Annotated in this window: 45 protein-coding genes, 2 rRNA genes and 1 pseudogene; 21 read left to right on the top strand and 27 right to left on the bottom strand. The window is 37.5% G+C overall.

The features are described from left to right. Both E4F24_RS00905 and rrf read left to right on the top strand, forming a co-directional pair. A 23S ribosomal RNA gene (locus E4F24_RS00905) occupies positions 1–301 on the top strand; the annotation flags it as partial. A 103-nt stretch (positions 302–404) separates the two neighbouring features. Beyond that, positions 405–516: ribosomal RNA gene (gene rrf / locus E4F24_RS00910) — 5S ribosomal RNA — on the top strand. Between the two features lie 379 nt (positions 517–895). Here the strand turns inward: rrf and sucD are convergent. Beyond that, the gene (sucD, locus tag E4F24_RS00915; RefSeq protein ID WP_136903279.1) at positions 896–1768 is read right to left on the bottom strand and encodes a succinate--CoA ligase subunit alpha; all 873 of its coding nucleotides are present in this window, start codon (positions 1766–1768) and stop codon (positions 896–898) included. 80 nt (positions 1769–1848) lie between these two features. After that, a complete protein-coding gene (locus E4F24_RS00920; RefSeq protein ID WP_140936730.1) occupies positions 1849–2382 on the bottom strand; it encodes an RNA methyltransferase in 534 nt (177 codons plus the stop codon). 195 nt (positions 2383–2577) lie between these two features. On the opposite strand from E4F24_RS00920, the gene rpsT reads away from it, so the two are divergent. After that, positions 2578–2832, top strand: a complete 255-nt coding sequence (gene rpsT, locus E4F24_RS00925) for a 30S ribosomal protein S20 (RefSeq protein ID WP_136903277.1) — start codon at positions 2578–2580, stop codon at positions 2830–2832. A 99-nt stretch (positions 2833–2931) separates the two neighbouring features. Here the strand turns inward: rpsT and E4F24_RS00930 are convergent, their stop codons facing one another. Both E4F24_RS00930 and E4F24_RS00935 read right to left on the bottom strand, forming a co-directional pair. Beyond that, the gene (locus E4F24_RS00930) at positions 2932–3726 is read right to left on the bottom strand and encodes a 3-keto-disaccharide hydrolase (protein WP_235891124.1); all 795 of its coding nucleotides are present in this window, start codon (positions 3724–3726) and stop codon (positions 2932–2934) included. Positions 3727–3846: 120 nt separating this feature from the next. Beyond that, the gene (locus tag E4F24_RS00935; protein ID WP_140936732.1) at positions 3847–4659 is read right to left on the bottom strand and encodes an AraC family transcriptional regulator; all 813 of its coding nucleotides are present in this window, start codon (positions 4657–4659) and stop codon (positions 3847–3849) included. A 246-nt stretch (positions 4660–4905) separates the two neighbouring features. Between E4F24_RS00935 and E4F24_RS00940 the strand changes: the two genes are divergently transcribed. After that, positions 4906–6396: a succinyl-CoA:acetate CoA-transferase ScpC gene (locus E4F24_RS00940; RefSeq protein WP_140936733.1), complete on the top strand. Its 1491-nt coding sequence runs from the start codon at positions 4906–4908 to the stop codon at positions 6394–6396. A 1-nt stretch (position 6397) separates the two neighbouring features. Here the strand turns inward: E4F24_RS00940 and gldG are convergent, their stop codons facing one another. The 6 genes from gldG to E4F24_RS00970 form a co-directional block, all read right to left on the bottom strand. Continuing rightward, positions 6398–8797 carry a gliding motility-associated ABC transporter substrate-binding protein GldG gene (gldG, locus tag E4F24_RS00945; RefSeq protein WP_140936734.1) on the bottom strand — a complete coding sequence of 800 codons (2400 nt, stop codon included), beginning with the start codon at positions 8795–8797 and terminating at the stop codon, positions 6398–6400. Positions 8798–8908: 111 nt separating this feature from the next. Then, complete coding sequence (locus E4F24_RS00950) at positions 8909–9487, bottom strand: porin family protein (RefSeq protein ID WP_140936735.1); 579 nt, start codon at positions 9485–9487, stop codon at positions 8909–8911. Positions 9488–9537: 50 nt separating this feature from the next. Then, positions 9538–10248, bottom strand: coding sequence for an ATP-binding cassette domain-containing protein (locus tag E4F24_RS00955; RefSeq protein WP_140936736.1), 711 nt, complete (start codon positions 10246–10248; stop codon positions 9538–9540). Positions 10249–10252: 4 nt separating this feature from the next. Further along, complete coding sequence (locus E4F24_RS00960) at positions 10253–10783, bottom strand: shikimate kinase (protein WP_140936737.1); 531 nt, start codon at positions 10781–10783, stop codon at positions 10253–10255. Position 10784: 1 nt separating this feature from the next. Further along, on the bottom strand, positions 10785–11990 hold the full coding sequence (locus E4F24_RS00965; protein ID WP_140936738.1) for a BT_3928 family protein: 1206 nt from the start codon (positions 11988–11990) through the stop codon (positions 10785–10787). 6 nt (positions 11991–11996) lie between these two features. Continuing rightward, on the bottom strand, positions 11997–12542 hold the full coding sequence (locus tag E4F24_RS00970) for a DUF1599 domain-containing protein (RefSeq protein WP_140936739.1): 546 nt from the start codon (positions 12540–12542) through the stop codon (positions 11997–11999). 206 nt (positions 12543–12748) lie between these two features. Here E4F24_RS00970 and E4F24_RS00975 point away from each other — a divergent pair, with 206 nt between their 5' ends. Beyond that, a complete protein-coding gene (locus tag E4F24_RS00975) occupies positions 12749–13558 on the top strand; it encodes a serine O-acetyltransferase (protein ID WP_140936740.1) in 810 nt (269 codons plus the stop codon). Then, positions 13558–14430, top strand: coding sequence for a cysteine synthase CysM (gene cysM, locus E4F24_RS00980; RefSeq protein WP_140936741.1), 873 nt, complete (start codon positions 13558–13560; stop codon positions 14428–14430). The genes E4F24_RS00975 and cysM overlap by 1 nt, the downstream gene beginning before the upstream one ends. A 50-nt stretch (positions 14431–14480) precedes the next feature. Here cysM and E4F24_RS00985 read toward each other — a convergent pair whose 3' ends face one another. Beyond that, on the bottom strand, positions 14481–15173 hold the full coding sequence (locus E4F24_RS00985; RefSeq protein ID WP_140936742.1) for a hypothetical protein: 693 nt from the start codon (positions 15171–15173) through the stop codon (positions 14481–14483). Positions 15174–15369: 196 nt separating this feature from the next. Here E4F24_RS00985 and E4F24_RS00990 point away from each other — a divergent pair, with 196 nt between their 5' ends. After that, entirely contained in the window at positions 15370–16509 is a 1140-nt protein-coding gene (locus E4F24_RS00990) for an MBL fold metallo-hydrolase (protein ID WP_235891125.1), read from the top strand. A gap of 35 nt (positions 16510–16544) precedes the next feature. Here the strand turns inward: E4F24_RS00990 and E4F24_RS00995 are convergent, their stop codons facing one another. The 6 genes from E4F24_RS00995 to E4F24_RS01020 all read right to left on the bottom strand — a co-directional run bounded on the left by E4F24_RS00995 (position 16545) and on the right by E4F24_RS01020 (position 26222). Next, on the bottom strand, positions 16545–17729 hold the full coding sequence (locus E4F24_RS00995) for a C1 family peptidase (protein ID WP_140936743.1): 1185 nt from the start codon (positions 17727–17729) through the stop codon (positions 16545–16547). 75 nt (positions 17730–17804) lie between these two features. After that, positions 17805–21578, bottom strand: coding sequence for an ATP-binding protein (locus tag E4F24_RS01000; protein ID WP_216629107.1), 3774 nt, complete (start codon positions 21576–21578; stop codon positions 17805–17807). A 192-nt stretch (positions 21579–21770) separates the two neighbouring features. Beyond that, the gene (locus E4F24_RS01005) at positions 21771–22544 is read right to left on the bottom strand and encodes a succinate dehydrogenase/fumarate reductase iron-sulfur subunit (RefSeq protein WP_140936745.1); all 774 of its coding nucleotides are present in this window, start codon (positions 22542–22544) and stop codon (positions 21771–21773) included. A 117-nt stretch (positions 22545–22661) separates the two neighbouring features. Continuing rightward, positions 22662–24596 carry a fumarate reductase/succinate dehydrogenase flavoprotein subunit gene (locus E4F24_RS01010; RefSeq protein WP_140936746.1) on the bottom strand — a complete coding sequence of 645 codons (1935 nt, stop codon included), beginning with the start codon at positions 24594–24596 and terminating at the stop codon, positions 22662–22664. 48 nt (positions 24597–24644) lie between these two features. Further along, positions 24645–25421, bottom strand: coding sequence for a succinate dehydrogenase cytochrome b subunit (locus tag E4F24_RS01015; protein WP_140936747.1), 777 nt, complete (start codon positions 25419–25421; stop codon positions 24645–24647). Positions 25422–25637: 216 nt separating this feature from the next. Next, positions 25638–26222 (bottom strand): porin family protein, encoded by a 585-nt coding sequence (locus tag E4F24_RS01020; protein ID WP_140936748.1) that lies wholly within the window; start codon positions 26220–26222, stop codon positions 25638–25640. A gap of 66 nt (positions 26223–26288) precedes the next feature. On the opposite strand from E4F24_RS01020, the gene E4F24_RS01025 reads away from it, so the two are divergent. The 7 genes from E4F24_RS01025 to pruA all read left to right on the top strand — a co-directional run bounded on the left by E4F24_RS01025 (position 26289) and on the right by pruA (position 31542). Beyond that, on the top strand, positions 26289–26504 hold the full coding sequence (locus tag E4F24_RS01025) for a hypothetical protein (RefSeq protein WP_140936749.1): 216 nt from the start codon (positions 26289–26291) through the stop codon (positions 26502–26504). A gap of 5 nt (positions 26505–26509) precedes the next feature. Further along, positions 26510–26845, top strand: a complete 336-nt coding sequence (locus tag E4F24_RS01030; RefSeq protein ID WP_140936750.1) for a tRNA-binding protein — start codon at positions 26510–26512, stop codon at positions 26843–26845. Between the two features lie 2 nt (positions 26846–26847). Then, complete coding sequence (locus E4F24_RS01035) at positions 26848–27315, top strand: nucleoside deaminase (protein ID WP_140936751.1); 468 nt, start codon at positions 26848–26850, stop codon at positions 27313–27315. Positions 27316–27410: 95 nt separating this feature from the next. After that, the gene (locus tag E4F24_RS01040) at positions 27411–28019 is read left to right on the top strand and encodes a superoxide dismutase (protein WP_140936752.1); all 609 of its coding nucleotides are present in this window, start codon (positions 27411–27413) and stop codon (positions 28017–28019) included. Positions 28020–28100: 81 nt separating this feature from the next. Further along, positions 28101–28733 (top strand): peptide-methionine (S)-S-oxide reductase MsrA, encoded by a 633-nt coding sequence (gene msrA / locus E4F24_RS01045; RefSeq protein ID WP_140936753.1) that lies wholly within the window; start codon positions 28101–28103, stop codon positions 28731–28733. A gap of 17 nt (positions 28734–28750) precedes the next feature. Next, positions 28751–29620: an AraC family transcriptional regulator gene (locus tag E4F24_RS01050; protein ID WP_140936754.1), complete on the top strand. Its 870-nt coding sequence runs from the start codon at positions 28751–28753 to the stop codon at positions 29618–29620. Between the two features lie 284 nt (positions 29621–29904). Further along, positions 29905–31542, top strand: a complete 1638-nt coding sequence (gene pruA, locus E4F24_RS01055) for an L-glutamate gamma-semialdehyde dehydrogenase (protein ID WP_140936755.1) — start codon at positions 29905–29907, stop codon at positions 31540–31542. 69 nt (positions 31543–31611) lie between these two features. Here pruA and recA read toward each other — a convergent pair whose 3' ends face one another. From recA to E4F24_RS01075, 4 genes are all read right to left on the bottom strand, one after another. Continuing rightward, complete coding sequence (recA, locus tag E4F24_RS01060) at positions 31612–32637, bottom strand: recombinase RecA (protein WP_140936756.1); 1026 nt, start codon at positions 32635–32637, stop codon at positions 31612–31614. 146 nt (positions 32638–32783) lie between these two features. Next, positions 32784–33527 carry an endonuclease III gene (gene nth, locus E4F24_RS01065; RefSeq protein WP_140936757.1) on the bottom strand — a complete coding sequence of 248 codons (744 nt, stop codon included), beginning with the start codon at positions 33525–33527 and terminating at the stop codon, positions 32784–32786. A 91-nt stretch (positions 33528–33618) separates the two neighbouring features. Continuing rightward, entirely contained in the window at positions 33619–33804 is a 186-nt protein-coding gene (locus tag E4F24_RS01070) for a hypothetical protein (protein ID WP_140936758.1), read from the bottom strand. 68 nt (positions 33805–33872) lie between these two features. Next, positions 33873–35498, bottom strand: coding sequence for a S8 family peptidase (locus E4F24_RS01075; protein ID WP_235891126.1), 1626 nt, complete (start codon positions 35496–35498; stop codon positions 33873–33875). Between the two features lie 321 nt (positions 35499–35819). Between E4F24_RS01075 and E4F24_RS01080 the strand changes: the two genes are divergently transcribed. Continuing rightward, complete coding sequence (locus E4F24_RS01080) at positions 35820–37949, top strand: S9 family peptidase (protein ID WP_140936759.1); 2130 nt, start codon at positions 35820–35822, stop codon at positions 37947–37949. Positions 37950–38004: 55 nt separating this feature from the next. Here the strand turns inward: E4F24_RS01080 and E4F24_RS01085 are convergent, their stop codons facing one another. After that, positions 38005–38247: a hypothetical protein gene (locus E4F24_RS01085; RefSeq protein ID WP_136903245.1), complete on the bottom strand. Its 243-nt coding sequence runs from the start codon at positions 38245–38247 to the stop codon at positions 38005–38007. Positions 38248–38752: 505 nt separating this feature from the next. Here E4F24_RS01085 and E4F24_RS01090 point away from each other — a divergent pair. The 4 genes from E4F24_RS01090 (at position 38753) to E4F24_RS01105 (ending at position 43165) form a co-directional block, all read left to right on the top strand. Then, positions 38753–39469 carry a GNAT family N-acetyltransferase gene (locus tag E4F24_RS01090; RefSeq protein ID WP_140936760.1) on the top strand — a complete coding sequence of 239 codons (717 nt, stop codon included), beginning with the start codon at positions 38753–38755 and terminating at the stop codon, positions 39467–39469. 56 nt (positions 39470–39525) lie between these two features. After that, on the top strand, positions 39526–40713 hold the full coding sequence (gene argG, locus E4F24_RS01095; RefSeq protein WP_140936761.1) for an argininosuccinate synthase: 1188 nt from the start codon (positions 39526–39528) through the stop codon (positions 40711–40713). Next, positions 40713–41732: an N-acetyl-gamma-glutamyl-phosphate reductase gene (gene argC / locus E4F24_RS01100; RefSeq protein WP_140936762.1), complete on the top strand. Its 1020-nt coding sequence runs from the start codon at positions 40713–40715 to the stop codon at positions 41730–41732. Before argG ends, argC begins: the two co-directional genes overlap by 1 nt. Positions 41733–41833: 101 nt before the next feature. Continuing rightward, positions 41834–43165: a DUF3472 domain-containing protein gene (locus tag E4F24_RS01105; RefSeq protein ID WP_140936763.1), complete on the top strand. Its 1332-nt coding sequence runs from the start codon at positions 41834–41836 to the stop codon at positions 43163–43165. A gap of 55 nt (positions 43166–43220) precedes the next feature. On the opposite strand, the gene E4F24_RS01110 is transcribed toward E4F24_RS01105, so the two are convergent. Genes E4F24_RS01110 through E4F24_RS01120 form a run of 3 tightly spaced genes read right to left on the bottom strand, consistent with a single transcriptional unit; the run spans position 43221 to position 46432 of the window. Beyond that, positions 43221–44468, bottom strand: a complete 1248-nt coding sequence (locus E4F24_RS01110; protein ID WP_140936764.1) for an AI-2E family transporter — start codon at positions 44466–44468, stop codon at positions 43221–43223. Positions 44469–44493: 25 nt separating this feature from the next. Then, complete coding sequence (locus E4F24_RS01115; RefSeq protein ID WP_140936765.1) at positions 44494–45669, bottom strand: MFS transporter; 1176 nt, start codon at positions 45667–45669, stop codon at positions 44494–44496. A 1-nt stretch (position 45670) separates the two neighbouring features. Next, entirely contained in the window at positions 45671–46432 is a 762-nt protein-coding gene (locus tag E4F24_RS01120) for a TrmH family RNA methyltransferase (RefSeq protein WP_140936766.1), read from the bottom strand. Between the two features lie 5 nt (positions 46433–46437). Here E4F24_RS01120 and tamL point away from each other — a divergent pair, with 5 nt between their 5' ends. Continuing rightward, entirely contained in the window at positions 46438–48786 is a 2349-nt protein-coding gene (tamL, locus tag E4F24_RS01125; RefSeq protein ID WP_140936767.1) for a translocation and assembly module lipoprotein TamL, read from the top strand. Here tamL and E4F24_RS01130 read toward each other — a convergent pair. After that, complete coding sequence (locus E4F24_RS01130) at positions 48783–49310, bottom strand: hypothetical protein (protein WP_140936768.1); 528 nt, start codon at positions 49308–49310, stop codon at positions 48783–48785. The genes tamL and E4F24_RS01130 overlap by 4 nt on opposite strands. A 223-nt stretch (positions 49311–49533) precedes the next feature. Here E4F24_RS01130 and E4F24_RS01135 point away from each other — a divergent pair, with 223 nt between their 5' ends. Next, positions 49534–49794 (top strand): hypothetical protein, encoded by a 261-nt coding sequence (locus E4F24_RS01135; RefSeq protein ID WP_140936769.1) that lies wholly within the window; start codon positions 49534–49536, stop codon positions 49792–49794. A 232-nt stretch (positions 49795–50026) separates the two neighbouring features. On the opposite strand, the pseudogene E4F24_RS14165 reads toward E4F24_RS01135, so the two are convergent. Further along, a pseudogene (locus E4F24_RS14165) lies at positions 50027–50138 on the bottom strand (IS982 family transposase); the annotation flags it as partial.

Below are 50138 nucleotides of genomic sequence, written 5' to 3' on the forward strand. Positions count from 1 at the left end.
TCAGAACGTCGCGAGACAGTTCGGTCCCTATCTGTTGTGGGCGTTGGAAGTTTGAGTGGATCTGACCTTAGTACGAGAGGACCGGGTTGGACTGACCGCTGGTGAACCTGTTATGCCGCCAGGTGTACTGCAGGGTAGCTACGTCGGGAATAGATAAGCGCTGAAAGCATCTAAGTGCGAAACTAGCCACGAGATGAGACTTCCTTATAGGGTCGTAGTAGATGACTACGTTGATAGGCTATAGGTGTAGAGATGGAGACATCACAGCCGAGTAGTACTAATAGCCCGAAGCTTTCCAAGCGGATAGTTGCTGTTGTTTTCTCGAATGTATTTCTTTCTTTCGATAGTCATTAGATAGTATGTATGGGATAGATGATCCCGGTAGATGATACTATTAAAGATATTCAGGTGCCTATATCGGCGGTGTCTACCTCTTCCCATTCCGAACAGAGAAGTCAAGCCCGCCAGAGCCGATGGTATTGCCGTAACAGGTGGGAGAGTAGGTCGGTGCCTTTTTTTATACAGAGCCCTTGCTGGAAACAGTAAGGGCTCTTTTTTTTTGTTATCTGCTATTATAATAATACAGCTTCTCCTGTTATACTCTATTAGATGAATCAGATACTATTGCTGCTCCTGGCAAAAGTCAATTCTATTAAGATGTTGTGATTGTAAAGGAAGACTAAGTAATGGAAATACAAAAGGAGGAGTGAAAGCTACATTTTAAAGATCCATTAAGAAGAATTAATGGCTATTATATAGCGCGATGGTAGCTGGTTTAAATTGATAGATGATATTGCCAATGCGCCCCATTCTTAGGAAAGAATAAATGGAGATTCAATATATAAGAAAAGCTCGAAATTATTTCGAGCTTTTCTTATATTAAATAAATAAGTGTTTATTTTGCTAGTTCTTCAGCGATAGCTTTCCCAATTTCTGCAGGAGATTCTACCACGCGAATGCCACATTCTGCCATGATTTTCATTTTCGCTGCAGCCGTATCGTCTGCACCACCAACGATTGCACCGGCATGTCCCATACGACGTCCCGGAGGCGCTGTTTGTCCGGCGATGAAACCAACTACTGGTTTTGTTCCGTGCTCTTTAATCCAATGAGCGGCTTCTGCTTCCATTCCACCACCGATTTCACCAATCATAATGATCGCTTCAGTTTCCGGATCATTCATTAATAGTTCTACTGCTTCTTTCGTAGTAGTACCGATAATAGGATCACCACCGATACCGATAGCTGTAGTAATACCCAACCCTGCTTTTACCGTTTGGTCAACAGCCTCGTATGTTAATGTACCTGATTTAGAAACTACACCTACATTACCTTTTTTGAAGATAAACCCTGGCATGATACCAATTTTAGCTTCTTCAGCAGTGATAATACCTGGACAGTTGGGACCGATTAAGCGTGAATTTTTATCACTTAAATATGATTTTACCTGAATCATATCCTTAGTAGGAATACCTTCAGTAATACATACAATTACTTCAATACCTGCAGCTGCAGCTTCCATAATAGCATCGGCAGCGAAAGCAGGAGGTACGAATATGATAGAAACATTAGCACCAGTTTTGTCTACGGCATCTTGTACAGAATTGAATACAGGACGATCGAGGTGAGTTTGACCTCCCTTGCCAGGAGTTACACCACCAACAACTTGTGTTCCGTACTCAATCATTTGACTTGCGTGGTAAGTACCTTCGGTTCCTGTAAAACCTTGTACGATAACTTTAGAATCTTTATTGACTAATACACTCATTTGTTCTGATTTTTTGCATAGCAAATCTACCATTTTGCATTGACTTTCGAAAATTTGCTTGGTTATAAATGCCAAATAAATTATCGAAATTTCATTTTAGTCACAAAATCCCACAGTACCATTCCGATCGTTACGGAAACATTAAAAGAATGTTTGGTTCCGAATTGCGGAATTTCAATACAAGCATCTATTATTCCCATAATTTCTTCGCTTACGCCATTTACTTCATTACCAAATACCAAGGCATATTTTTCTGAAGAGAGTGGTTCGAAATTGTTTAACATAATGCTTCCTTCTGCTTGTTCTACGGCAATAATTTTATATCCTTGTTCCTTTAGGGTTAGTATTGCTTGCAAGCTGTCTTTCTGATAAGTCCATTTGACGGATTGGGTTGCGCCTAATGCTGTTTTCTCGATTTCACGATGTGGCGGTGTAGCGGTGATACCACAAAGAAAAATTTGCTCTATAGCAAATCCATCTGCTGTTCGAAAAGATGATCCCACGTTGTGCATACTACGTACACTATCTAATACAATGGTAATTCGTGTCTTCTCCTGGTTTTTGAAAGTTTCTAGATCTGTACGGTTCAATTGATCCATCGATAATTTTTGCATATCTTCGAAATTAAAAATTCAAAAGTAAAGATTATCTTTGATGCGCTTGCTAAAGCTCAAATAAAAAATCAAAAAAGAGTAGTTGGATAGAAATAATGAAATAAACTTTAAAATAGATTTTGAATAATGGAATTAACTCGTTATTTTTGCAGTCCGAAATATAGTAAAATAAGAAAATAAAATTAGCTAAGAGAAATGGCAAATCATAAATCAGCGATCAAAAGAATTAGAGCTAACGCTGCGAAGCGTCTAAGAAACCGTTACCAAGCAAAAACAACGCGTAACGCAATTAAGAAATTACGTACTACTACTTCTGCAGAAGAAGCACAAGCATTATTGCCTCGTGTAATTTCAATGCTTGATCGTTTGGCTAAGAAAAACGTAATTCACAAGAAAAAAGCTTCTAACAATAAATCTAAATTGACTAAATTAGTTAATAAATTAGGTTAATTTTTGGACACGGAAATAAGAAGGGATGTATTCATTTACATCCCTTTTCTTGTTGTGCAGATAATGTAAAGGACCGACTCTATCAGTCGGTCTTTTACGTTATTTAATGATTTGTTGGATGATGCTATTTAGCTTTTCCGGATTCTTTTTATAAGCAGATAGATCATATAATTCTACTTTTCTGAAGTCAATGGGATGGCTCTCACTCTGCAGGTAAATATAGCCTTCTGTTAATGCTTTGCCATCTGTTTTTACATGTTGGTCAAAATTAGATACACTACCGCCTCCAATCTGGGGTTTAGTATATTCTAACACGGTTTTGCCTTCTAGTACATGTCGTATAATAGAATCTCCCAGTACAACGAATTCTGCTGTTACCCATTGATCTCCATGGTATGTCTTGGAGGTAGAGCTGGTACAGTGTGGTGTAAAAAGTTCATTCATGTAGTGTACATGGGTACCCGGAGTGCATAGGTTAGATGTAGTACGCTCGGATGTACCATCACCACCCAGGAATTGTCCTTCTATCGAAATTGGAAAATCCTGATCTTTTAACATGCTTTGTGGCGATTGTCCATGAAGCATCGCGCCACTATTACGCCACGCCCAGCCTTCACCACCTTTTACTTGTTCGCCTACAAACCGATATTCGATACGGAGTATATAATGTCCGAATGGCTTATTGTAGGCTATGTGTCCATATTGGCGATTGAAATCATCATAACCATCATATCTTACTTTTAATAATCCGTCTTCTACACGGAACGTTTGGGCATAGTTTTCACCGGTTTGGTGAAGTCGGATCTTTGGCGTCCAATCGTTCATATCCTTTCCGTTAAAAAGTTGGATAGGAAGAGGGGGTGTTACATTTGGATTATCAACACGGGAATTCATTCCGCATGATATAGTTGATAGTGTAAACAGGCTTAGTATTAAGGGGTTTAATTTCATATATATGTATTTACTTGTGAACTTGTAAGCTCGGTTATCTGTTATTCATACTGGGATAAATGGCTATATTAACGTGTTTTTGTTTTTGACGTAATCACTGGGTCTCACACCGATAATTTTATTGAATGTATTGCTGAATGTAGGTAAGCTACTATATCCCACTTTTAATGCGACTTCGTTGATGCTTAATTTATCATCTAATAGAAGTTGTAAAGCTGTTAGCATTCTTAAGATCGTATAGTATTGGATGAAGGACATATTTAGCTCTTTTTGGAATAAACGGGCTAATGTACGTTCACTAAGATCAAATTTTGTAGCTAGTGTTTTAAAGTTGATATTTTTGGAAATATTGGCTTCTAGAAATGCAACGATATCTTTCAATATTTCGTGTTGTGGATAGGGTAAAGCCAACGGGAGTTCGGAACTTGAAAGCTCAGGTAATACCAGTTTAAACGCTTTTGCGATTGCGTATTTAGTTTCTTCTGCCGGGAGTATATTACCATTCCATCGGTTTGTAAACATAATCAGTTCAATAAGAAGGTCGTTCACGGGGTAGATGTTGATTTTGTCGTAAAAATCTGTATCTGTCTCAAATGTTGGGAAATAGAGGTTACGCATAACTACATTTGGAGAACTGGGATGGATGCTGTGTTTTATATCTGGAGGGATCCATATATAATGTCTTGCGGGTAGAAAATATGATTTGTGAGATGTTTTCAGAAATACAACTCCTCCTTCTGTATATAGGAATTGACCTTTCTTGTGCTTATGTTCGGTAATTACACTATTGCCTAAAAGCGCGTGGTGACAATATATGCTATCTGCAATGGCATCTACTTCAGTTATGTAATATTTATTTACATATTCCTTCTCCATAAGTCCTTATATTAATCTTTAAATCTCCTTAATTTTAGCTAGAAAACCAAAAAAGTAAGGCATTATTAAGAAGTTCGTAGCAAGAATGTTTCATTAATTACGTAATTGCTATATTTCTTCGATAAATATAAGTATTCAAAGCTAGAGGGGAATCGATAAAATGCCAATTGTGATATTAGTTAATATTGTAAGTCATTTTTATAGATGGGATAGCTACTTATATTTGACAACAAATTGAATTATAAAATGGCATACGAAAGAATACGTTTAGCAAGTTTGAAAGATAAAGTAATGCCTGCGGAGCAGGCAGCTCTTCTTATTAAGAACGGTATGGTGGTAGGTTCGAGTGGTTTTACAAAAGCAGGGGACAGCAAAGCTGTTCTTCCGGCATTTGCAGCGCGTGCAAAGCGGGAAAATCTAAAAATAACATTAATGACTGGTGCGTCATTAGGTCATGATACGGATGGTAAATTGGCGGAAGCGGGGGCATTATCTAAGCGTATGCCTTTTCAAGTGGATCGCACTTTACGTAATAAAATAAATGCAGGGGAAGTATTATTTATCGATCAGCATCTAAGCGAAAGTGCCGAATTGCTGCATAGCAAAAACTTACCCCCTGTTGATATTGCTGTGATAGAAGTTGCTTTTATCGACCGGGATGGAAGTATTGTTCCCACCACTTCGGTAGGTAACTCGGTGACATTTGCTGCATTGGCGAAGCAGGTTATTTTGGAAATTAATACAGCTGTATCTGAAGATGTGTATGGTATTCACGATATTTATCAGGCAGAAGATTATCCTCATCGCAATGTTATCCCTATTGTAGCACCTTGGAATAAGATTGGACGCAAAACTATTCCCTTGGATCCCAGTAAGGTTGTAGGTATCGTATTTACCGATATGTTGGATAGTCCGGCTGATATAGCGGTAGCTGATTCGAAAACTACGGCTATTGCAAAACATATTCTGAATTTTTTTGAAAATGAAGTGCTTCTTGGTCATTTGACGGATCGCCTTTTGCCTATCCAAGCAGGGATTGGTAAAGTGGCAAATGCGGTATTGATGGGGTTTAAAGATAGTAACTTTTATGATCTCACCATGTTTTCAGAGGTATTGCAGGATAGTACGTTTGACTTGATCGATGCCGGTAAATTAAGCTTTGCCTCGGCTTCTTCTGTTACCGTATCTGCAGATTGTTACCAGCGCGTATTCGGTGATTTGCAAAAGTACAGGGAAAAGTTTGTTTTACGACCGCAAAATATTTCGAATACACCGGGTTTAATTAGACGTTTGGGGATTATTGCGATTAATACGGCAATCGAATTTGATCTATATGGTAACGTGAACTCCACGCACATTTCAGGTTCGAATATAATGAATGGTATAGGTGGATCAGGAGATTTTGCACGTAATGCTTACTTAAGTATTTTTGTGACGCAGGCGGCTTCAAAAGAAAATGCAATCTCGCATGTATTGCCGATGGTGTCGCATGTGGATCATACAGAGCATGATGTAGATATTTTGGTTACGGATGTTGGACTAGCTGATTTAAGGGGGTTAGCACCTCGTGAGCGTGCTCAAAAGATTATAGACAACTGTGTACATCCAGATTATAAGGAACAGCTACAATCGTATTTTAGCCGTGCCTGCGAACGTGGAGGGCATACCCCACATTTATTGGAAGAGGCTTTCAGCTGGCATTTGCGGTTAGCGGAAGCTGGTACGATGAAAAAATAGGTTATATGTATTTCTTCTTGCGTATATATTGTTGAACGAAACCGATAATGAATAAGAGAAGGAGCGGAAACACGATGTTAATCACTTGCCATTCCAGTTTTTCTTCTCTTACTTTCGCTTGATCGAGTAAGCGGAGCTTCACTTCTCTATTTCGCAGTGAAATCAAGCTTTCTTCATTCATGAGATAATCAACGATATTTTCTAAGAATATTTTGTTGGCAAATTGTTGTTCCGTATAACGGTCCCAACCCAAAGGATAGGGAGATTGATCTTTTGTATTTACTTGATTTATTAGCCAATCTCCATCGGAGATTATGAGCATTTTTGCAGGATTTGAGATACTCGATAGATCGACCGGGGATATGATACCGGATGGGGTAGGGCGATTTTCAAAGATATAGGGGAACTTTCCGGAAAGTAATACAGCAACAGGTTCGGATTTTGTCCGGAATTTAGTGGGATCAGGTTGTTCTTCTACCATTTGTAAGGATAGCGTAGCAGGTGTATTAAGTAAGCGGGTAAAAGGGGAGGTTTGCAAAATCACTTCTTTTTTTATTCCTGCCGTTGCAATGGTGTCTATGGTGCCAATAAATTCGGTGTATATCCCATCTAAGTTTTTGACGACGGGATGTGTGCTGGTCGGCATGAGAATGGGAAAAAAATACCAGGGAGCGAGTTCAATCTGCGCTTTTCCGGCAATATTTCCAACTGATAATGGGATCTGCCCACAGTTTAGGTCGGCTACCATATTGTAGTTCAAACGGGCTCCGTATAGGAAAAGTTGGTCATCTATATTTAACTGCCTTCCTATTAGAGGCTGGCTACCTTTTGATCTTAGGTTTTCAAGACTGGCATCGAGCTGATCGATGGCCCAAATGACACTCCCTCCGTGGCGGATAAAAAAGTCTAATTTGTACTTTTCACTTTCCGAGAAAGGTTGGGTAGGTTTAACGATGACAATAACCTGCATCTGCTTCAATCCGTTAAAATCTATGGAATCCAAATTAACTCTTCCTACTTGATTTCCTACGGTGAGGGTATGTATCGCATCGTATAGTTCCAAATCACTGGGTTCACCATGTCCTTCGGTAAATCCGATATAGGAGTTTTTTGCTGCTACAACTTTTCTAATTGCTGAAGCATAAGCATATTCCAGGTTTTGGATGGAATTGTTTAAGACCTGTTCGGGATTTGCTCCGGTTTTATTTTGAAGTAGGTTAACATTGACCTCCAAGTCTTCGGTATTGATAATTGCGGCAGGGAAAATGAGCTTCTGGGAAAATCCGCTTTTGGATTTTACGCTTAAATTGGTGGGGTAGAGCCCTCGGTTTATCAGCGCTTGTGTATATTCCTGTTGCTGATTTTGATCTCCTTGCAGTGGGTCAACCAGATTTATTTTGATACGTCCATTAGAATATGTCCTTAGGTCGGAAGCCATATCGATGGCAGCCCGGCGTAATCGGTTGAATCCACCGGGTAGATCTCCGTCTAAGAAAATCGTAATGTAAACCTCTTTTTCCAAGTTTTTAACAAGGTCTTTTGACGCTTCTGTGAGGGTGAAACGCTTGTCTTCGGTAAAATCTATCCGGTCGAATTGATTGTAAAAAAAGGATTGGTTTAGAAGTAATAGGATGACGATTGTTGTCAAATAAACTGTAAATGTTTTTTTTCGCGGGTTAAAAAAACTACCCAAATGACCGATGGAAAATGTCAGGAATAGAATGGAAAAACTAACGAAATAAATAAAATCCTTGGCTGTTAAAACCCCTCTGCTAACTGCATCGTAGTGGGATTGTATGCCTGCATTGTTTAGGTGGTCGGCAACTGCTGCAAAAGCTGTCAGCTGAGCTATGGACGTAATGCCATAGTAGGCAATGAAACAGAGAAATACCGAAACTAAAAAAGCTATAATGGGATTTTGTGTAAGGGATGAGCAAAAAATACTTAATGCAACAAAAGCACCGGAAAGTAATATTAGTCCGAGATAGGAGCCGATAGTTGCTCCTAAATCAATGTTACCCTTCGGAAATGCAAGTAAATAGATCGTAACCGCGTAGACTATTGTTGGCAATATGGCTAGTATAACAATGGTCAAACTGCCTAAATATTTTCCGATAACAATTTGCTTCAATGAAATAGGCCTACTCAAGAGCAGGTCGTATGTGCCATCAGCTTTTTCTCCGGCAATACTACGCATTGTAATAGCGGGAACTAAGAATAAAAGTAAATAGGGCGTAATTGTGAAGAAGCCTTCTAACGAAGCATAGCCTGTGTCTAAAATAGAAGAATCGGGAAAAAACCATAACACAAGGCTTGTCAAAAGGAGAAATAACCCAATGGCTAAATATCCGATGAGCGAATTAAAATAACTTGCTACCTCTTTTTTGTAAATGCTAAACAATACTTTTTATTTTTAATTTGCTTCGAAATTAGGAAAATGATTGCGCTAAAGCAAGAGAGCACAGATCCTCGTGATCTGTGCTCTCTCAAGTTGTATAAAATTAAGTGGTTTTTATCTATTTCCCGGCAAGTATATCTGGAAACCAACTCCAACTCCTAATCCAGTTGCTTTGTCTGCACCACTGACATTCGCTTTGGAATAATTGTATCCAAATGTTGCTTCTAAAGCTACTGTCTGTGTAATGAAATGTGCATACCCCACATTTGCACCTGCAGTAAACGTGGCTCCACTACCTGGAGAACTACCTGCTATACCGACAGAACCATGGCCAAAGAAACGTCCTGTCGAACTTGCACCACCTGGAAAGTAGTAGCGTACAAAAGGAGCAACTCCATATCCCCATGTGTTATCGTCATCTTTAAAAGTTTTCAATGAGAGCGTAGCTTCTGCACCGATAGCCAACCCGTCTGATATAAAATACCCTGCACGCGGATTTACAGCCGCATTGAAAGAATTTCCTTCAAAGCTATATCCAATACTTCCAATGGATCCACCGACTAACCAATTCCCGGCTTTTATAGGAGTAAGACCTACATTTGCTGAGGTTTGGGGTGTGGTGTTGATCTGCTGGGCATTTGCTAGGGAAATAATACCCATAGCTACCGCGAATGATAGTAAATATTTTTTCATGTCTTTGTTCTTTTAGTTAGTTTATAAACAACAAGCCGAAAAAAAAGTTTTTAGGAACGGGTAAGTTGAACGAAAATTTCCTCCATACTTTGATTGGGAAATCTTATGGCGGCGTCAGATTTAAGGAAGTGATCTTTCACTATTCCTTTATTGAGGATAATGATTTCATCACATAGGATTTCTACTTCCTGCATAATGTGTGTAGATAATAGCACTGTTTTGTTTTTGCTTAATTCTTTGATGAGTGCTCTTATTTCCAATATTTGATTGGGATCGAGTCCGGACGTAGGTTCGTCTAAAATTAAAATTTGAGGATCATGTATAATAGCCATTGCAAGACCAACACGTTGTTTGTAGCCTTTGGATAGCTGATGCACTCTCTTGTGTCGTTCTTGTGTTAGACCGGTGAGCGATATTACTTCTTGGATTCGGTTTTTAGGATTTGGAATCTGATGTACATTGGCTTCAAACGTTAATATTTCCTGAACGTACATATCCATATATAGCGGATTATTCTCGGGAAGATAACCGATTGTTTTCTTTGCGTTGATCGGTTCAAGCTGAATATTGATGCCGTTTACAACACATTCTCCCTGGTCAAAAGGAAGAATACCCGCTAAAATTTTCATCGTGGTAGACTTTCCTGCACCATTCGGACCAAGAAAACCAATGATATGATTGGATTGGGTTTCAAAATTTATGGATGCCAATGCTTTTTGACTGCCATAAGTTTTAACGAGATTTTTTACCTGAATGGACATACGCTTAATATTGGATATCCTCTTCCTGATGTTTGTGTATAAGTTCGATGATGTCTTCTAATGTGGTGTGGATTTGCTCGAACTTGATATGTGCTTGCTCATAATATCTTTTTCTTTCATGGAGTTTATTTTCGATGAAAGCTAATAGACTTTCGCCGGATAACCCTTTTAATACAGGACGTTTATTGACATCGGATTGACTTAGTCTCGCATAGAGTGATTTTGGTGTATGATAAAGATATAAAGAGAGTCCGTTGTTGTTTATCCACTCCATATTGTCGTAGAAACATGGTGTTCCTCCTCCTGTAGAAATTACAGCATACTTGTCTAGTTGTTTTTTTAGGAATTTGCGTTCTAATTCACGGAACTGCTGCTCTCCATATAGTGCAAAATATTCGGGAATAGACATTGCAATATGTGCCACAATTTCGTGGTCGAGATCGATAAATGGGACTTGCAGTGATTGTGCGATTTTCTTACCCCAAGTCGTTTTACCGCTACCCATAAACCCTACTAAAAATATTGGCCTTCTCATATTATTGACCTTGAAAATAAGTTTTTTCTAAATTTTCTTTGTTCGGAAATGATTGTTTCGACCATTTATTGATTACTACACCGTTTTGTAGAAGTAATATCCCGGGATTGGATCTAACCATGCTTTTTAACGGGACAGCGTCAGCATAAAAGATCTCTAGGACTAAGTTTAATTGATCATTCAGGTAGCTGGCATCGTTAGAGGAACTTGAGGTTAGCAATGTGGCTCTAATATTGTAATCCTTGGAAAGATCCCGTATGGTTTCATTAAGATTATCTAAGGCAAGGAAATCTGTGGGTGACAATTTTGTTACATCTGTGCTTACGACTACAAAATTGTAATAGGGATTTGTGATGATTTCTTGAGTTACATTGTTACCTTCTGCATCGGAAATATTCAGATCAGAGATCGCTACTTGATACCCTTTTTTTATTAGCCTGGATTTTGGCTCGCCGATAATTTCCCAGTTTTCATCTTCCCATATTTTTTCATCCATATACACCTTGTCCGTCACCTTCTTGTTTTCACCTGTAGTTTTATGCTTTAGCGAATAGATATGTTCGTATTCATCTTGGGGTGCGTCTTCTGGAATCTCCATTAGTTTTGGTATATTATTACCGACTTTGTAGGGTAAGAAGTCAATGAACGGTAAAAAATAGACGGTATATATGCCGATTCCGAAGGAAGCAACAATAATTAAAAAGGTGATTAAATTGCCGGAGAAACTGTTTTTAATGATGGACTTTAGTTGTGCCCTGTAAACGAATATATATAGTATGAAAGCTAATAGGACAAGGTCTTTTATAAAGGATTGCCACGGTGTAAGTGGAATTGCATCTCCGAAGCATCCGCATGCTGTCACTACTTCAAAAAAGGCTGAATAGAATGTTAAAAACGTAAAAAAAATAATTAAAAGTAACAATCCCCAAGCAACTTTTTTGCCGGCAATTCCAAGTAATAGCAATGCGCCTAGAATAATTTCCGATGCACAGATAATTACTGCAACGGATGTGCTGTAATCATTCAGAAAATTTATATGAAAAACATGAAAATATTCTTGTAGTTTAAAACCGAATCCCATAGGATCATTGGCCTTGATTAATCCGGAGAAGATAAAAAGTAAACCTACAAATAATCGTGACACCCAGAGCAAGGGGTTGGGCTTTTCGGATCTGGTATTATAAGCGGTGTAATATGAAGTTGACATTTCGTTCTATTTTTGTTCAGCTAATCCTAATTTTATTAACGCAAATACAGCATAATTTAGCATGTCTTGATAATTGGCTTTCAATCCTTCTGAAACTAAAGTCTGACCATCGTTGTCTTCGATTTGTTTGATACGATGGATTTTCATTAAAATGAGATCTGTCATGGATGAGGTGCGCATATCACGCCATGCTTCACCGTAATCATGGTTTTTGGCGAACATTAAGTCTCGTGTCTCATTTACCTTTTCGGTATATTGTTGAGTGACCCATATTGGATCAAGGTTTTCTTCTCCATCCTCGCCGAGCTCAAGTTGCATCAGTGCAATAACACAATAATTAATGATACCGACATACTCATCGATAATGCCTTCACCTACTTTGGATATTTTTTTTATTTCGAGCGTCCGTATACGCTGAGCCTTGATATAGATCTGATCTGTGATCGATGAAAGTCGTAAGATACGCCAGGCTGTACCATAATCTTTCGTTTTTTTGATAAATAAATCCTGACAATAGTTTATTACATTATTGTATTCCGTAGTCGTGTCCATATAAAATTTTATATTGCTGTATAAGCAAAGTATTGGCACAAACTTAGAGAAAATGCTTTGCATTCACGAAAGCCTAATGGAAAAAATACTATTCGTATTAGTTGCGTATTGATTTTGGATAAAAATTAGTTCTATAGACTTGGTGGATTTTATCAAAAGGATTATTACCTTTGATTGTCTGGAGAAGTATATCTCTGGTAAACATTATGAAAGATTTTTATCATCATTTATATCAGAAGCAACTCGAAGTCCAGGATATGCCGAGTAATAGACGTATTGCCGAGTGGGCTACGCATGTGCTTCACCTGTTATTTCCAGAGCGGAATTCGAAAAGTTTCCAAAGTGTGGAAGAAATAAAATTAGCGTTCGAACAGGCCGAAGTTGAATTATTTGAACTCCTGCTGAAAACTAAAGCATGCTCACACTGTGATAATCGAAAAGTCGCTGAAGTTTTTTTTATGGAGTTGCCACAGATTTATGCACGCATGTTGACGGATGCTCAGGCAATAATGGACGGTGACCCGGCTGCACGAAGCATCAGGGAAGTAATTCGAACATATCCGGGATTTACTGCTATCTGTATGTATCGTATAGCACACCAACTTTGGATACTGGGCGTGCCCTTGATCCCACGGATTTTGACGGAGCATGCACATTCTAAGACGGGTATAGATATTCACCCGGGTGCCAGGATTGGCGAATATCTATATATCGATCACGGTACCGGGCTTGTAATTGGCGAAACCTGTATTATTGGGAATCATGTGAAATTATACCAAGGTGTCACGTTGGGTGCGCTGAGTGTTACAAAATCAATGGTGGATACACAGCGTCATCCTATTATTGAGGATTATGTGATTATCTATGCAGGGGCAACTATTTTGGGAGGAGAAACGGTAGTCGGCCACCATTCCATTATTGGAGGTAATGTATGGTTGACCAACAGCGTAGAAGCGTATACCACGGTATATCATTTACCCAATTCAAAATTTATCGACTCAAAACCACTTGTATAATGGGAAATATAATTGACTCTATTGGCAACACACCGTTGGTAGAAATTACCTCGTTTCATTCCAATCCGAAGGTACGAATTTATGCAAAAATGGAAGGAAATAATCCGGCGGGCTCGGTAAAAGATCGCGCTGCATTGAACATGATCCGCTCGGCTTTAGAAAGGGGAGAAATCACAAAAGATACCAAGCTTATTGAAGCTACAAGTGGCAATACGGGTATTGCGTTGGCGATGATTGCCGGCATGTATGATTTGAGTTTAGAACTGGTCATGCCATCTACTTCTACGCGCGAGCGTACATTGACGATGGAGGCCTTTGGAGCGAAAGTGACCTTGTTAGATACGATGGAAATCTGTCGTGATTATGCAGAGGAAAAGGCAGCGACTGGAGAATATTTTATTCTGAATCAATTTTCCAATCCGGATAATTATAAGGCACACATTAAGACTACCGGTCCTGAAATCTGGCGTGATACGGAAGGTAAAATAACACACTTTGTAAGTGCAATGGGTACTACAGGTACCATAATGGGAAATTCTATTTTCTTAAAGGACAAAAATCCGGCGATCCAGATTATAGGTTGTCAGCCTACTGAAGAATCTTCCATTCCGGGGATTAGAAGATGGCCTGAGGCTTATTTGCCGAAAATATTTGATGCCTCAAGGGTGGATAGGGTTATCGATATTTCTCAACAGGATGCTACCGAAAAGGCACGGGAGCTTACGAAAAGGGAAGGCATATTTTCGGGTATGAGTACAGGAGGAGCTTTTCATGCTGCGCTGCAGGTTGCGAATGAAATCGAAGAGGGTGTGATTGTATTCATTTCCTGCGATCGCGGAGATCGATACCTAAGTTCCGATTTGTTTGGATAGGTTGTATTAGTATGGGGTACTAGGTATTAAGACAATGCTTTTTTTTACTTTTATTCCCTGCTCCAGATCTCGTATAGTGGATCTCCTTTTGAACTGTTTCCAGAGTGATGCCATTCGTTATCTTTGATTTCTCCTTTGAAATTCAGATGATTGCCTACACGCGAATTATCACGGGAAAAGAAAAGTAGATGTTCGGTATATTGCTGGTCTTTGTGTGTGTAATGGCCACCGCCTGTACCATAGAAGCCTTTTACAGCGGGGTTGATCGCGACCCATTGAAAATAGCCATCTACTAGGATTTTTATTGTTTTTCGGTCTCCACGTCGTATGGTACTTATTTCATTTCCCTGTTTCCGCCCGCTAATTCGCCATACACCATCAAGATCCTGAACTTTGGCAGGCTGCTTTTTGTAAACAGTCCCTTTTTGATCTTTGAGATTAGTACCATCTAGTTGTATTGGCAATTCTTGTGTTGTACCAACTTCACTGCTGTCCTGATCGCTGTATTCTAGACTGATGGAAAGCGTTTTTCCATCATATTTAAAAGGACCTCCTTTTGTAGAGAGATACGCTTTATCCTGATAGACGATCTGCGAACTGTAACCGTCTGCAAAAAGCCACAAGGTATTTAGATTCGATGTCTTAGCCTGATATACTCCATTTAAGGACGATGATGACTGGGAAGAAGCAGGAATTGTAAAGAGCATGCCTATTCCGAAAATGATAGCAGATAGCGATTTCATGTTTATAATGTGTTGGTATTGTTAAAGATATGTAAAAAACATCAAAAGATGTGTTTATCAATGTTGTTAAACGTTGGGCAATAGTGCCGCATATTAGATAACACCCGATAGTTACATTTGGTTTTATTTTATTTCTACATTAAATCAACAGTTCGTACAAATTCCGCGATTGCTTATTTTGTATTTTAGCACCGAAATGAATAGTATTAAAAAACATAGATACAGAAAGATGTGCATTTTCTTTATTATAATTGCTGTTTTGTTAGGAGTTGGGATTGTCTTTTTAAAGCACCCGCTCTTTGGTAAAGTGGCATCAGGGGAAAGGCTTGAACGTATAAAACAATCCAAAAATTATCGCGATGGCGAGTTTCAAAACCTATCGCATACGCCTGCAATGGCGGAAGGTGTTTCTTATTTTAGTGTGATAAAGGAATTACTATTTGCTAAAGTAGAGGAAGCTTATCCAATTGACAGTATACCACACGTAAAAACAGATTTAACGGAATTGCCGACTGATATGGATGGGTTAGTTTGGTTCGGACATTCGTCTTATTATATGCAGATAGAAGGAGTGAAGTTTTTAGTTGATCCGGTATTCACTAAGAATGCTTCGCCTCTTTATGGTACTAATAATGCTTTTAAAGGAGCGGATCTGACACTTTCTGGAGATATGCCTCGTTTGGACTACTTAATTATTACACATGACCACTACGACCATTTAGATTATACTACTTTTCGACAGCTTAAAGACAAAGTAAGTCATGTTATTTGCCCCTTGGGAGTTGGCGAGCATTTGGAGTTTTGGGGATATCCTTCTGAACAAATAACAGAATTGGACTGGTATGAAACTACAAAGTTAAAGAATAACATGTCGCTTACTTCTACGCCGGCAAGACACTTTTCAGGCCGATCTTTTAAAAGAAATCAAACGCTTTGGACATCCTTTGTGTTAAAAGCAGCGAATTTGAAGATATTCGTAGGTGGGGATAGCGGATACGACACGCATTTCAAGATGATTGGTGAAAAGTATGGGCCATTTGATTTTGCAATTTTAGAGAATGGACAATACGACTATAAATGGAAATACATTCATATGATGCCGGAGGAGGTGTTGCTGGCAACACAAGATTTGTCCGCTAAACGTGTATTACCCGTTCATTCCGGGAAATTTAAACTCGCTAACCATCCTTGGAAAGAACCTTTGGAAAAAGTGACATCGTTGAATGATGACGGTCCAAGACTCCATATAATAACACCCAAAATAGGAGAACTGGTTGATTTTCGAAATGAAAATCAGGTGTTCGAAAGCTGGTGGAAACAGGAGGAATGTAAATAAAGAAGGTGGTTGAAAAAACCACCTTCAAATAGTATTTAAATGCCTAGCTTCGATCTAATTTCTTTTTGTATAGAATTTTTATGGACTAGGATTGAAATTGTTTTATAGCGAACAAATTCTTTCGTAACATACATATATCCTTTATAATCGTTGGATTCACCCCATGAATTTTTAACGATATAGTATTCTTTTCCATTTTGATCTTTTACTATTCCTACGATGTGCATACCATGATCATCGGTTGTTGAGTAATCATCAAATGCAGTCTGACGTTGAGCAGGAGTAATTTTTGCTTCTGGTTTCGGGCCATTAAACATGTTTTCCTGTTCTTCTTTTGTCATCTGCTCAACCGGTTTTTCAGGAACAAATGCTACACCATTTTTCCAGCTAAAGGATTTTTCTGATACATCAGAAGCCCATGCTACCGTATATCCATTCTGTAAGGCATTATCAATAATGCTTGTCAAATCGTTGATTTGTACATTATAAAAGCTCTCAAAAGACCAGTTGTCTGGAATAAGAAGGACAAATGGTTTGTAATATGCATAAGCATCAAATGAAGATATACCTACATAGTCGTCCGGATTGATACCTACAACTTGATCTGCCCATGTACGTGGTGTGTATGTTTTACCATTGTATTGGAATTCTTTAGGAGGAGTTCCCAAATAAGCGTTCATTACCCCTGTTACGGCATTTTGCCAGTTAGGTGTTAATTTTTTGTTTTTCACAATATTCTCGTTCATACCTTGTACGATATTGCTCATTTCTGAGAAATTGTTTCGGGTTTGTCCTTCTTGGAGTCCAGTGTACACTTCTCTGGGTACAGCTCCGTATTGACGGAATATTGTTAACACGTCATGTAATTGACCACCCTCGCCTTGAGCTTGGTCACCATGTAGTCTTACGTAATTTTTGGCTTTTTCTAGATAGGTATAGTAGGCTGTGAAGATCTGAGAAATCTCAATAGGTTGTTTTCCCATTCGAATCATTTCAGATTCAAGGAAAGAGTTTCCAGAATAGGACCAACATGTACCTGATGAACCTTGATCTTTAATGGAAGTATTTCTAAGGTTGATAACCTCAGTGAAGGTAAAACCTTCTTTACTTTTGTCACTTACATTCGTCTTTAAAGCATTAATTAGATTGTCCTGTGCATACGAATGAGCCGTGTAGGACAACAATGCGGCTGCAACAAATAGAGATTTTCTCCAATTCATAATTTATTAAAATTTAATTCGCACGAATATAGTTGATTAAACAATTATTTCTTTGCTGTTTTTGTAAAAATATTATTATAAGTCTTCGGGTTCATTTATTAACGGCAGCTGAATATAGAAAGTTGTTCCAATATTTAATTCGGTTTCAAATTTAATACTTCCGCCCATTCCATCAATAGTTTGTTTTACAAAGGCGAGTCCTAATCCTGTGCCTGAGCTTTTAGTGGTAAAGTTTGGTCTAAATATATTGGGTAAAGCATCGTCTGCTATGCCTAATCCGTTATCCTTAACTTGTACTTCTATCCAATAATCTGGCATGGGATTGATTAAAATGGCAATCCGGTGTTTGCGTTTTGTAGGACTAGCTTCAATGGCATTTTTGATCAGGTTATTGAATGATCTCAGTAATTGGTTGCGGTCTCCCAATACGGTAATGCTTTTTAAGTTGGTATTATTAGCCAGTTGAATGACGGTATTATGATTATTGTTGTATAAATCGATAGATTTTGATATTTTTTCGATTAGATTAATTTCAACTAACTTGGTCTCAGGTAGTTTTGCAAAGGCAGAGAATTCAGATGCAATGCGTGATAGCGCGTCTATTTGTTCAATAAAAGAAGTCGATATGCGTTCGAATCGTTCCTCCAGTTTGGGGTCTTTTTCATAGAAAGATCGGCTAAGTTGTTGGATACCCAATTTCATGGGGGTAAGTGGGTTTTTTATTTCGTGGGCAATCTGTTTTGCCATTTCTCGCCAGGTTATTTCTCGTTCTGCATTTCGAAGCTGTTTGGCATTTTCCTCTAGTTTAATCAACATATAATTATATTCCTTAATTAAGGCGCCTATTTCATCATTTTTCTCCCAGTATAGTGGTTCATTTGGTTTACCGCTTAAATTTGTCTGAGATAATTTTTTACTAATAATATTAAGTGGTGCTGTAATTTTGTTGGATATAAATGCTGAGAAGAACGCAAAGGCAATAATAATAATGGTATAGATGTTCAGAATGGTATTCAGAATAATATTCTGATTCGAAGTGTCTTCTTTTTTAGCAGCATAGTAGGGGACACTCAAATAGGCAATCGTCTGGTATTCACTGTTTCGAATGGTGGAATAGGTAGCAGAATATACGAAATTTGCTATCCTTTCCGTGTGTAAAGTTTCTGTCTTTTTCAGTACATTTAGATCAATATACGCATCTTGATTGATGTACTCGGATAATAATTTTTGATCATAAATCTTGGGTTGTGTCGAATAAATTAATTTTCCGTTCTTATTGTATAAATTAAAGTCGGTGACGAGAATATCGGTGAGATACTGAAGAATGCTTTCCAACCGATCAAGGGGAACTGTATTGGAATATGAAATTGTATTTTCTATCCGCTTACTTACTTCAGAAATATAATTCAATCTGTCATTTTTCTTATTGTTTTCAGACTGATAACTTATGCTGAAAAAAGTAATAATGCCGGAAATAATAATAGCAAATAATACGGATGCGACGACCAGCGTTTGTATGCGTGTACTATATTGAATATTACTGAACAGTAATCGGAATTGATATTTTAGGTTTTTAAATTTAAATCTTTTTGAGCTGAAAACAGCATATATTGAATTAAAGAACTTTAATATGGTCGTCGAAATGTATAAAATTAAAAAGGAAAGTGATACCACCGCTATAAATTCCCAATAGGATTGAAAGGGTTTACTTACAATAATAGTCGTAAAAGAATTGGGTTTATACAGCATGTGGTGGAAACCAAAGCTATCATTTAATTTGATAAATTCATTTTCATTTTTAGGATATTCTTTGTCTGTATTTGGATAAGTGTATTTTCCATTTTGGGTAATGAGAGATCCATTTTTGTACAGTGCAAAGCTATCTTTATTGATGTTCTCCTGATTAATAAAGTTTAGTCTGTTATCCGTTAGAATAACGGGGTAGGGAATGGTTGGACTGAATGCTTTGTTTTTGAAATTTAGAAACAACAATGCGTTTTGTGTTTCACTAATGGGGAGGGCTATTTGGGCAAAATATTCATGTGTGCCGATTTCACTCGCGACTTTGTAAAAGTATTCTGTTTCATTTAGACGAGATGATCTGCTGATCACTTTTTCTCGATATTCATCTATTTTGTTTTTATTGTAATTCCCCAGTGAATTATTGTCCAAATAATAATAGCCTTGGAATTCATATTTGGAAAGGTATCCACTTAAATATTGTCTTTTTATATATTCATCGATAAAACTAACTTCTTTAGCGGAAATACCTAACGTAAAGAGATGTTTTAGTTTTTGGTCATTCAGGATGTCATCTTCGATCTCGCTGAATAAGGTAATGGCATTTATGTCATCTTCGGCTTCTAGATTGGCCAAGATAAGCTTCATCTCTTCTTCTTGGTTGATTTTCCAAGCTTCTGTGTATTTTATGGTAGAAATCAAGGCTATTAATACTAAAGCTGCAATGTGAGAAGAGAAGTTGCTCTCATGTATTTTGTGATTATCAAAGGACCTGATCATAATCAATAGCGCTACAATAACATTGAATAAGCTAAGGTCTTCGCAGAGTGCTGAAATGATGATCGCTTGTACCAATACAAATAATTGGATATTGAGATTGGTAGTAGTTTTTTCTACTATTTTTTTACCCAAGTCTAGCACCAGATCAGAGAAGACGACTAATGACAATACATTTAGACAATAAATAGCAGTAAATACAAGAGTAATAGAATTCAGGTCTAGTAAATGGGTTAAGTCATTATTCCTTACCGAAGTATTTGTCGTTAATGTGTTCAGTTGAAAAAAAACAGCATTAAAAAGCAAGTATAATAAGGATAGTAGTAGATAATAGACTACTGTTCCTCTAACTGTTTTTATAATTGATTGGGGAATGGTGAGAAACTTCTTAATGGAGATAAGGTAGCAAATAAACCATAGCATACTTATGCTATTGATAATAAACGCCCACAGGTGAGGGAAGAATTTATTATAGGCATAGTACTTTGGGTCAAAAATTGCTAAGCTTGAATTCTGTGCAAGCCAATTTGTTTCTAGATCTACTAATCGTATTCCGATGATAACAGCTGCAAACAATAATACAGACAACCAACTTCTGCCTTTTTTTGCTAGTTCATAGCAGATATTACTCATCAGAATAGTAAAGAGCAATGTGCCGAAAATCCAGCAAATAAATTGGATTTGAATAAAAATATTATTGTGTTTTCCAGGTTTTAATTTTACGGAAAAGAGATATGTTTTATTTTTAGAATAGATATTCCGAATACTTCCGGTATCATTAAATTCAGCAATTTCTAAATTCTCCGTTTTCAATATCCAATCAAAAAAGGAGTTTTTTAGATATTCATTATTTGTGTTAAAATTTCTTTTAACAGGTAGTAGTGCTAATACCGTTATATTTCCGTCTATTTGTTTTTGTCGAACAATAAATGAACGATTATCTGATTTGATGAAATTTATATCGTTTTTTAGACCGCTGTGCGTCTCTGGTACGTACACGTTCGAAACCCAATAAACGGGTTTATTATTTTTATATATATAAAGATGTATAGATTGTTTCGCGTAATTTTTAGCATATCCTCTTACTTGAAGGGGGTATCTTTCAAAGTTGCTCAGTGTTTTTAATAATAGGGTATCCGAGAAAAGCTTGTTAATGACATCTTCCTTTTGATGAATATTCTTGGTTAGGGTTTTTGCGTCAAGTTCCAAAAGATCTTGTTTACCTACTCGATTGTGAACGGTAATGGCCGTTGCTACGAAACATAAGGTAAGAAGAAGTAATAGAATTCGAATTTTATATCCCATTTTAAGATTGGCTATGCAATTAAACATAGTAAACTTAGATAAAATGCTTTGCATTCACGAATACCAAATCGAAAAAATTATATTTTCGATTTACCTGCGGTGAGCTCCTTGCGGTCGGTTTTCCTCTGCCTTCGAGAACTTATTTACAGAGGAAATATAACTAAAAAAGTCCTCGTAAATATTTTTACGAGGACTTTAAATGGTATAATATAGAAGAAATTAATTATGAATATCTTCTTCTCTAAAGAATTTTGCTGTCAAATATTCTCTATTCATACGAGCGATATTTGTTAATTTAATACCCTTAGGACATTCCGCTTCGCAAGCCCCTGTATTTGTACAGTTACCGAAACCTTCTGCATCCATTTGATCTACCATAGCTTGGGCACGTTCATAGCGTTCGGTTTGACCTTGAGGTAATAAGGCAAATTGGGATATTTTGGCCGACACAAAAAGCATAGCGGAAGCATTTTTACAGGCTGCTACGCAAGCTCCACATCCGATACAAGTAGCCGATTCAAATGCTTCATCAGCAATGCGTTTTGGGATTAAGATATTGTTTGCGTCCTGAACTCCACCTGTGTTTACATTTACATATCCTCCGGCTTGTTGGATGCGATCAAATGCTGTACGGTCTACCGCCAAATCTTTCAATACAGGGAAAGCAGCTGCTCTCCAAGGTTCGATGACAATAGTTTGTCCATCATGAAATGAACGCATGTGAAGCTGACAAGTCGTGATTCCGTATTTAGGTCCATGAGGGCGGCCGTTAATTACTAACGAACACATGCCACAGATTCCTTCGCGACAGTCATGATCAAAATATATAGGATCTTCTCCTTTACGTGTTAGATCATCGTTTACAATGTCAAGCATCTCTAAGAAGGACATATCATCTGCAATGTCATTTGCTTGAATAGTCACGAATTGACCTTTCGATTTATCATTTTTTTGACGCCATACTTTCAGCGTTAAATTCATATGTGCACTCATATCTATATAGTATTGAGTATTGAGTATTGAGTATTAAGTATCGTGCATGCCTTTTGGTGGGATGGTATTAAGTATAGAGGTCTTCTATACTTTGTACTTAATACGTTGTACTCCATACTATTTATAACTTCTTTGTGTTAACTTAACGTTTTCGAATACTAATTCTTCTTTGTGAAGAACTTCTGGTTGATCGTTACCTTTATACTCCCATGCTGATACGTACGTGAATTCTTCATCGATACGTAATGCTTCACCTTCTTCAGTTTGTGACTCTAAACGGAAGTGTCCTCCACAAGATTCTCTACGATTCAATGCGTCATCTACCATTAGTTCTCCCAGTTCAATAAAGTCGGCTACCCGGCCTGCTTTTTCAAGAGACATATTCAATTCTTCGTTCTCACCTAAAACTTTGGTATTACTCCAGAATTCTTTTTTCAATTCTTGGATTAACCCTTTGGCTTTAGTAAGTCCTTCGGCAGTACGTGCCATACCACAGTACTCCCACATGATATGACCCAATTCTTTGTGAATGTCGTCAACAGTTTTTTTACCTTTTAATGCTAATAAGGCATTAATTTTTTGCTCTACTTCTTGACGGGTTTGTTCGAATGCCGGATGATTTTTATCTACTGGATTAAAGTTTCCTAATTTTGCTAAATAATCACCGACTGTGTACGGAATTACGAAATAACCATCTGACAAACCTTGCATTAATGCAGAAGCACCTAGACGATTAGCACCGTGGTCAGAGAAGTTACATTCTCCTAGTGCATAAAGACCTGGAACTGTTGTCATCAAATTGTAGTCTACCCACACACCACCCATGGTATAGTGAACGGCAGGATAGATACGCATGGGTTGTTTATAAGGATTCTCGTCAGTGATCTGGTAGTACATGTCAAATAAATTGCCATATTTAGCACGTACCGTATCTTCGCCTAAACGTTGGATAGCGTCTGCAAAATCTAGAAATACAGCGACACCTGATTTACCTACACCTCGGCCATCATCTACGGCTTCTTTTGCATTCCTTGAGGCTACGTCACGAGGAACCAAATTACCGAATGAAGGGTATTTACGCTCTAAGAAGTAATCTCTGTCATCTTCTTTAATATCTGCTGCTTTCAGTTCTCCTTTTCGCAATTTAGCGGCTAATTCTGTTGTTTTAGGAACCCATACACGACCATCATTGCGTAATGATTCTGACATTAATGTCAATTTGGACTGGTGGTCGCCTGTCACAGGAATACAAGTAGGGTGAATTTGCGTATAACAAGGATTTGCAAAGAAAGCTCCACGTTTGTGAGCTCTCCAAGCTGCCGTTACGTTACATCCCATTGCATTTGTAGACAAGAAGAATACGTTTCCATATCCACCTGTACACAATAATACGGCATGTCCTTCGTGAGCTTCGATTTTCCCAGTTACCATATCACGGGTGATGATACCACGTGCCTGCCCATCAACCTTCACGAGGTCAAGCATTTCATGACGAGTGTACGATTGAACTTTACCTTTTTGAATTTGACGATTTAACGCGGAATATGCACCCAATAAAAGTTGTTGTCCTGTCTGTCCACGTGCATAAAATGTACGTGATACTTGTGCACCTCCAAATGAGCGGTTGTCCAGTAATCCTCCATATTCACGCGCAAAAGGTACGCCTTGAGCAACACATTGGTCGATAATACTTGTCGACACTTCGGCTAAACGGTAAACGTTAGCTTCACGTGCACGATAGTCTCCACCTTTGATCGTGTCATAGAATAAACGGAAGACGGAGTCTCCGTCATTTTGATAATCTTTTGCGGCATTAATACCACCTTGTGCTGCAATTGAGTGTGCACGGCGAGGAGAATCTTGGTAACAAAATGTTTTTACATTGTAGCCTAATTCTGCCAGTGAGGCAGCAGCAGAAGCTCCGGCTAAACCTGTGCCAACAACGATAATTGTAAATTTACGTTTGTTAGCCGGGTTAACTAGCTTCATTTCAAATTTATGTTTTGACCATTTTTCAGCCAATGGGCCTGCAGGTACTTTTGAATCTAACATATTCTTTATTTATTTTAATAGATTTGCGCAATGCGCTATCTTAAAATATTACTTAATGAAATAAAAATATAATGGCATTAATGCAAATGCAACGGGGATAACAATACCAAATATCCAAATCCCTAAAAATCGAATAATAGGCACATATTTCTTATGATTAAAGCCTAATGTTTGAAATGCAGAACCAAAGCCATGTATTAAGTGAAATGCTAAGGCAGCCATTGCAATAACGTATAACGCAACCAAACAAATGTTTTGGAATGCGAAATCAACTTGTTTGTACAAGTCACGAGCTCTTGTTATCTCCACACCATTTTCAGTAATTACCGAATATTCCGTGAAATCAGCAGCTTGCAATTCGTGGGTCGTGACGGTGCCTGTAGAAAGGTCTTTATGGTATTCTACATAAGGTACCTGATCGTTATGGTATTTCCACCAAAAGTTTTGTAAATGAGTAGCTAAAAATACTAAAATGATAGTACCTAATATACCCATATTGCGAGAATTCCATTTACTGTTTGCTTGGCCATTATATTGTTTATATCCAACAGGCCTAGCTTTTTTATTATTCATCGACAATACTATTGCATAAACAGCATGAATGATAATAGAAGCATAAAGTAAGTAAGAAACTACTTTAATAGGTGTAAAATGTGTCATGAAATATGCGTAATTATTAAACGCATACCCGTCATCGCATTTAAATAACTGCAAGTTACCGATCAAGTGAATAACTAAGAACGTACATAAAAATAGTCCTGTTAAGCTCATGATCAATTTCTTCCCAATAGAAGAACTTAAAACTGGCTTTGATTTACTACTCATTATCCTTATAATTTATTTTAAGTGCAAAAATATCTATTTACTTTATAATAAATCCTGTTATAATACAAAAACCTATAATTTAGAATTGTTCTAATCTTTTGGTATGAAAAAGGAGGTGTCTAAGTCCAGTGTTCCCAAAAGTTAGATACTTTTTTGGGGACACTGCATTTTTAGACAGCCTCCTTTTTAGAGATATTTCTAGTCGGATTATATAGCTTATAAGAATGAGTAACCTACGCCTATTGACCACAGTCTAATTTTTTGATCTTGCGATGAACTACTAGTCAGGTTGGTAAGTCCATGCTCGTATCTTAGGTCTACCGTTAGTTTGCTGATATCGACTCCGATGCCACCGATAATTCCTGTTGCATTTTTCTTGTAGTCATTGAAATTTGCCATATTGTTGTATTTAATCTCTCCATCCTGTGCAAATGAAAAAACAGGTCCAGCTTGAATTCTGAAGCCGACCGGGCCTAATCCGATTCGAGTGCCTAATAGAATTGGAACATCTAAGCTGTTAAATGTTCCTTTTCCAGAATCGGAATCTGTTCCTTCTATTTCAACTTTTTTACTGGAAAAATAAGCCTCGGGTTGTAGGTGAAAGCCCGCTATTCCTACACGTCCCCATACACCCAGTTGATAACCGGTTTTTGTATCGGAGTTGAATAATTTACCTTCTGAGTGTAGCGTGGAAAAGCCTAGTGCTCCTTTTACACCCAGTTTAAACGATGGAAGTAATTGTGCCTGCGAATAAGTTACTGATAGTACACATACAATTGCTGTAAGTATTAGTTTTTTCATGCGATAAATGTTAAATTTAGCAACTAAAATAAGAATTAATCCTTAACTAACATAAATGAATATTATATGGTAACGTTTAAAATCTCAAATTCTGAATGGGAAATATTAAAAATAAAATTACAACGGAAATATAATCACCTGACGGATGCTGATTTGCGATACAGCGAAGGTGAAGAAGATGGACTGCTGGAGAGGTTAGCAAAAAGGTTACGTAGAAATAAGGAGTATGTGTTTTTTACACTTTCTAAAGAATTGAATGACTTAGACAGTAATAGGTTGTAGTGGAGATGGAGCAGATAAGTTGGGCTGATTTTGAAAAAGTTGATCTTCGTGTAGGTACGATTATGGAGGTATATGACTTTCCCGAAGCGCATAAGCCAGCGTATCAACTCTGTATTGATTTCGGTGAATTAGGCGTTAAAAGATCCAGTGCTCAAATTATGGGATTATATACTAAAGAAGAGTTAATAAACCGGCAGATTATTGCGGTTGTCAATTTTCCTAAAAAGCAGATCGGAAAGTTTCTGTCCGAATGTTTGGTCACTGGGTTTGAAGACAAAAATGGGGATATCGTGCTATCGACTGTAGAGCGCCGACTACCGAATGGAGCTAAATTGAAATAAAAATGCGGATTTATAATTTTGAAAATGACAGGTCTTTATCGACAGATGAGTTATATATGAAGGAAGCACTGCGCTTGGCGCAGCGTGCATTTGAAGAAGACGAAGTACCAATAGGTGCTATAATCGTTTCGCAAGGAAAAATAATCGGAAAAGGCTATAATCTGACGGAGCGCCTGAATGATGTTACGGCGCATGCAGAAATGCAGGCATTTACCGCCGCTTCTAATTTTATTGGAGGCAAATATTTAAAAGACTGTACGTTGTACGTTACTATAGAGCCTTGTGTAATGTGTGCAGGAGCATCCTATTGGACCCAAATATCGCGAATCGTGTATGGTGCAAAAGATGAAAAGAGGGGGTTTGCTAAATTTAACGAACAGATTATTCATCCTAAAACAGAAATATTTGGGGGGGTGATGGAAGGGGATTGCGCAGCATTAATTAAATCATTTTTTCGTAATAAACGTTGATTTGTCTATAAAATGACGATCTGAATAAACAAACGTTGAACGAAATTTGTTATATTCGTACATTCAATTTTAATATATTAATAAACATAAAAACTATGGCATTTGAATTAGAAGCATTACCATATTCTGTAGAGGCATTAGAACCACATATTGATAGAGAGACGATGGAGATCCATCATGATCGTCACCATCAAGCTTATATTGATAATTTAAATAAAGCTATCGTTGGAACGGATGCGGAAAATGCGTCTTTAGAAGATATTCTTAAAAATATAAGTAAATACTCACCTGCGGTTCGTAACAATGGTGGAGGACATTTCAATCACAAGTTGTTTTGGTCTGTTTTAGGTCCTAACGCGGGTGGTACTCCAACAGGCGAATTGGCGCAAGCTATTGATGAAACTTTCGGGTCTTTTGATGAATTAAAAAAGAAATTGCAGGAAGCTGGAGCAACACGTTTTGGTTCGGGGTGGTCTTGGTTAATTGTTGGTGAGGATGGTAAATTAGCGGTCACATCTACTCCTAATCAGGATAATCCATTAATGGATGTGGCTGAAGTAAAAGGGACTCCAATTTTCGGTATCGATGTTTGGGAACACGCTTACTATTTGAAGTATCAAAATAAGCGTCCTGCGTATCTTGATGCAATTTTTAATGTTGTTAATTGGGATACTGTCGCACAAAATTATGCTTCTGCTAAATAATAATTTTAGAAGTTTAAGGAGGGCGATATAGTATTCTATGTCGCCTTTTTTAGTTTTGGTACTATTATAAAGTAGGGACAGATGAAAAAGATAGGATTGTGTTTGTTATTGCTAATTTTGATGTCTTGTCAGAATATGAACGTGAAGACAACTGAACTTAAACAAGGTAGAAATATGGAAAATGCGTCGAATACGGCAATATTGGCTGCTGGATGTTTTTGGTGTGTAGAAGCACCTTTATTGCTATTGGATGGAGTAGATACTGTAATATCGGGATATATTGGTGGTCATGTGACGGATCCGAACTACACGCAGGTGTCAACGGGTAATACGGGGCATGCTGAAGCGGTAATGGTGAAGTTTGATCCATCAAAAATAAGTTACGATGGGTTATTGGAAGCTTTTTTTCTAGTACATGATCCTACACAGCTTAATAGACAGGGTAATGATATCGGAACGCAGTATCGTTCTGCTATATTTCCATTGGATGAAGAACAAGAAAGAAAAGCGAGATATTATATAGAAAAATTAAATGAAGCTAACGCTTATGATGGTACAATTGTTACCACGATAGAGAAAGCTACAGAATTTTATAAGGCGGAAGATTACCACCAAAATTACTACGCATTGAATCCGAATGAAATGTATTGCCAGCTAGTCATTAAACCAAAAATGGACAAGTTCAAAAAGGTGTTTTTGGATAAGTTAAAATAGAAATTAGCATCTCATTTATGAAGGCGATACAATTTACTGTTCCGGTATATGGGGAAGATTTGTTTGCCCTTTTGGAAGATAAGAAGGATAATTTCTATAGTTATTATCATCGACATGAGGAACTGCAAATTACTTATATTCTTAAAGGGAGAGGAACTATCATGATTGGTAATGTCGTTCAATCTTTTAGTCAGGATGATATATTTATCCTGAAGCCGAATGAACCACATATTTTTGATAAATACGGAGATGAAAAAGTGACGGATGAAGATACGATTCATGCCATCCATTTATTTATCAATCTCAAAAGGATGGCTAAATTTTTTACATTGGCCGAATTTGCAGATATCTGTACATACTTCCGGGAATTGGATGTAAGTAAAAGATTGGACTCTTCTGTTGCGTATTCATTGCGTGATAATTTTTTGAATTTACTGCACAAGGTAGGGATTCCTAAGTTTACAGAATTTATAACACTTTTGCATATCCTTTTGCAATATCGTAATGCCGCTATATCCTTGTATTCCGGGATTCGGAATCTCATTTATTCGGATAAAGACGGAGAACGGATAAGCTCTGTGTTCAAATATACGTTAGATAATTTTGACCATGACATTAGTGTTGGCGAAGTTGCTTCTTTGGTTTATATGACTCCTACGTCGTTTTGTAAGTTTTTTAAAAAGCATACCATGAAAACTTATATTGGCTTTTTAAACGAAGTCAGAATTGAAAAAGCCTGTCAGCTTTTAATGAATAAAAAGACTGAAAGTATTTCGGAAACAGCGTTTAAGGTAGGCTTTAATAATATTGTTCACTTTAATCGCGTTTTTAAGCGTATTATGGGGGTGTCTCCGCATAATTATATGCGGTTACATATCATTGGGTAAGATGTTTGATTGATAATACATAACATAATTTGTCTTTTGGTGTGTCTGTGGAGAAGAATTTTTTATGCTGTTGAAGTAAGGTGTGTTGTGATTGTTGAAATGGCTTATTTGTAATTTTTATCTGTGTGTTAGTTTGTTATGAATTATTTGGTGCGCTATATCCGACCGCTGGATCTTCTTTTATGAAGTATTTGTTTATGGATAAAATAGGTTAAGTGATGGACAAATGTGGTATATTGGTAGTATCAATTATGACGTAACTTTACATAAACAAAAATAGAATTATGTTAAAAGGTTTTTTTAATGTTCCGGCTCCTGTTAATGAGCCTGTATATACATACGCTCCGGGGACGAAAGAGAGAAGTTTATTGAAAGCAGCTATTTCTGAGGCAAGAGCAAACGAGCTCGATGTTCCGATGTATATCGGTAATAAAGAAGTTCGCACAGAAAATAAAGTGAAACTAACTCCTCCACACGATCACCAGCATGTATTGGGATATTATTCTCAAGGTACGAAATCACATGTGACGGATGCTATTAATGCAGCGCTGGCGGCTAAAGCAGATTGGGAAAACCTGCCGTGGGAACAACGTGCGGCTATTTTCTTGAAAGCAGCGGAATTGGTTTCTACCAAATACAGGTATAAATTGAATGCCGCGACGATGTTAGGACAATCGAAAAGTGCGTATCAAGCTGAAATCGACTCGGCCTGTGAGTTTGCTGATTTTTTGCGTTTTAACGTGCAGTATATGAGCGAAATTTACGCGCAACAGCCACCTGCAAATAGTAAAGGTGTGTGGAATCGTGTTGAACAACGTCCGTTGGAAGGTTTTGTTTTTGCGTTAACCCCATTTAATTTTACAGCTATTGCAGGTAATCTGCCTTCATGTGTCGCCATGATGGGGAATGTGGTCGTATGGAAGCCATCAAACACCCAAATATATTCTGCGAATATTTTAATGCAAATTTTTAAAGAAGCAGGTCTACCTGATGGTGTAATCAATTTGGTATACGTGTCTGGTCCAGATGCCGGGGATGTGATCTTCAGACATCCGGATTTTTCGGGTATTCATTTCACCGGTTCTACCGGGGTATTTCAAGATATTTGGAAAACGATCGGACAAAATATTCATTTATATAAAACATATCCTCGCATAGTAGGAGAAACAGGTGGTAAAGATTTTATAGTGGCTCATCCTTCTGCGGATTTGGCGGTGCTGAATACTGCTTTAGTGCGTGGAGCTTTCGAATATCAGGGGCAAAAGTGTTCGGCGGCATCACGTGCATATATTCCTCAGTCGCTGTGGTCGAAATTACAGCAGGCTATGGAGAAAGATATTAAATCTTTCAAAATAGGTGGAACGGAAGATTTTGGTAATTTCATTAATGCTGTCATTGATGAAAAAGCGTTTGATAAGATTACAAAATACATTGATAGGGCAAAAGATTCTGCAGATGCTGATATTGTTATCGGTGGAGGTTATGATAAATCCAAAGGTTATTTTATTGAACCAACTGTTATTCTGGCCAAAACACCGGATTATGAAACATTATCTGAAGAGTTGTTCGGTCCTGTATTGACAATTTATGTTTATGAGGACAAAAATTGGAAAGAAATGTTAGAATTAGTTGATCGTACGTCGATTTACGCATTGACAGGTGCTGTTATTTCTCGGGATCGCTATGCTATCCAAGAAGCGACACAGGCATTACGTAATGCGGCAGGTAACTTCTATATCAATGATAAATGTACTGGTGCGGTAGTGGGGCAGCAACCTTTCGGAGGGGCACGCGGTTCGGGTACAAATGATAAGGCCGGTTCGATGATTAACTTATTGCGTTGGGTATCTCCTCGTACAATAAAGGAAACGTTTACTCCGGACACGGATTATAGATATCCGTTTTTAAGTTCTGAAGATTAGAATAGCATATATAAATAGAAAAAGCGGCAAAACTGCCGCTTTTTCTATTTATATACTTGAATGAATTGTTTATTCTTCTTTATTTAAAACAGATTGATCTAGATTGACTCCACTAACTTCTGCTCTGATTTTAGCTTCTATTTCATCGCTAAGATCTGGGTTGTCTAATAATAAAGATTTCACTGAATCACGCCCTTGACCTAGTTTTGTGTCTCCATAGCTAAACCATGAACCTGATTTTTTAACAATGCCGTATTCTACTCCCAAATCGATGATTTCGCCAACTTTTGAAATACCTTCCCCGAACATGATGTCAAATTCAGCTATACGAAAAGGAGGTGCTACTTTGTTTTTTACAATTTTTACTTTTACGCGATTACCTGAAACCTCGTCTGCATCTTTGATTTGCGAAGTACGACGGATATCCAAGCGTACTGACGCATAGAATTTTAAAGCGTTACCACCAGTTGTAGTTTCAGGGTTACCAAACATTACACCGATTTTCTCACGTAATTGGTTAATGAAGATACAACAGCAGTTTGTTTTGGAGATCGTACCGGTTAATTTACGTAAAGCCTGTGACATTAAACGCGCTTGAAGGCCCATTTTTGAATCACCCATTTCACCTTCAATTTCACCTTTAGGAACTAAAGCTGCTACAGAGTCAATTACGATAACATCAATTGCTCCTGATCGGATCAGATTGTCTGCAATTTCTAAACCTTGCTCACCGTTATCCGGTTGGGAGATCAAAAGGTTTTCAATATCTACACCTAATTTTTGGGCATAGTATTTATCAAAAGCATGTTCGGCATCTATGATTGCTGCTATGCCGCCTTTTTTTTGAGCCTCAGCAACAATATGGGTGGCTAAGGTCGTTTTGCCAGAAGATTCGGGGCCATATATTTCGATCACTCGTCCTTTAGGAACACCTCCAATACCTAAAGCGATGTCCAAGCCCAGTGAACCGGTGGAAATGGATTCAATAGGCTCTACGGCCGAATCTCCTAATTTCATTATGGCACCCTTACCGTATGTTTTGTCTAGTTTATCTAATGTAAGCTGTAAGGCTTTTAATTTGTCTTCTTTACTCATATTGTTAGTATTTATAAATCAAAAATAGTATATTAAAATTGTATTACCAAATAAAATACTAAAAAAATTAGCTTATTGTTTTAATTAATAAAGATATGGTCTAATTCAGATAGTTAAACGATTTGTTGAAATGTTTATTCATTTTTTTACAAACGTTTAATTAGTTTCCGCAAATTTGGATTTCCGGTATCCTTTATGTCCAGAACGTCTGGTTCTTCAGATTTATTAGCGGAAATATCTATTGAAAGCGTTTTATGTGTCTTTTCAAAATACCTACACATGTGTGTAATAGGACACTCCTCACATTTGGGCTTACGCGCCAGACATATATATCGACCGTGGAGAATTAACCAATGATGTGCTATAGCAATTGTATCTTTTGGTAAATATTGTACTAACTGTTTCTCTACCGCTAAAGGGGTAGTAGCATTGCTGGTTAGACCTAGTCGATTACTCACCCTAAATACGTGTGTATCTACCGCCATAGCAGGTTGATGGAAAACCACAGAGGATATGACATTTGCAGTTTTGCGCCCGACGCCGGGTAATTTTATTAAATCTTCTATTTTTTCAGGAACCTCACTGCTGAATTCAGAGAGTAGTTTTTGAGCCATACCTACAAGGTGCTTTGCTTTATTATTTGGATAGCTTACTGAGCGAATATATGTAAATACTTCTTCTGGATTACTTGCTGCAAGAGATTCTACATCGGGGAATCGTTCGAATAGTGTAGGGGTTACTTGATTAATACGCTTATCTGTGCATTGTGCAGAAAGAATTACAGCTACAAGGAGCTCGTACGGATTACGATAGTTCAGTTCTGTTTGTGCATCTGGATTATGAGTGGAAAAATAGTTTACAAATTCTCTATACCGTTCTTTCTTTAACATATTACAAAGATAGCGAATTTGAGAAAGTTCGTTATATACAATATATATTAAGACAAAAGCCACTCTATGGTAGAGTAGCTTTTGTTATTACTTACTTGAGTGATTTGGAGTAATTTAGTATCTTTTCAATGACATGATTACTTGGAGCTTTAGTAAATTTTTTGATAGTTGCTTTTAGCTTTTCTTCAAATTGCTCTTCCGTCTCAATTTTGTTATACCCCTCTATCCCCTCGTAAGTTAGACTTTCATTTTTCGTAAAATTTTCTATCATACGCATCTTGTTAATTTCAATACACTTACATAACGCAATTTAAGAATTAATATTATAGAAAATTTAACATTTTTTTACTTTTTATGTGAAATATATTTATTTGCCTCTACGATGGCGTTATAGGCGTTTACAATTCCACCTCCTGTGCTGATCTCATCTAAATATACTTTTTTGGATGATCCATCTTGATTTATTTTTACTTTTTGATCAACTTTAGTCACTGATTTTATGATAATATCTTTGGTTTCCTGTGCAGTAAGTTGAGGGTAATAAGCTCTCAATAAGGCTGCTAAACCTGATACAACCGGTGCAGCCATACTTGTTCCTTGTTGGTCTTTGTAGTTGGAATTCGGCATAGTTGAATGGATAGCGACTCCCGGAGCAAAGACATCGACGGTTTTGTATCCGTAATTTGAAAAATCTGCTAATAAATCTCCGTCTAATTTCCATGATGTTGCACCAACTGTAATCCATGAAGTAGCTTCTCCTACAATGGCATCCAGGCTGTCTGTGAAGTATTTGGTCGGATAATTTTTTGATATATCAATGTTCTTACCGTCGTTTCCTGCGGCGTGTACGAGTAAAACATCTTTTTCTATAGCATATTTAACAGCTTCATCTACTGCTTTTTTATTGTAGACATAGCCTTTTCCAAAGCTCATGTTAATTATTTTGGCTCCATTATCTACCGCGTATCGAATTCCATTTGCCACGTCTTTGTCTCGCTCATCTCCGTTCGGAACTACTCGAATAGCCATTATTTTCACTTGATCTGCAACACCATTGATCCCTTTTCCGTTATTCCGTTTTGCACCTATGATACCTGCAACATGTGTGCCGTGATCTGCATCAGGGCCTTTTACATCATTATTTCCGTAAAACCGATCCATTGCATTTTCGTAATCATCGCCTACGATTGGACGTGGATTGAAATCTTTATTTAAATTGTATTTAACTTGATTTTCGAAGTGTCTATCTGCATCTTTGATGTCAGTATAGAATTTTTCGAATGGGTTTTTTTCCATTTCCTTTTTAGCAATACGTACAGCCATTTTTTGGCGGTCAGATATAGCGTTGAACCCGTCGAAATCTGCTTTGGTAATATCTTTTGGATCTTTTCCTATTGCAGATACAATATTGTCTAATTCTTGTTTTAGTCGACTGTAGTTTGTTTCCCCAAATTGTGCTTCGTCCATTTTCGTGGTATAATCTGCAATCATTTTTTGATATGCTACAAATTCTCTACGTTCGGATTCAGAAAGTGGGGTAGAAGGTAGGACAGAAATGTATTTTGGTTCGTATTTTGCAATTAGTCGGGTCACTTCGAGATTGTCGTGGTCTACATTTTTACCGTTGGCTCCTCCGATAAAATTCCATCCATATTTATCATCTATGTATCCATTTCCATCGTCATCTTTGCCATCGTTATTTGAATCTTTTTTATTGATCCATAATACGTCTTTTAGATCTTCGTGTTCAACATCTACTCCGCCATCTATTACCGCTACGATTACAGGGGTTGGCTTTTTTCCTTTCAATAGTTCATAGGCTTTTTCGGTGCTAATACCCATAATACCATCCGTTTTGTAATCTAAGTTAAACCAGTTTGCTGGAGGTGTATCTTTTTTATCTTGGGTGAATCCCATGAAAGGCAGTACACTTATGCCTAGTAAGGTAATTAAATGTTTGTTTTTAAGCATATTTTACAGTTTTTGTTTGTTTTTCGCTATAAATAAATTCTAAGTGTTCGAGGAGAATCGAGCTTGTGAGTCTACCGAAGATAAATTTTTTAACCATGTAGTACTCATTCATACTTTAAGCACACACGAATGAATATTTTTTATTTAACATGATTATAACTTGCATCTAAGGTGCTTTATCTAAGTACTACTTATCGAAACGCAAAGATAGTGCTATTAATTACATGAGATTGTTAAAAAAGGTGAAAAATCATGTGCTTTTTACATAACTTTACTCATTAACAAGCTCTCCGTGAAATGATTGAAAAAAAAATTAATTATATGATTCTAATTGGTGCTATTTTAACTTCTTGTTCGCAGGAACCGAAGCAATCTGCTGTCGCTTGGCCCAAAGCAGAAATTCCTGTTGCTACCGTTAAGCCATTTAAGCGCATCATACACGGTGACACAGTAGTAGATAATTATTATTGGCTGAACGATTATTTCAAAAAAGGCCCAGATTCTACAGACGTGATAGAATACCTGGAAGCAGAAAATGCCTACATGCAGGAGATGATGAGGAGTACAGAAAATCTGCAGACCAAGTTGTTTGATGAAATGAAATCCCGTATTAAAGAAAAGGATGAATCCGTTCCTTATCTTAAAAATGGATATTATTATTACCGGCGTACGGATGAAGGGAAACAGTATTATAAGTTATGCCGTAAAAAAGCAAGTTTGGATGCAAAAGAAGAAGTGCTGCTGGATGTCGATGAAATGGCTAAAGGGTATTCTTATTTTGCCGTAGGCGGATCAACGGTAAGTCCTGATAACAAATTGTTGGCCTATGGAATCGATACAGTTTCAAGAAGGGAGTACACGCTTTATATTAAAAATCTGGAAACAGGAGAAGTATATGCGGATAAAATTGACCGGACTTCAGGAAGTGCAACGTGGGCAGCGGACAATAAAACCATATTCTATACGTCTAAAAACCCGGTTACCCTTCTTTCTGAAAAAATAAAAAGACACACCCTGGGGACAGATAGCAAGGAGGATATAGCAGTATATGAAGAGAAGGATAACACCAATTATATAGGAGTAGGGAAGTCGAAAAATGCTCAATATATCTTAATCTATTCGGGTGCGACCCTAAGCTCGGAAGTCTTTTATTTGAATGCTAACGACCCAAAGGGGAAATTTAGGGTTTTTCAGCCACGAAGGAAAGAAGTGCTGTATTCTGTAATTCCGTTGGCAGATCGCTTCTTGATTTTGACAAATGATGAAGCTAAAAACTTTAAAGTGATGCAATGTCCTTTAGATAAAACGGGAAAAGAAAATTGGACTGAATTCATTCCGCATCGCCCGGATGTATTGGTTGAGGGAATCGATGAATTTAGGGATTATCTTGTTATTTCGGAACGTAAAAACGGGTTGACTAATCTGGCTATTCACAATCTGAGCGATCATTCACAGCACTATTTGAATATGGGTGAACCGGCTTACAAAGTGTTTTCCAGTACAAATGAAGAGTATGATTCGGATGTGGTGCGTTATGGCTATACCTCATTGGTTACGCCTTCGTCTACATACGATTATAATATGGAGAGCAGGGAGAAAACTTTATTGAAACAACAGGAAGTGGTCGGTGGATATGATGTTGCACAATATGTTACTGAACGCTTATTTGCTACGGCAAAGGATGGAACAAAAGTACCTATTTCGTTGGTTTATAAAAAAGGAACAAAGATAGATGGTTCTGCTCCCTTGTACCTGTATGCGTATGGATCGTATGGTGCATCAATGGATGCTACCTTTAGTTCCAGTCGGTTGTCTTTGCTTGATCGCGGATTTATTTTCGCTATAGCACACATACGTGGGGGAGAGGAAATGGGGCGCCAATGGTATGAAGATGGAAAGATGATGAAGAAGATCAATACGTTTACGGATTTCATCGATTGTGGGGAATATCTGATTGCGCAAAAATATACATCAAAAGGACACTTGTATGCTGAGGGCGGAAGTGCCGGAGGATTGCTGATGGGCGCCGTGATTAATATGGCTCCTGATTTGTGGAATGGTGTAATTGCTGCGGTGCCTTTTGTAGATGTCGTAAATACGATGTTAGATGAAAGCATTCCACTTACTACGAATGAATACGATGAATGGGGGAATCCGAATAATAAAGAAGCTTATGAATATATGAAGTCTTATTCTCCCTATGAGAATATTGAAGCTAAAGACTATCCGAACCTACTCGTGACAACTGGTTTACACGATAGTCAAGTGCAATATTTCGAACCTGCCAAATGGGTGGCTAAATTACGGGCAACTAAAACCGGAGATCAGGTGATCTTGTTGAAAACCGATATGGATTTTGGTCATGGAGGTGCCTCGGGACGCTTTGATTACCTGAAAGATCAAGCGTTAGAGTATGCTTTTTTTCTTAAACTCGAAGGTATTGATGACTAATAGAGTGATCTAAGAATTAAAATAAAAGAGGTGCGTTATACGATACGCACCTCTTTTATTTTAGGGAATCTTGTGATTGTTCCTGTTCGATTTTGCGAGAGTCTATTTGATGTTGTTTGTAATTTTCGATGGCATTTCTGCTTGCTACTTGTGATACATAGATTGCTAAGAGCGCAATAATCGTCACAACTGCTAATCCCCAAGCATATTTTTTTTTATCTTGTTTTACAAGCCAATACATGACGAAAATATAGGGAACTGCAAAGATGATATAGAAGATAATACTTGGTCCGACCATATATAATGTAATTTGATCTCCAAAATTAGGCTATTTATTGTATAATCTGAAAAGTCTTTTTGTCGAATGACAAATAACTGACAACTATTAGGGATTTTAAACGTTTTAATAGAATCGTGGTCAAATTGATAGTTTGGTTAAATATATTTTATATAATTGATTAATATTCAAAAAAACTACATAAATATTGCATAAAAGAAAAAAATAATTTTTTACTTTTGCGTAGTCAAATTTAAAGAAAGCAACATATCATTAAATGTATTGTATTAAGCTATATATAGCATGGTCAAGGCAAACTTCAAGAAAGTTTGTCGGCTCTTATATGACCGAAATATATACATTGAACTGTCCGGTTTTGCGATTTCGACGACCTATTCTGCCTCGGGCTTGATGCGGAGGCAGGCTAATTCCATCTTTTTAAGGTCATCCGGCTCGGTGATACTTTTCAAATTTAGTTTATATTATAAAGCACTAAAGTGCATTAATTTTTAGGTCGACATCTTAGATGACAATTTCAGATTTTTTAATTATTCCTGCTACATCTGCCCATTTGCACTACGCGGAGCAAATCTGTGAGGAAATGTTTGAATCCGCTAAAGCTCGTGGAACAGGTATTGCGCGCCGTAAGCCTGAATACGTAGCTATGAAAATGAACGAAGGAAAAGCTGTGATTGCTTTGCACAAGGATGGTACTTGGGCCGGATTCTGCTATATTGAAACATGGGGACATGGCGACTATGTAGCTAATTCCGGGTTAATTGTTAGTCCGGCTTTCCGAAAGGTTGGATTAGCAAAAGCGATTAAAAAGCGTGTGTTTGATCTTTCTCGGGAGAAATATCCTACTTCTAAAATATTTGGGCTGACTACAGGGTTGGCGGTTATGAAAATAAACTCTGATTTAGGTTATGAGCCTGTTACCTATTCAGAACTGACACAGGATGAAGAATTCTGGAAAGGATGCAAGAGCTGCATTAATTACGATATACTGATGAGCAAAGACCGTAAAAACTGTATGTGTACAGCGATGTTATGGGATCCGGTAGAAAAAGAAAAGGAACTCAAAGAAAAAATTCAGCGTAAAGCGGAAGCAAAGGAACGTTTGGATCGCATTGCTAAAAAGCAATCACTTTTAAAACGTATTGAAGCAAAATTGTGGAAATCTACGAAGAAATTTGTAGCGTCAGTAATTCCCGTCGGTGTAAAACCGATAAAAGGATATTAATTTGTTAACTTTGTTCGGCTTGATAATAAGCCGCGTATAAATCTTTATAAAGAAGCATGAAAAAAGTAGTTTTAGCGTTTAGTGGTGGTTTAGATACATCATTTTGTTGTATTTATCTAACTCAAGATCTAGGTTTAGAAGTTCATTCAGTCGTTGTGAATACCGGTGGTTTTTCAGAAGAAGAAATTCAGCATATTGAAAAACGCGCTTACGAATTAGGTGTGAAATCACATACTACGATTGACGAAACTGAAAACTACTATCGTGAAACTATCAAATACCTGATCTTTGGGAATGTATTGAAAAATGCCACTTATCCCTTATCAGTCTCCGCAGAACGTGTCTGCCAAGCAACGGCTATCGCAAATTATGCAAAAAAAATCGGTGCAGAATGTGTGGCTCACGGTTCTACGGGAGCAGGTAACGATCAAGTTCGTTTTGATATGATCTTCGAAACGTTAATTCCGGGAATAGAAATTATTACGCCTATTCGTGATCTAAAATTAAGCCGGGAAGCAGAAATTGACTATTTAAATAGTCACGGCGTAGAATATTCGGCCGAAAAAGCGAAATATTCGATTAATAAGGGATTGTGGGGTACTTCAGTAGGTGGTGCAGAGACGTTGACCTCGAACCAATATCTTCCGGAGACAGCTTGGCCCACAGCAGTGACGTCGACAGAACCCCGCCAAATAACGATTGATTTTGAATATGGTGAACCAGTCGCTTTAGACGGAGAGAAAATTGGTTCCGTAAAAGTGATTCAGCAGTTACAGGATCTTGCTCAACCTTACGGTATTGGTCGTGACATTCACGTGGGCGATACGATCATCGGTATCAAAGGCCGTGTTGGTTTTGAAGCAGCTGCCCCTTTGATCTTAATTAAAGCGCATCATACGTTAGAAAAACATACGTTGACAAAATGGCAATTGTCATGGAAGGATCAGATTGCTGCATTCTATGGAAATTATATGCACGAAGGTCAAATGCATGATCCGGTAATGCGTGATATCGAAGCTTTTCTACAAAGCGCTCAATCAACGGTTTCAGGTCGTGTTATTGTCGAATTGCATCCATACCGTTTTGTAATCATTGGTATCGAGTCGGATCATGATCTAATGTCCAATAAATTTGGTAGCTACGGTGAGATGAACAAGGGCTATACCGGTGATGATGTGAAAGGGTTTTCTAAGATATTTGGAAATCAAACGCTGATTTGGCACAAAGTGAATAAAGGAGACTAATGAATAATATTAAAGTAGGGATAGTAGGTTCTGCGGGATACACCGGTGGTGAATTGTTGCGTGTGCTGATTTATCACCCCAACGTAGAAATAATATTCGCAAACAGTGTTTCTAATGCTGGTAATAAGTTGTATAAGGTACACAACGATTTATTGGGGGATACGGAGTTGACCTTTTCTTCTGATTTTCACTCGGATATTGATGTCCTTTTTCTTTGTGTAGGTCATGGAGACGCACGAAAATTTCTGGATGCTCATCCTGTTGATGCTTCTGTAAAAATTATTGATTTATCACAAGATTATCGTCTCCGTGCAAATACAACGTATCAAGGTAAAAAGTTTATTTATGGTCTACCCGAATTAAATCGGGATACGATAAAGTCAGCACAATATATTGCCAATCCGGGCTGTTTCGCTACAAATATTCAGTTGGCACTGTTACCGTTGGCAAATGAGGGAATATTACCCGATCAAATTCATGTTAACGCGACCACGGGATCTACAGGAGCTGGCCAAAAGCCGGGGCCGACAACCCATTTCTCTTGGCGTAATAATAACCTTTCTGCATATAAATCTTTTGCACATCAACATTTACAGGAGATATCAGAGTCGTTAGATCAACTACAAAATGGATTTTTACCGCAATCGGAAAAATCTTTATTAGATAGAGCTGCGGGAAAAATCAATTTTGTGCCTCAACGTGGTGATTTTGCCCGGGGAATTTTTTCGACGATTTATCTTGAATCGGATTTGTCGGAACGAGAAGCATACGAATTGTACGAAAGGTATTATGCTTCACATCCTTTTACGCATGTGTCTGACGAGAACATCGATTTAAAGCAGGTCGTCAATACAAATAAAAGTATTATCCATCTGGAAAAACACAGTAATAAGTTGTTCGTATTGAACGCAACGGATAATCTGTTAAAAGGAGCTTCCGGGCAGGCTGTACAGAATATGAACCTATTGTTTGGCTTGGATGAGCGGACGGGTTTGAATCTGAAGTCTGTAGGATTTTAATGTAATATTTTTAAAACGTTTAGCTGCGCAAACGTTTGATGATGCACCGGGCATATTTTTAACAGAATGTATGTCGTATTTTTAGTACTTATTCTAAATTTATGATAAGACAATATCTAAAAAATGTTATTCTGTTAGCTGCGGTATTCCTCAGTAGCAGCTACCTTATAAAAGCTAATGTTACAGCAGGCTACTTTTTGTCAGCTATTAGATTTGAGGACAAAACGTATGAAATTCCATTGGCCGGAAATGCCTTCTTTACCTATAAGGATTCTCGTGCTAAGGAATCTATTTCCAATGTTGGTTTGACAAATTGGGCGGCCCCCTCTACGGTGACCAGTATTTATTTTAGAACGTCGAAAACAGGAACCTTTTTCTTAAAACTCCGAGCCAAAGCACCTGAAGGTCAAAAGTCCAAGGTACGGGTTTCTGTTGGCGAAAGATCGGAAGAGGTTGAACTGTCTTCACCTGATTTTGGAGAGATCAATGTTGGAGCATTTAATGTGGTGGACGAAGGTTACGTGCAAGTGAGTGTTCAAGGTCTGAATACTTCGGGCAATAGCTACGGAGAGATTTCGCATCTCCTAATTTCGGGTGAAGCCGTAGCAGATGGTGTGTTGTATTCTGATGACCCCAATTATTACTATTGGGCGAGAAGAGGACCTTCGTGTCATATCAACTACAATGTCTCAGGAATATCGGATGCTACCTATTACTATAATGAAATTACAATTCCAGAGGGGGAAGACAAGATTGGTTCATATTTTATGGCCATAGGTTTCGGACAGGGTTATTTCGGTATTCAAGTGAATTCCGAACGAGAAAGAAGGATACTGTTTTCTGTATGGAGCCCATTTCATACGGATGATCCAAAAACAATTCCTGATGATCAAAAAATTGTCTTAAATAAAAAAGGTACAGATGTTCATACCGGAGAATTCGGTAATGAAGGATCAGGAGGCCAAAGTTATTTGCGGTATCATTGGAAAGCTGGTATAACCTATCGATTTCTGTTAAAAGGAAATCCTGACGGAAATGACCACACCGATTATTCAGCATGGTTTTTTAATCCCGACACTCAGCAGTGGCAAATTGTTGCAAGCTTCAAGCGCCCGAAGACTGATACCTATTTGACTGGTTTTCATAGCTTCTTAGAGAATTTCAGTCCTAATCAAGGTTATCTGGGACGTCAAGTGGAGTTCAAAAACCAATGGGTGTACAATGGAGTGTGGAATAAAATTACGTCAGCACGATTTACTGTAGACAACACTTATCGAGCGAAACAAAGAATAGATGCTATCGGGGGAGTAACCTCAAATGGATACTTTCTGAAAAATGGAGGTTTTTTTAATGAAATAGTAACACCAGGCAGCACCTTTTCATTTGACAATAAGAATACCGCTCCAGATATTGATTTTGAAAAATTGCCGTAGTATTCGCAAGAACATAGAGAGAGGGTGAAAAATAAGAGAGCGAGTAATCGCTCTCTTATTTTTCACCCAAGTTTTCAAGCGGATTTTGTTCCGATTCATTAACTTCTTTATAATTTAACGTCGTTTTTGCAGGTGTAGATTCGGTGTCTACATGTACGTCCAATTGAACTTTCTTTTTATTCCTGGGTTTCCGTACTATGCCCCATTTCATCAACAGTTCTTGTGTAGAATTCGTTTTCAAATGTTCTTTTTCTGGCTCACCGATTAAAAATCCGATAGCCTGCATACTTGGAATTGCATCGAAGATAACTTTTAAGGTAGCAATAAATGGCAAAGCTAATATCAAACCTGATAAACCGAACAGCATACCACCCAATAAGATGCCAATAATAGCCATTAAAGGGTTAATACTTACTTTACTTCCTACTATATTTGGAGTAATGATATTGCCTTCTAAAAATTGAACCACCTGAAACCAGACAATTACACCGATTGCATACCATGCACTGTCTTTGACTGCTAATGCAAACAACGCCGGAAGAATAGATCCAATAGCAATACCGATATATGGGAGGAGCATTAAGAGGGAAGCCAAAGATCCAAAAAACCACGCATAATCAATTCCCATCAACATTAATCCAGCTGTGTTTAATACGGCTACTATCCCCATTACTGTCACGAGCCCCAGCAAATAGCTCTGTACTACTTCGTAAATCTTATTTAATACTTCGTTCACCTTACGTTGTGGAGTAGATTTAAATGTTTTGAAGAAAAATTCACGAAAAAAATCGCGGTAATAAAGTAGGAAGAAACAAAAAAGTGGTACTAATACGGTGCCGGCTAAGGTGTTGCCTATAGAACCAAAAGTGCTTGATAGAAGACTCCCTATATTTTCCAAAGCTCTGTTGCCCTGTTCTTGGAGTTTGTCCATCATTTGACCACGTTCTATGCCAAATGTTTGTTGAATCCAAACTTGCAATCTGTCAAATACTGAAAGAACTTTTTCCGTAATTGCAGAAGCATCCTTACCGATGATAATGCTTTGATGGATAATAAACCAGCCAATCGTAGAGATGATAGCAATAGCGACGATAACGGATAGAATTGCGGAAAAAGCTTTTCCCAAGCGTAGTCTTTCGAAAAAACGTGCTAAGGGAAATAAAGTAATCGATATCAATATGGAGAATAATAATGGCACCAGTACATTTTGCGATAAATACATCAAGGTGATGATAAGGAGTGTTGCCAATAAGCTTGAAGCCAAATCAAGTGAATACGTTTTTTTTGATGAATTGTTTTCCATACGATTTAGTTTAATCAAATAACAGTTAAGCTTGTTTTTTGTTTATCAAATCCCAATATAAAATATAGATTACGGAAAATAAAATTACTATTCCGGTTCCGTACATAATATAAGGGACTCGGGAAAGATTGTCGTGATATATGTAGCCGGCCAACAGTGCTCCTCCGCCAATTCCCATTTCCAAGGCAATGTACATAGTCGCCATAGCTTTTCCCCTATATTGAGGTAATGAAAGATCAATCGTCCAGGCATTTAGTGCCGGTGAAAGGATACCTGTGCCTATTCCATATAGGCAAGCTCCGAGAAGGAGACCGTTAATACTATCTCCGAAGCCCAGTAAAAATAAAGAAGTTGCTATGATTAACAATCCGACTAGTATTACGTTTATTCTTCCATGGCGGTCTGCCATCCTACCTGCAACGAATCGAACCCCTATAGATGTTAGGGTGTACGTGGTAAAAAATAATCCCTTGTTACTGATACCCACGTACTCACTCCAATCGGGGATTAGCGTAAGGATTACACCGTAAGCCGAGTATGATAGTAGTGTTACGATACCAGCAGGAATTGCTCGACGTTCAATGATATCGGAGCGTGAAAGGCGAAGCATGTTCCTTGAAAATTTTTGTTTTGGAATTAATGTTTCCTGTATGTTCATTACAATCACAATAGAGAGCAAGGCGAATGCTGACGAACAGTAAAACATGGTATGTATATCAAATGCTTGTGCTACGGCACTTCCTACAGCCGGTCCAATTGCGCTCCCTAGGCTAAAGCACAATCCGTGCATACCTAGAGCTTCACCCCATCGGTTGGCTGGAATAATGTCTGCAATATAGGCGGATGTTGCGGTGGGTTTAAAGCCCGTAGAAAAACCGTGAATTAATCGTAGAAGAAAAAATCCGGCGACAGAACTTAAAAGCGGATAGAGTAGACTGCAGATTACACAGACAATTGATCCTATTGCCATCACAGGTACTCGCCCCCATTTGTCCGTAAGTTGCCCACTAAAAGGTCTCGATATCCCAGCGGTAAGTGTGAAGAGTGCTATTATCAATCCTTTGTGTTCCGCTCCTCCTAAAGAGGAGAGGTAATTTGGCAGCTCGGGGATGATCATGTTAAAACTTGCCGAGAATAACAATGAACTCAAGCACAGTAATCCAAATTGTAAAGTATATATCGATTCCGGTTTTTCCGACATCTTATTGCTTGTTGGCTAACATGTTGTGTCGCGTTACTTCGGAACAAAATATCGTCGTAGCTACTGCGACATTTAATGACTCCGCACGACCAATTCTAGGAATGGTTACAGCTTGTTGTATTTTACCAATTATATTTTTTCGAATTCCGTTTCCTTCGTTCCCCATAATAATTAGTCCCTCCTTCCCGAAATTAGTTTCGTAAATATTATCCCCTTCTAATAGGGCACCGAATGTGGGTAAGGTACATTGTGATATCAATTCTTCGATGTCGATATAATAGATCTGTATCCTGGAAAGCGAACCCATTGTCGCTTGGACTACTTTTGGGTTGTAAGTGTCTACAGTACCTGTTGAACATAAAATGGTGCTAATGCCAAACCATTCGGCAGTACGTATGATAGTGCCTAAATTGCCAGGATCTTGGATATCATCCAAAACAATACTGTGTTTGCCTTTTAAGGTGCTTAAATCCAGTTGTGTTGTCTGTGGGATTTCGACCAATGCCAGTGCCCCCTGCGGATTTTTAAGACTACTTATTTTAGATAACTCAGTTTCAGTGACTTCTTCACATTTTATATTTTGAGAGATTTTACCCAATTTTGCACGTATTTCTTGTGTAGTGAATATTTTTTGTACATTGTAAGAAGAGTGTACAAATTCTACTACAGATTTGATACCTTCGACCACGAATAAATTGTATTGTGTTCGGAATTTTTTATGTTGCAGTGATGTTATAAAACTGATCTGCGCTTTTGACAACATATTTAATGACTAAAAATAGAAGCTTTTTAATTTTTACAAGTATAACGCTTTTACTGTTAATTTTTACATCCTGCCGTTCTGCAAAATACTTGGAGGATGATCAAGCTTTAGTAACTGATATAGATTTAAACGGTATCCCCAATGAATTAAAAGAACTATCTTCTCTCTATATTTCGAACGAAATTAGACCCAATTCCGCGTTGAATTTGACAATTTATAATATTTTTAATACCCGAAAAGGGAAGTATAAAACTGATAATATACGCCCGGTCGGGGAGGCTCCGCATATCTTAGATTCCTCTTTGGTAGAACTATCGACTAATCAGATTCAAAGTTTCCTTAAGACTAAAGGGTATTTCAATGCATCGGTTAATACGCAAATAAACATAAATAAAAAAAAGGCCCGTCTTAATTTTAACGCACATCTAGGAAATCCATATTTTTTGGATAAAGTAGACTATGAATTTCAAGATACTTCTATACAGCGTATATATATAAATGAGGTGTTGCCGACTACCAAAATTAGAATTGGTGAAAAATATGATGCTGCTAAGCTATTGGAGGAACGCGAAAGACTCTATACCGCTATAAAAGATCAAGGTTATTATGATTATGTAAGGCAGTATATGCGTGTAGGTGTAGATACTAATGTAAGAGAAGGTCGGGTGAATTTAACGATTCAGGTACTAAATCCTGAAAACGATAAACACCGTATTTATAAAATTAATAATGTTTCGCTTTTAATTCGACCCGCTTCGGATGAAATGAAAAGGGAGGTAAAGGCATATCGCGACAGTAGCATGCGTGTAGATTTCGTGGACGAAATAGGTCGTTTCAGGTTACGTCCGATCTCGCGTTATATGTACCTGCGGAGTGAGCAAATTTATAGTTTAAGTAATGAAAACTTGTCTTATGACCGTTTATATGAAATGAATGGTTTTCGTAGCGTGAAAATTAACTTCGAAAAAGTAGATAGTAGTTTGTTGGATGTGAAGTATGAATTGATACCGCGTTCGCTGATGGCGAATCAAGTGGAGGGGGAATATACATTTAGCTCCGGGATGAGCGGCTTTAATATAGGAAATACTTTTTCTCATCGAAATATTTTTGGAGGTGCGGAATTACTGGAGGTGAAATTGCGTTACGGAGTGTTATTCGATCCTCGTTTGGAAGGCAATCTTTCCCAGAAGATTTTTAATAATGATTTTCAAGTAGGGGTCAATTTAGTTGTACCCCGGTTATTGTTGCCATTCCAAATCCGCGGAATCGGAAAATACGGATTGCCTCGCACCACTTTTTCGTCGAGTCTACAGTTATTTAATCAAGATAATACGTATTCTAATCGTTACTTAATTAATACGCTGAATTATTCTTGGTGGCAATCGGCTAATTTGCAGCATAGTTATACACCGATTGTATTGGAATATCGTGTTGGGAAATTCAATGAGAGTTTTAAGCAAAATTTAATCAATGAGGGATATAATCTATATGTCGAATCCAATGACCGAGAATATTTTGGACTAGGATCACAATATGCCATCACTTGGAATGCACCTAGGCTGCTTAAATTGGAGGATTTTTTCTATTTGAGAAGTTCGATCGATTTAAGTGGCAATTTATTTGGTTTAGTTAGTCAGGTGTTCAGTTTTCAGCGAAATGAAGACAATCAACGTATTTTGTTTAAAGTTCCCTATCTGCAATATGTTAAAGGTGAGGTAGATTACAGATGGTATAGGCACTTAGGGGGGCATAAGCAATTTGTTTTTCGTTTTAATGGTGGTTTGGCTATACCGTATGGTAACAATTCTAAATTGCTTATTTTTGAAAAAAGTTTTTTTGCCGGAGGGATGAATGGTATTCGAGCATGGCAGGCGCGTACGTTAGGTCCTGGTAATTACAATCGAAAAGGTATAGATGATGAAAATCTTCGACTGAGTCTCCGGAACTTAGATCAGTTGGGAGAGGTGAAATTAGAAACAAATTTAGAATACCGTTTTCGATTATTGAATAACTTTTTAGGAGCCAAAATGAACGGCGCTACATTCGTTGATATGGGAAATGTTTGGCGGCTCCGAGAAGATCGGTTTAATCCGAATGGCCAATTTGAAATCAATAAGTTTTTTTCGCAGATAGCAATAGGAACGGGATTCGGTCTGCGCTTTGATATGGACTATTTTATTATGCGACTTGATGCTGGGCTAAAAGTAAAGGATCCTCAATTTGAAGGCAAGAGTCAGTGGGTAATACAGAAATTATTCGATGCTAAGGATTTTAAGCGCGGATATTACAACTCTAACCGTCCGGATCGTTACAATTTTATTCAATATAATTTTGGCGTTGGCTTGCCATTTTAGAATAGGTTTTTTACAACCTGCAATGTACTTTCTATGATCTGCGTGAACGCTAAACCTTTGCTAAAAGATAAGTATCCGTAAATTAAACCAAGGATTACCAGCGTTAATAGCATTCTTTTGAAAATGTATGCTATCAATAGTAATAATACAGGAATAATCAATAATAATAAGCCGTTGACTTTGTACGGTTTTAAACTATTATCATTTTTATATATAAAGTAAAGTCTGCCGGTCGAATTATCTTGGTTTTTATGCTTAAAAAAAACAAATGTAGATCCATCTATTTTTTGGGAAGGCACTGCTACACCTTGATGGAATTGTAAGCTTTGTTGTAATCCATTCATAGAAAACAGAAATGTTCCATCGATACGTTCATCCGCAACCTCTGCCGAATCCACTGCTATAATAGCGATCTTCCCATTTTGTGTTAAATTTTCTTTTACAATGAAATTGTCTATCCGTTGTTCTTGAGCAGTAGAAAGAAAAGGAACAATTGTAATTGCGAAATATAGAATGTGTTTCATTTCAAAAATTTACTACAATATTAATAAAAAAAATGATAGTACTTTCGCCTTTTTAGATTAGAATATTTAAACAAAATAAATGAACCCGATAGGATTAAAATAATCATTCGTTGGTAATGCGATAACAGCGAAACACTCGTAGATGATTTTTTTTGCATTAAGTATTCGAGAATGCAAAGCATTTTATCTAAGTTTGTACCATTAATAAAGACAAAGCACTGATATGGAAAATACAGCTATTGAGAGACAATCAAAAAAAACGGATAACAACGCAAATCAAACAAGTTATTATGTATCATTAACCATTGCTATCATTATTGGTTTATTTGGTGTATTCGTGAGATTTGTTCCCGATGTGATTCCTTCATTGGGTCAGTCTACTTTTCTATTTTCTTTAATTGCTAATGTTGCAATTTTGGTAGCATCATTTTTAGCTTTTAAAGTTGTTTTCGCTATTTTAGGATTTGGTAGTAAGAAAAGCTAATTTAGTTGATGTTCTTCTAAAGAATTTTATATAACATGTGGAAAAGAGTAGCGGGTTCGCTACTCTTTTTTTTTGTCTTTTTTCATCGAATATATTGGATGTGGATTGTCAATTTTATAAATGTGCTATATACGTTTATAAATAATTTTTATTTGTATGAATTTGCTGTTTTGGTAATATTATTTATAATAAAGTGTTGTATTTTTTATTAAATCTTTAACGTGAGTTCGGTTTAAGCAGCAAGGAATAATTGATTTTCTTGCTGTTCAAATTGAATATTTAATGAAGGTTTTTTAGGGAAGAAAGCATAAGCGGCTAATGCTCCTAAAATATTCAATAAAAAG

It is taken from the genome of Sphingobacterium lumbrici (assembly GCF_006476045.1).
Taxonomy (GTDB): Bacteria; Bacteroidota; Bacteroidia; order Sphingobacteriales; family Sphingobacteriaceae; genus Sphingobacterium; species Sphingobacterium lumbrici.

What these genes read in the sequence shown, in the direction of transcription:
- sucD (WP_136903279.1), bottom strand. Translation starts at nt 1,768, where the DNA reads ATGAGTGTATTAGTCAATAAAGATTCTAAAGTTATCGTACAAGGTTTT.
- E4F24_RS00920 (WP_140936730.1), bottom strand. Translation starts at nt 2,382, where the DNA reads ATGCAAAAATTATCGATGGATCAATTGAACCGTACAGATCTAGAAACT.
- rpsT (WP_136903277.1), top strand. Translation starts at nt 2,578, where the DNA reads ATGGCAAATCATAAATCAGCGATCAAAAGAATTAGAGCTAACGCTGCG.
- E4F24_RS00930 (WP_235891124.1), bottom strand. Translation starts at nt 3,726, where the DNA reads ATGAATTCCCGTGTTGATAATCCAAATGTAACACCCCCTCTTCCTATC.
- E4F24_RS00935 (WP_140936732.1), bottom strand. Translation starts at nt 4,659, where the DNA reads ATGGAGAAGGAATATGTAAATAAATATTACATAACTGAAGTAGATGCC.
- E4F24_RS00940 (WP_140936733.1), top strand. Translation starts at nt 4,906, where the DNA reads ATGGCATACGAAAGAATACGTTTAGCAAGTTTGAAAGATAAAGTAATG.
- E4F24_RS00950 (WP_140936735.1), bottom strand. Translation starts at nt 9,487, where the DNA reads ATGAAAAAATATTTACTATCATTCGCGGTAGCTATGGGTATTATTTCC.
- E4F24_RS00955 (WP_140936736.1), bottom strand. Translation starts at nt 10,248, where the DNA reads ATGTCCATTCAGGTAAAAAATCTCGTTAAAACTTATGGCAGTCAAAAA.
- E4F24_RS00960 (WP_140936737.1), bottom strand. Translation starts at nt 10,783, where the DNA reads ATGAGAAGGCCAATATTTTTAGTAGGGTTTATGGGTAGCGGTAAAACG.
- E4F24_RS00965 (WP_140936738.1), bottom strand. Translation starts at nt 11,990, where the DNA reads ATGTCAACTTCATATTACACCGCTTATAATACCAGATCCGAAAAGCCC.
- E4F24_RS00970 (WP_140936739.1), bottom strand. Translation starts at nt 12,542, where the DNA reads ATGGACACGACTACGGAATACAATAATGTAATAAACTATTGTCAGGAT.
- E4F24_RS00975 (WP_140936740.1), top strand. Translation starts at nt 12,749, where the DNA reads ATGAAAGATTTTTATCATCATTTATATCAGAAGCAACTCGAAGTCCAG.
- cysM (WP_140936741.1), top strand. Translation starts at nt 13,558, where the DNA reads ATGGGAAATATAATTGACTCTATTGGCAACACACCGTTGGTAGAAATT.
- E4F24_RS00985 (WP_140936742.1), bottom strand. Translation starts at nt 15,173, where the DNA reads ATGAAATCGCTATCTGCTATCATTTTCGGAATAGGCATGCTCTTTACA.
- E4F24_RS00990 (WP_235891125.1), top strand. Translation starts at nt 15,370, where the DNA reads ATGAATAGTATTAAAAAACATAGATACAGAAAGATGTGCATTTTCTTT.
- E4F24_RS00995 (WP_140936743.1), bottom strand. Translation starts at nt 17,729, where the DNA reads ATGAATTGGAGAAAATCTCTATTTGTTGCAGCCGCATTGTTGTCCTAC.
- E4F24_RS01000 (WP_216629107.1), bottom strand. Translation starts at nt 21,578, where the DNA reads ATGTTTAATTGCATAGCCAATCTTAAAATGGGATATAAAATTCGAATT.
- E4F24_RS01005 (WP_140936745.1), bottom strand. Translation starts at nt 22,544, where the DNA reads ATGAGTGCACATATGAATTTAACGCTGAAAGTATGGCGTCAAAAAAAT.
- E4F24_RS01010 (WP_140936746.1), bottom strand. Translation starts at nt 24,596, where the DNA reads ATGTTAGATTCAAAAGTACCTGCAGGCCCATTGGCTGAAAAATGGTCA.
- E4F24_RS01015 (WP_140936747.1), bottom strand. Translation starts at nt 25,421, where the DNA reads ATGAGTAGTAAATCAAAGCCAGTTTTAAGTTCTTCTATTGGGAAGAAA.
- E4F24_RS01020 (WP_140936748.1), bottom strand. Translation starts at nt 26,222, where the DNA reads ATGAAAAAACTAATACTTACAGCAATTGTATGTGTACTATCAGTAACT.
- E4F24_RS01025 (WP_140936749.1), top strand. Translation starts at nt 26,289, where the DNA reads ATGGTAACGTTTAAAATCTCAAATTCTGAATGGGAAATATTAAAAATA.
- E4F24_RS01030 (WP_140936750.1), top strand. Translation starts at nt 26,510, where the DNA reads ATGGAGCAGATAAGTTGGGCTGATTTTGAAAAAGTTGATCTTCGTGTA.
- E4F24_RS01035 (WP_140936751.1), top strand. Translation starts at nt 26,848, where the DNA reads ATGCGGATTTATAATTTTGAAAATGACAGGTCTTTATCGACAGATGAG.
- E4F24_RS01040 (WP_140936752.1), top strand. Translation starts at nt 27,411, where the DNA reads ATGGCATTTGAATTAGAAGCATTACCATATTCTGTAGAGGCATTAGAA.
- msrA (WP_140936753.1), top strand. Translation starts at nt 28,101, where the DNA reads ATGAAAAAGATAGGATTGTGTTTGTTATTGCTAATTTTGATGTCTTGT.
- E4F24_RS01050 (WP_140936754.1), top strand. Translation starts at nt 28,751, where the DNA reads ATGAAGGCGATACAATTTACTGTTCCGGTATATGGGGAAGATTTGTTT.
- pruA (WP_140936755.1), top strand. Translation starts at nt 29,905, where the DNA reads ATGTTAAAAGGTTTTTTTAATGTTCCGGCTCCTGTTAATGAGCCTGTA.
- recA (WP_140936756.1), bottom strand. Translation starts at nt 32,637, where the DNA reads ATGAGTAAAGAAGACAAATTAAAAGCCTTACAGCTTACATTAGATAAA.
- nth (WP_140936757.1), bottom strand. Translation starts at nt 33,527, where the DNA reads ATGTTAAAGAAAGAACGGTATAGAGAATTTGTAAACTATTTTTCCACT.
- E4F24_RS01070 (WP_140936758.1), bottom strand. Translation starts at nt 33,804, where the DNA reads ATGCGTATGATAGAAAATTTTACGAAAAATGAAAGTCTAACTTACGAG.
- E4F24_RS01075 (WP_235891126.1), bottom strand. Translation starts at nt 35,498, where the DNA reads ATGCTTAAAAACAAACATTTAATTACCTTACTAGGCATAAGTGTACTG.
- E4F24_RS01080 (WP_140936759.1), top strand. Translation starts at nt 35,820, where the DNA reads ATGATTCTAATTGGTGCTATTTTAACTTCTTGTTCGCAGGAACCGAAG.
- E4F24_RS01085 (WP_136903245.1), bottom strand. Translation starts at nt 38,247, where the DNA reads ATGGTCGGACCAAGTATTATCTTCTATATCATCTTTGCAGTTCCCTAT.
- E4F24_RS01090 (WP_140936760.1), top strand. Translation starts at nt 38,753, where the DNA reads ATGACAATTTCAGATTTTTTAATTATTCCTGCTACATCTGCCCATTTG.
- argG (WP_140936761.1), top strand. Translation starts at nt 39,526, where the DNA reads ATGAAAAAAGTAGTTTTAGCGTTTAGTGGTGGTTTAGATACATCATTT.
- argC (WP_140936762.1), top strand. Translation starts at nt 40,713, where the DNA reads ATGAATAATATTAAAGTAGGGATAGTAGGTTCTGCGGGATACACCGGT.
- E4F24_RS01105 (WP_140936763.1), top strand. Translation starts at nt 41,834, where the DNA reads ATGATAAGACAATATCTAAAAAATGTTATTCTGTTAGCTGCGGTATTC.
- E4F24_RS01110 (WP_140936764.1), bottom strand. Translation starts at nt 44,468, where the DNA reads ATGGAAAACAATTCATCAAAAAAAACGTATTCACTTGATTTGGCTTCA.
- E4F24_RS01115 (WP_140936765.1), bottom strand. Translation starts at nt 45,669, where the DNA reads ATGTCGGAAAAACCGGAATCGATATATACTTTACAATTTGGATTACTG.
- E4F24_RS01120 (WP_140936766.1), bottom strand. Translation starts at nt 46,432, where the DNA reads ATGTTGTCAAAAGCGCAGATCAGTTTTATAACATCACTGCAACATAAA.
- tamL (WP_140936767.1), top strand. Translation starts at nt 46,438, where the DNA reads ATGACTAAAAATAGAAGCTTTTTAATTTTTACAAGTATAACGCTTTTA.
- E4F24_RS01130 (WP_140936768.1), bottom strand. Translation starts at nt 49,310, where the DNA reads ATGAAACACATTCTATATTTCGCAATTACAATTGTTCCTTTTCTTTCT.
- E4F24_RS01135 (WP_140936769.1), top strand. Translation starts at nt 49,534, where the DNA reads ATGGAAAATACAGCTATTGAGAGACAATCAAAAAAAACGGATAACAAC.